This is a genomic window from Pedobacter humicola (assembly GCF_056490705.1).
This window is the reverse complement of the sequence record NZ_JBWJIG010000008.1, coordinates 57672-115342: the sequence shown is the minus strand read 5'-3', so window position 1 is coordinate 115342 and position 57671 is coordinate 57672. Positions and strand designations below refer to the sequence as shown.

Sequence of the window (57671 nt, the reverse complement as noted above, 5' to 3'; positions counted from 1 at the left end):
AAAACTACCGATGTACCTGAATAAATCTGGTGCAGATAAAAAATACCACGTTTTTGCGACCATTAACAATAAGAAAATGCAACTGGATAGGATCTTCCTTCGGATTGAAGGTGGTACATTTTGGTTTCCGAATGTGAAATATGTAGAGATAAAAGGTTTTGATGTTTCGGAGCCGTCAAAAGTATTGATTGAAAGGATTAAGGTTTAGCGAATGGTGTTGAGGGCTTTGCGAGGGGCGTAATTGCAGGGCGTGTTCTCAACCAATCCGTCATTGCGAGAAGGATTTTTCAGCCGACAGCCTGCCCTGATCCTTCGGGGGAAGCAATCTCTCGAATCGTCATTTCGAGCGAAGTAGAGAACCACGGAGTGCACAGCGTAGCCAAATCTACCTCGGGATAGATCTCTCCCCGCCTGTACGGGCAGGCGTTTCAGTCGAGATGACGACCGAACATAAAGTTAAATGTCAGTCTGAGCGTAGTCGAAGACTAAAAATTATTACCAATGAAAAAGAATTTTGTTTCAAATTCAACCGCATCCATCAGGATGTTTAAGAATGACTTTTTGGAAAGTTTATCCAAAGTCAGGTTTTATGTGCCGTTGATTGTATATGTTCCGGTGATTGCCTTTCTTTTTTGGAAAGCGCTTTGGCAGATTGAAATGCCTGTTTTAAGTTTTGCAGGTTGGTTTTTGCTCGGCCTAGGCATCTGGACCATTACTGAATACATTTTACACCGCTATGTTTTTCATTTCGAGCCAGATGCAGCGTGGGGCAAGAAGATCCATTTTATTTTCCACGGGGTGCACCACGATTATCCCAATGATGCCAAAAGATTGGTAATGCCGCCCTCAGCCAGTATCCCTATGGCTTTGGGCTTTTACTTTCTTTTCGATTGGTTGTTGCCAGAAACTACGGTTTATCCCTTTTTCTCAGGCTTTATGATCGGTTATCTTTTTTACGATATGGTGCATTATGCGCTTCACCATGCCAATTTTAAAAGTGGTTTCTGGAAACAGCTAAAGCAGCACCACATGCTTCACCATTATTCCGATTCGACCAAAGGATATGGCGTAAGCTGGACTTTTTGGGATCACATTTTTAGATCTAATTTTGAGAAAAAATAATATGCAGCAAGATATTTTGCTCAAAAGCAGTTTTTATAATCTTCGGAATATTTATCTAACAGTTGCTATATCTGTTGGATATCTATTGTTATCAGCATTGCTGGTCGGCTTTAAAACCGACCAGCTTGTGCTGATTTTTATTTTTAATACCCTGTTTTATATCTCTGAAGGGACAAGGCGTTTTATCCTTGGCTTTTCGATTTTTATCGTGTACTGGATCCTTTTCGATTACATGAAAGCCTTTCCAAACTATCTTTTTAATGCGGTGCACATTCAAGATTTATATGAGCTGGAGAGAAATATATTTGGCATACCCTACCATGGGCTAACACTTACACCGAATGAATACTGGAAGCTGAACAGTAATACATTTTTAGATGTGTTAACAGGTGTTTTCTACCTGATGTGGGTGCCGGTTCCCCTGGCTTTTGCCACTTATCTTTTCTTTAAAAATAAGGAGCAGTTTATTCAGTTTTCGCTCACTTTTGTGTGGGTAAATTTATTGGGGTTTGTAGTTTATTATGCTTTTCCAGCCGCACCACCCTGGTATGTACAGGAACACGGATTTACCTTTATTGCCAAAACCGCTGGCAATACAGCAGGCTTGGCCAGGTTTGATCATTATTTTAACATCACGCTTTTTCAGGGAATATACAGCAAGGGGTCTAATGTATTTGCGGCCATGCCATCGCTGCATTCGTCATACCCCGTTATTGTTGCTTATTATGGATTAAAAAACAAACTGGGGAAAATCAATATTTTCTTTTTGGTGGTGATGATCGGCATCTGGTTTTCGGCCATTTACACCAGTCACCATTATACCCTCGATGTTTTGGCCGGGATAAGTTGCGCAACAATGGGTATCATCAGTTTCAATTACCTTGTTAAACACACCAGAATGAAGGATTTTATTGCCTTTTATATCAAAAGGATATAAAAATCGTCAGTCTGAAGGGGGTCGAAGACCCTTAATAAGAGAAAACAAAAAAATATTTGTCCTTCGACAGGCTCAGTATGACAATATTTTTTTGTTTTCTCCCAAATGTAAACTGAAACGCTAAGAACCCACTTTCAGATAAACATGCTGCTGATTCCTGTTTTCTTCAGTACCACGAATGGCCATAATGCTATTGGCCTTTGCAAAGTAATAAAACTCAACACTTGCAATCAGAATCAGGGCATAACCAAAAAGTTCTAAAGACTCTTCCGATACATTTTTTACATCACGGGTATATTGCGCTTCCATAACGGCCATCCAGAATACTTTTCTGCCATATAAACGGGCAAAAATATAGGTGGTAAATATACCGGATAAGAGTATTCCGAATGAGAATTTTGAGGCAAAATCATTCATGTTGGAAAGAAATACATCCTTTTTTCTGTAAATAAGAAATGCCGCTAATAACAATGTGCCAAATGCAGCAGTTTGCCAGGCACCATCGAATATGTGCTCATCTAAAAAAGCATCCTGTTCCCTGATCAATGAAGCAAAAGTAAAAGCAAAAAGCCCAAAGGCCAATGGAAACATCGATTTATATTTAAAGGATACGCGCAGGTAAATTAACGCACAGGTTAACAACAGGAGGCTTTGAACAGATTCTACTATAGAATCTTCCGAGAACTTGCTGGCACCCATTTCTTGCGTAACATTCCATTTTAGAAATTCTGCTGTGAGGTAAATGATTGCTCCATAAACAACAAATCTGATCATTGCTGTTCTAAACCCTTTTGAGCCAGGTTTAATTGTGTTTTTTAACATGATAATAAATTTTTAACTATGCTGGAATACCCTACAAGGATTTAGTGGTTACCGTAAAACCATTAAAGTGGCTACAAATTTCGCTTGCCCGGCATTGGCTTAAAAGATCTAAATCGGATATAAATTGGTCAAAAAGTAAGAATGGAGCATGTTGACAATATGATGATGGAAACAGACAACCAGCAATCAATTTGCAATGACGAATAGCGATTGCTGGTAAATCTCAATGGGCTTACCTGCTAAATGGTAAAATAGCCCAAAGTCTTGTGGCCGAGATCCAAGATAAATCCTCACATCACCGATTAAAACTTTCTTAATGATAAAAGATGCTCCGTGTATTGATGGTTAAAACGAAGGTGAAAAATATCACTTAAATTAAATGGCATTTCGTTTGCATTTAATAGGGTTCACGTAAGGTTTATCAATAATATGGTAAACGAATTTAGGAGTAAAAAGGCTGCGGATGCAGCCTTTTTCTATTATTTAAAGATTTATTTTATTTCCATGATCCTTATTTTTATGAGCATATATACGTGTAAGTTTTTATATGCTCAGTAATATTGGGTAGAAAATTCCCCATTATTCCCCGCTCTGATCATTAAACAAAAATTTCTGATTGAAGATTTGAATAAATCGGCGTTTTTTTAGGTATTAAAAATTTATAAACTGAACTGTTAAACCTTGGATCAATGTCAATGTTCATTCGGGAAAAGACTTCTTTTCAAAAAAAGGGACTGGTTTGTTGCCAGCCCCTGTGATGCCCACTAACAATTATTGTTTTTGAAGATAGACGACTAAGTTTCTTCATTTAATTTATAGTGGTAACAGTAAATTCCACATAGGTAGATTTGAACATATTCCAAGAAAGAGGGTACTTCATATATCCCTGTACTTTTCCCCTCTTTTAATAGCAAACATCATCTCAATCGTAATGATGCGAGAGAAACCCATTTATCCCTAATTATAATTTCCCTCTGTAGCTAAATCATAACACGAATAGGTTTCGGTTGATTGAGACAAATTTAGTGCAAGATTAAATGTTCTGAAATGGAAAATAGTTAGAGGGGCAGTTTTACTCCATGAATAGGCATAAAAACTCCATGAACGGCAAATTTAGAAGGCTAGAAACGGAGAAATTTCAGATATGATTTTTAATTGCAGTAAAGTAAATACGAATGTCTTTACTTTAAAGAAAATGGTCATGTGCAGGCTTTTATTGTTTTCTCCCTCCCGAAATCAGATCATTTACGGTATCATGAAATGCCCTAAAATCAACAGGTTTAACCAAAAGTCTGTCGGCATTAGACAGATTATCTATGGAGTAGCTACTGTGCGAACTCACATATATAATAAACCTGACATGGTTTCTGAGCATTCTTGCCACATCAAACCCAGAAATACCCATTTCTATATCTAAAAAAAGAAAATCTATCTTTTCAAATTCCTTAAATGCAGCCATTGTATCAATTGGATCTGTAAAACTACCTTTAAGTTCAAGGTTTTCCATATTGGAAATATAACGTTCTATAATCTTTGTGATGAGGGGCTCATCATCTAAGATTACGCAGCTATAAGTACCGGTTTTTGAGGTATTCATATACAGTGTTTTTGTTTGTGGTAGCAAAAGCTTTACTAAGCTAGTTATTTGTACAAAAAAATAAAATAAATACTTTTAAAATCCTATCACCAGTTACCAGAAGGAAGACAAACATATTCAATATCCGTTAGCATATTTACATTTTTTTAATTTCTAAAGGCTAAAATGATGGTTTGCCCTTAATGTCTTTTAATATTGCAGAGTTGTTGTATTTTAGTTCCCACAATACATGATGCCTGACCTAAGAATACTGATCCTTTAATACATGCTCCACAATTATTTTAAATACCTTAATGTTACGGAAACAGAAGAAAAGTGGGGGTTCTATAATACTTCTGTAGGTTATTCGAAGGTAGCACCTGATGAAAATTATCCCGGAGAAAAACATCCGGAAAGCAATCACCTTACCTGGAACAGGGGGCGTACACTTAACGATTTTTACATCGTATTTATCTCGAAAGGTAAAGGTCTTTATGAATCGGCATTAACACTGCCAACACCAATTGCTGAAGGGACTTGTTTTGTGCTTTATCCGGGTATCTGGCATCGTTATAAGCCGGATATTAAATCAGGTTGGGAGGAATACTGGGTTGGCTTTAATGGCTTTTACGCTAAACAATTGATGGGAAATGGGTTTTTTGATCACCAAAATCCTTTACTCACTGTTGGTTTGAATAAAGATATCCTGATCCTTTTTCGAAAACTAATTGATGCAGTGCGCGCGTCGCTAACAGGTTATCCACAACAGATCGCGGGTATTACGCTACAGATACTTGGACAGATCAATACCCTTACAAACCATTTACTGCATCATGATGATCCGGTAGGAAAATTGATCTACAAGGCCCAGTTTATTATACATGAATCTTTTGAAAATACGCTTGATATGGAAGAACTGGCAAAACAACTTCCAATGGGATATTCTGCCTTCCGTAAAGCCTTCAAAAAAGTAACGGGCGAATCTCCCAACCAATACCACCTCAATTTGCGGCTAAATCGTGCAAAAGATCTCCTAACCAATACTTTATTGAATATCAACGAAATTTCTGAGCAAACAGGATTTGTATCTGTATTTTACTTTTCAAAACTTTTCAAAAAGAAAAACGGTATATCGCCTAAAGCCTATCGCCTGTTGGAAAATGTGATGCCGCTGGATTAGTCATTATTCACAGGTTAAATGGTTTTTATGACAAAATCTACGATATTCCCCTTGGGGTTAAAAGCTACGGTTCCGTTTTCCTGGCTTTTAATTAAACTATCTTTCCCATTAATCCTGACTAAATAATCACTTGCCGGTTTTAAGCCTTTTACAGCTACAGAATACAAACCTTTTGAATTTATTTTTCCTGCAATCGTTTTTTCATCCCACAAATTAATTTTCAGATCTAATTTTGTACGGGTAATACCTTTTATTTCCAGTAGCATTGTCTCTTTATTCTGGTGGTAGTAGGTAAGTACATTAGCTTTTTTGCCTGCACCAAAGTGTTCCGTGCTTTTGACTGAAAAATTTGTTGTGTTCAATAAATAATCATTTTCTGTTAATGCTACTTGATAAACTGTTCCCCTGAGGGTATAATTAAATGCTGTACCATTCAGTTTGCTGGTCATGTTGGGTTCTAAACCCATCCGGTTCCATTTTGGCCTTAATCCGTACAGATCGCGGTAAAGGGCGGTTATACTGGTACTGATTCCTGCTAATATATCATCACCGAGGCCCTTTTGTGTTACACGGCTATATCTTTGCGAAGAAAGTCCGTCTTTTTGATACTGCGCAAGCAGGTTATTGATGTATTTTAAGGCGATAGCCTTATTGTAACCTGCATAAGCCCTAACGCCGAGATAACCCCACGTTGGAAAAATATCGCCATTTTCGTACTTTGGAAAAGGCCAGTTTCCACCACTAACTTCCTCTATTTTAAACGAATCGAAACATAATGGCCAATGAAATAGGTTTTCTGCTTTGGAACGGTCTGCAATCTGATCTAAAATCTGACTGATCCGCTCACGATCATCGCATAAACCAAAGGCAATAGCTGCGAAATTTACAGGTGTAACCAGGTTATCACCATGGATACTATTATCTTTATCTCTCCAATAAACATATTGTTTCTTTTCAGCCGACCAAAAGCCACCATCATGAGTCGTTTTGTTGAATGCTGCTTTAAGCCGTTGAGCAACTTTCGAATAGTAATCTGAACCTGTTTGGTTCCCTAATATTTTTTCGCAGTTTGCCCACAGGTTTAATGCTTCGTATAACTGTGCATTAACAAAAGCGTTTTCGTAACTTGCCCAAACAATATCAAGCCAATCGCTGGCTTTTTTTTCTGCGATGTTGTTGTTCATCATCTCAAAAATACCATTATGATTGCTATCGCGTCTGATTAACCAGTTGAGTGCTTTTTCGCAGCTTTTCTGATGCGACCTCAGCCAGGTGGTATCTCCGTTCAGATCAAACAGTTCGCTTGCATTGATTATATAACCTGTTTGCGAATCGACTGTATAACCCCACATCGCTTCATAATAGCCTGTTTTAGGATTGTAAGTGCCCTTGATTTCATCGCCTGGAATATCGTGCCATCGGGAAAGTACACGCCCATCAGCGAGCATCGCTTCATCGCGCTCCTGGTTGAGGGTTGCAGCCATGTTGCGATCGTAGTTGGGGTCGTTGACGGCCAATCCGATCTGGGCAAAAAATGGCTCGTGAAGGCATTTCCAGTTGGTAAGCCATCCGTTTGCCCCAATAATATTGTTGTCTACTACACCATATCGCCCGGTGGTGTTCAACAGTTCCCGTACTGCAATGGCATCTATTTCTGGTAATTTACCCCTTGAGTAGGTCTTAAAATAATCAACATAGGCTAAGGTAAGGCTTAGGGTAGTCTTACCTTTTTTTACCATTGAGGGTGAAAACACATCAAAATGCCCGGCCATATAACGGCTTAAGTGATAACGTTGAGCCAGTGGGGTATCGGTAACCATTTGTGTGAAGGTAAATGTGCCGAGTTTGCCCTGAGAGAATTTGGCGGCTATTTTTTGATCATTCGAAACCTTCGGACTGATCTGAAGCGCATCTCCCGATACTGCGTTCCAAAAGGTTACACCGCCTGTATGAACGCCGTAAGTATCATTTTCCTGCCCGAGGTATTTGCACCAAACCATACCTCCGTTATCCAGTATTCCGCCCTTAAATGTAGAAAGATTGGCAAAATTCCATTGCGGGAAAGCCTGATCCTCCAGGAGCATATTGTCAGCATAAGTGCGCTCAATATTCCAGATAATGCGTTCGCCGATTATCTTAAAAATCCAGGTTTCAGTCACTCTGGCCTTACCTTTACCATAAGTAATGCCATTTAACGTAATTCCTGATGCGCTTTGTGTAACCTTTATCTCGCTTGAGTGAAGTGATGTGATATTGTTTTTCTGTAAAGTGACGCCAGTTGAAATTCCCGATGGAGAAAGCGTATTCTTGCCCTTTAAATTCAACTCCTTTAGGAAACAGCCCTTCGAATAATCGATCAGTATCGAAATACTTTTATCCGGGACAGTGATATAAACGGTTTTATTCTTTTGATCGTGTAAGATGGGCGATTTTAGTGCTCCACAAAAAACGCTTATGGGTAAAAAAAGACAGGTGAAAATAAAGAATATGGGTTTAGGGAATATCATACTGTTGATTTGTTTTACCGTTTTAATTGTTTGTAGGTATATAGATTAGCCTGATGGGGCCCAGCAAACCTGTTCTTTTTAAAGGTGAGTCAGGATGGTAAGGGTTAATCCCCGACCATGTTTCGCGTTCTTTTTCTGGTACAACTCTATCGCCGATCATTCGGTTTACCCAGGTATTAACCACATCGATACGGACTTTATTAATTCCCTGTTTCAGTGCTGATGAAACCTTGAGTCGATAAGGTGCTGTCCAAACCCCGCCAACATATTGATCGTTTACCCAAACCTTAGCCATATTATTTACTTCACCAAGATCGAGATAAACATCATTGTTTTTTATATCAGAAAGCTCAATTTCAAATGTGCTGTTATAGATGATATTTCCGGAAAAGTATTTAATGAGTGGATCACTCGATTTCGAAAGATCTTGTAGCCTGGTTAGTTGTATGGGATTTGGGTTGCTAAGCTTTCCGTCGAAATTTAATTCCCAAACATTGTTCTGTTCATTAATGCTGATTGGTTTAGGGAAATTCTTTTTGCCCGCCAGGGGTTTGCCATTTGTTCTAAACACAATAAACATACTTTCATATGGCTGTAGTTCGATAGGAACCATAGTAACATCTTCCTGAGCTGAAAATTCAGGGAGTATACGCATTGAACCATCTATCGGGTTCCATAACTCAGGTTGTTTGCCTTTAATACGAAAGGCAATACTGGTACTTTGCAGGGCTGGACTCTGATTGGTTATAAAATAAATATCTCCATCATCAGTCTTCCTGTGGTTAAAATTTAGAGGCATTTCAGCAGCGAATTTACAATCTGCTATCGTGCCAATTTTTGCGAATACTTCTTCAAGGCTTGTTCCGTTAAATATCCTTCCTTTCCCAAATTTAGCTGATCTAGCCTGAGTTCCATCGGCACCTTTCCACAAAGCTGCAGCCATTTTTTTTACCAGGAGATCTGAGCCGGGCTGATTTTTTAAACTTGGCGAGCCAACAGGTGGGGGACCTAAAACAATAGCACCATCGGCAACCAATTGTTTGATTTTTAATAGTAATTCAGGTCGCATGGTATTGATTTTGGGAAGGACCAATACCCGGTAAGCGGTACCATGTGGCAGGGTAATTAAACCATTTTTAACCTGGGCATCACGTAAAATCACTTCTGCATTGATATAATCGAACTGATAGCCTTTTGGAAGTGCAGGATCTTGTACACCAGTCATTTTTGGTACATCTTCACCAATAAAATAGGCAACATCAGCAATATTAAGTCCCTGGCGGAGCATATAATTACAGCGTTTAAGATAATCTATAAATAGATCCATGTGCGAAAACCAGGTGTTGTTTCGGTTAAATTCTGTACCAAACCAGGCGTTGGTTCCCGGGAATCTGGTCGAGTCTGGCTGGTGAACATATACGTGTAATAAGGTATTGTTAATTCCTTCGGCAAAATATTTGTCGGTGCGCTGTTTGGTATCAGCGGGTACACGCGAGAAAGCCGGCCCTCCACTGGTATTCGATTCGGCCGAGACTAAATTTTTGCCGTAAATGTGTGCGCAAGACGATGCCGCACGGTTTTCGATATTACCCAGGTCGTTTTCCCAGGAAGGGGAGTTGCTGGGCAGCCAATACTCGCCTCCAACTTCGTCTGATTGACCGCCATACATCAGAAATTCTGCAGGAAAACCCCAATGGCCATAGTTTTCGAGCCAGGTGCTTAAACCGTACCTGTGGCAAATTTCTCTAAATCCACCTACATAGTCATAAGCTATTTTATCGGCAATCAGTCGGCGTAAATCCCACAAAAACCGATCCGACTGGCGCTGGCTACCTACTACTTTTCCGAAATATGCAGGCAGATAAGGAAGTGCATCGTAACCATATGTTTTCTTGAAAGATGAGAGTAAGCTATCTGTGAAATTCTGCCCGCCAGATTCGTAGCTATCTTGCACCACAACTTTAAATGTTCTGCGGTCGTTTGCAGGGATGCGTTTCAGTATTTTGCCAATAAAGGCATCAAAATGCGCAGTAACATGTTGTTTACTCATTTTGTCTACTTCCAAACCTGTCCCATCCGGACCTCCGGGATTATTGGTCACACCTGTTGGTGTCATACCGGTGCGCAAAATGATCCATTCTCCTTTAGGAACCTTCCAGTTGAGTTTTCCATCAGCAGTAAGGTATTTTGAAAGATCCAATACTTTTGTAGGGTCGATATTGCGCGATAAATCTTTTGCTTCCGGTTGTTTGCGCCACATGTAATAATCCCATTGGGGCAGCGGATCCTGAAACATCTTGGCAAAGGTTTTTGCAGCATAGTTTTCTATTTTTGGTGCGGCCGAAAGTGCTATTTCTGTAATACCGCCCTCATTACGTTTATTCACAATCAAAAGCCTGAATTCTTTTGCAGTTGTCTCATCAATCGACACAACGACAGGAGCAAAGGGCTGGAAACCTACAATCAAGGCCAAATGGTGCCAATCGATATTGAATTTGGAAATGGTTTGAAAATGACTGCCTTTTTTTGCCTGCAATTCGAATGAGGCATTGATATTGGCATGCGAAGGATAGATACTTAGGCTCCGTGCAGTAAAATTTTTAGCCGTATTGAGATTGATTGTGATATTTTGGTTTTCGGGTAGCGCAGCATCTGTAAGCTGGCTACCATCAAATAAGTTATCCGCATTTTTTAGCGCTGGATTAATGCTGATTTTGGCATTTGATCGATCGAGTATTAATCGTTCATCTATAGGCGCAGGATAAGCAATTACCTTTACATCTTCGAACTGTTGAGTTGGTCTTTTTAAAATGGTGCTGAGCTTTAACGGCCCTTTTACCCTCAGTTCTGTACTGGCAAGGTAACGCATGGCTTCGTTGGGTTTGATCCAGGGGCCGCCGGCCTGCGTCCATCCGGGTGAATTGAACATGCCGATCTCTATGCCCAATTCTGACGCTTTTTTTAATGCGGCATGGGTAATGTCCCACCATTCATCACTCATTAATTTTACATTCCTACCGCCAGGGTAGGGATCAAAATAGATGTTCCCAATAAATGCACGGTTAATCCCCACTTTTTTCATCGCTTCCAGATCTTTGATGACACCGGCTTTGGAAATATTGCCAGACATCCAATACCAATAGATACTGGTTTGAACGGAAGCTGGTGGTGTAATAAAATCCTTTTCTAAAGCATTATTTTGTGCAGAACAAAAAGAAATGCAGGCGATAAACAATAATGAAAGATAAAATTTTATCATGAACAGATTGGTGCTATTTGGTTTGACGGTTAAGGTGATTAAATACACTCACATGAAACACAAATTTAAGGCATTTTTGCACCAATCAGCTTTTCCAAAATGGACTTTCATTTGTCCTTTTTGATATAAGCTAAAATATAAACCTGATCAAAAACTGTGTTTCGTGATGTTTTACAGTTTTTAAGGAGAACTCAAAACCATGGTTTAAGAGGATTTCGCGTACCAGGGTTAATCCAATTCCCTGGCCATCTTTTTTAGTGCTAAAAAATGGGCTGAACAATTGTTCGGTGTCCTGTTGAGAAATGCCTCTTCCGGTATCAGAAATAATCAGTGTTCGTTTTGCTTTATCCAAGGTAAACTTAACTGTGCCCTTACTTTCGACGGCTTCTATTGCATTTTTTACAATATTGATCAGTGCCTGCTCCATTTGCTCCACATCAGCCGAGATGAAATAGGGTTCCTCAGCAGTTTCAAATTCAATCTTTATATTTTTCTCGTTTGCAGTGAAATACATAAGTTCGGATACAGATCTGATCAGTTCCACCAGATCAATTTTCTTCCTGTTTGCCTCTGGTAATTTAACCAGATCGGCAAAATTGCGCATAAAAACATTCAGGTTCTGGTTCCGGTCTACCGCAACCTTCATTGCGTTTTTTAAAGGGTGATCCTGTGGGTTTAACCAAAGCGCTTGTTGAGCCAATGCGGTGTTGATAATTGAGTTTACAGGCCCAACCGTATTGTTTACTTCGTGGGCCATCATCCTGATCACTTTACTGTAAACACTCTTTTCTGCAGCAAAAATTTCGGCAGTTACTTCTTCCAGCATGATGAAAATACGCTCGAAACCGCGGTCTATGAATTTCGATTTTTGAATTTTGTAAGTGTGAAGTCCATTAACGCGCAACATTTTAGAACTGCCTGTTTGCATTTCGTGGAGCTGATTTTCCAACAGCTTGGGGTTGTCGGCCAAAATTTCGCTTGCCTTTGGGTTAATCTGTTTAATTTGCCTGTCATAATCCAGGATAATAATGCCCGTAGGGGATGTTTGAATCAGCTTTTCGAGAAAAAAATGTTGTTCCTGCTGTTTGGTTCTTTCGGTTCTTAATTCATCAATCATCCGGTTGTAAACATCTACGAGTTCATCTACCTCTTTTTTACCCGTTGCTACAAATTTAACATTGAAATCTTTATCCTTTATGGCCGAAATACCTTGTTTTAAATAAGTAAGTGGTGCAATTAACTGTTTATATAAACTCAGTGAAATCAAGATCGAAATGATTATAAATACTTCGGCTACCAGGAAAATGAGTTTATTTTCTTGAAAAATGAAGTAACTCATCACCAGGTAGACGAGGTGGAGGATCACTAAAAACAGGATGTACTTAGTCTTCAGTTTCATTAAAAGGGATTTGATATTTTTCCAACCTTCGGTACAAGGCGTTTCGTGTAATGCCCAAAGAAGCTGCGGCTTTGGTAATCCTGTTTTTATGGAAATTCATGGCCTGTTTAACCATCTCGGCCTCCATCTGATCTAAAGTCATGGTACCAACACCAGGCAATTTTACTTTCTCATTTTTTAAAGGAGATAAATTTAATTGAGATTGAAAATCGTCAATACCCAGTTCATTTTTATGGCTGATTAAAACGGTCCGCTCAACAAGGTTTTTTAATTGCCTGATGTTTCCGGGTAAAGCCAATTGCTGCAGCCAACGCATGGCAGGTGTGGAGATAGACAATTCAGGACGGTTATAAATCTCTTTCATGTTATTGATGAAGAAATTGACGAGTAAGGGGATATCCGACGGGCGGGCCCTTAAAGCAGGTAAGTGGATGGTAATTAAATTGATCCGGTACAATAAATCTTCCCTAAACAATCCCGAGTTTACCATTTCGTTCAGGTTTTTATTGGTGGCACAAACCACCCTGGTATCAACCGTTTTGGTGCGGCTACTGCCCAACACTTCGTAGGTCCTGTCTTGCAGCACCCTTAATAACTTAACCTGACTTGAGGCTTCCAGATCGCCGATTTCATCTAAAAATATGGTGCCTTTGTTTGCCATTTCGAAACGGCCCGTTCTATCGAAACGCGCATCTGTAAAGGCACCCCGAACATGGCCAAACATTTCACTTTCAAATAAAGAAGTAGAAATACCGCCAAGATTTACCTTAACAAAAGGTTTATTTGCCCGGTTGCTGTTTTCGTGAATGGCTTCTGCAATCAGTTCTTTTCCGGTTCCGCTTTCACCGGTAATGAGAATGGAAGCATTTGTGGAGGCCACACGTCCGATGGTTTCCAAAATAGCCAAAAGTCCCGGGTCTTCACCAATGATCTGCTTAAAATTGTATTTTTTATCCAGTTCTTTTCTGCTTCCGGAGATTGCTTTTTTGCCGTTTAACTGCAACAAAGTTTCTACTGATTGCAGTACATAGTCGTTGTTCCATGGTTTATTGATAAAATCGTTTGCACCCAGTTTCATTCCCTGTACTGCAAGTTCGATACTTGCCCAGCCTGTAATCAGGATAATGGGTAGGGAAGCATCAAAAGACCTTATTTTTTTGAGCAATTCCATTCCCTCTTTACCCGAAGTATCGATAGAAAAGTTCAGATCTAAAATAACCAGTTCAGGCTTTTGGGTTTTAACCACCTCAAAAGCCTGAACCGGATTGTCTGTAGTAACGGTTTCACTCCCAGTGCTTTTTAAAAGAAGTGAAAGTGACGTCCTTACAGCTATATCATCATCAACAATTAATATCATACGCGAAGTTAAGATAAGTATTATTCTTCATGCAATGCAATAGCAGGATGGATACCAGCAGCCTGTTTACCGGGGTAAAACGAACAGAACAAAACCAATAGATAAATGAAAACCACCGATAACAGCATCGCAATAAAATAAGCACTTGTAGGAATATTAAAAACACTTAGTAATGGGAATTGAATGGCAAAAAAACAGCCTACGATTAACGAGATGGTGGCCAGGATCATCGCTTCCATTACCAGTTGAGCGGAAACTGCCCGGCCACTTGCGCCAATAGCCCTGCGCAGCCCGATTTCTCCCTTTCTTTTATTGATATTGTACCATAATACGCCAAATAAGCCCAGTGCCACATTGATAATCAGGAAAGTGGCGATGATGATGAAAATGACCATTGGAATGATGGTCTCTTCATTCTTCGAGTCGCGCATTTCATCTAAATGCTGTATTTCCACTGCATTTTTTACTGCATTTGCCATAAATTTGTACAACTTGCTTTCGAAAGTGGCATCAGCATTTTCGTGCACTTTGATTAAAATGTTGTGGTTGTATTTGAAAAAACCGGTATCTGTAGGGTTAAAAATAGCACTACCGGCAGGTAAAAAATCACCACTAGCTTTAATGTCTTGCACCACTCCAATTACTTTTAACTTTTCTTTATCATCATAATTGCCGATCAGTTTGCCAGTTGCTTTCGCATTTCCAAAAATCTGCTTCTTAAGTGTTTCATTGATCACGATATTGCCATTCTTGCTAACGGCATCTTCCGGTAAAAACCACCGGCCTTCCAATAAGGATATATTCCATACTTTTTTGTAATCGGTTCCAATCGTATAATTGGCTATATAATTGAACTTTTTGCCATTGTGTGTTAAACCCGTACTCATAAAAGAATCAGAATAGGGAAAGTTAGAACCAGAGTAGGCAACTTCTGCTATTTGAGGCATTGATTTTAACGTTTTATGAAGGTTATCGTAGAAAATTTTCAACGAATCCTTATTTTTGGTTAGCGCTCCATTATCGTATTTGATAGACCAAACCCTTTTGTAATCAAAGCCCAATGGTTTGCTGTAATTCTGGTAGTAATAGGTGAGGAAGGAAAAAACCGCAAAGATTACCAAAAAGGAAATCAGGATTTCGGAAAGAAACAGGAAATTCTGTTTCCGTTTGTTCCATATCAACTTAAATAAGTGTTTAAACATAATGATATCTTTTAGGTGGTTATTGTGCTTTAAGTGCGTTGACAACATTTAATTTGGACATTCTCCAGGCAGGGTAAACGCCAGAAATTAATCCAAAAAATATGCAGGCAATCAAACTGTAAAATAACACGGTTAAATTGATGCTGAGGCGCATATTAGAAATGAAATTTGCGCCATTGATTAGGTAAATCACAATTACAGAAAGCACTATCCCAATTATTCCACCCAGAAAAGTAAGGATCATATTTTCTACAATAAACTGGTAAACCAGGGTTTTTGAGGATGCCCCAAATGCCTTGCGCACCCCAATTTCCGACGAACGCTCCATAATCCTGGTGATATTGATGTTGACCAGGTTAATGGTTGGCAAAAGCAAAAACAGCAGAACAAACAGACTGACGATCGAGATCACTTTTGTTAGGCCGTTATTTGATCCATCACCAGCAATCCGCCTGGTTATACTGGCGAAAAACGGATCAGCGTTGCTGTATATTTTATCGAAATCTTTAGGAATGGGTACTCTCTTTAGCATCTGGTCGTACTCCTTTTTCATTTTAGGTACATCAGCCTCACTTTTAGCCAGCAATACGGCATTATAGCCACCCATCAAATCATTGTCTTTGTAATCTTTCGAAATGGTATAGGGGAGGTACATGTCGCCCGAAAAATTGTGAAGGGTCTTCGACACATTTCCAACCACACCAATTACCCTGTAGTTGATGTTGTCAGCAGAAATATATTTGCCGATTACAGATTTGGCATCGCCGAAATAAGCTTTTTTTGTTTCTTCAGAAATTACCGCAATCAATTCTGCATTGTCTATTTCTCTTTGCTGGTAAGGTTTGCCCTCTAAGAATTTGTATTCCAGTACATTCCAGTAATCGGCGTTGGTGTATTTATATTCGATTACGAGTTTTTTATTGTTTACATAAGCATTAGAGGCCTTTGCATCTGATGATATGCCCATTTTTTGTACTGTTTTTAAGGTAGAAACATAGTGTTCGAAAAAATAGAAAGAAACATTACTTCTGTTCATCCAGCCTTCTTTGGTATTTTTATATTCCATTGTGGTGACATACAGCGAACGGGCTCTTTTATAATCCGGATAATCGGGACTTAAAATTTTATCCATAAAAGCAGTTGCAACCATTAAAATGGTAAGCGTAAAGCTGATTCCGAACAGGCTGATGAAGGTGAAGAACTTTCTCCGCTTCAATACAGCTATGGCTATTTTAAAGTAGTTTTTTAGCATAACCCGGGCTTATTGAACTTGTGAACCATCGAACAAACGCACCAGGCGGTGTGTTTTGTGTGCCATACTTTCATCATGTGTAACCATTACAATCGTAGTGCCTTCATTTTTATTCAGATTGATCAGGATATCCATGATTTCATTCCCCATGGCACTATCCAGATTTCCGGTCGGCTCATCGGCCAGAATAATCTGTGGATTGCCTACAATGGCTCTTGCGATGGCTACGCGCTGCCGCTGGCCACCCGAAAGCTGTGTGGGGAAATGTTTTAACCTGTTGCTTAATCCAACTTTTTCTAAAGCAGCCGTGGCGAGCATTTTACGTTCCTTGGCTGATGAAGTGCGGTACAAGAGTGGCAACTCCACATTGTCCAAAACCCGCAGATCATTGATCAGATGGTAACTTTGAAAAATAAAACCCAGTTTCTGATTCCTGAATTTTGCCAGTTTTTGATCGGACAACTGGCTGATGTCCTGCTCATCAATTTTAATATTCCCTTTTGAAGGCTCATCTAGCAAACCCATAATATTGAGCAGCGTACTTTTACCACAGCCTGATGGCCCCATGATGGAAAGAAACTCACCCCTGGCAATATTAAGGCTGATCCCGTTAACGGCAAGGGTTTCCACGGTATCGGTCCGGTAAACTTTTTCGATATTGTGTAAGTGTATCATAATGTATAATTAGTAATTAAGATTTATTTATAGGTTATTTTTCTGTTTTTTTCGAAATCGTAAAGGGAGAGGTAACGGAGTTGATAGTATGCCCCCCAGAAATCCCGGAGTGACGAAACATAATCGCGTTTTGCCCTGTCATTTTCCTGAAAGGCAATACTGAGATCGGTAATGCTCAGGTTACCCAAAACATAACGTTCGCTGGCTATTTTGTACTTTTCGGCAGCAATCTTTTCGGCCTCATCCGTGAGCAGGATCTGCTCTTTCATCATGTTAAAAAGCGTTACCTGTGTTACAATCTGCTGTTTAAAAGTCTGTTTGTCCTGCTCAACGGAATAGCTGACCAATTGCTCATTGGCCTGTGCCGTTTTGGTCCGTGATTTAGATCTGCCCCAATCCATTACAGGAATAGAAAGCTGGATTTCCACCGATTGCTGGTTTTTAGGTGAACGGTAAATGTCGAATGCACTGTTTGCTGCATTGGAGAAACCAAGGTTGGCCCTTAATGTAGCGGTTAAACCATTTTCACCTTTTGCTTTTGCCACATCTCTTTTTGCTTCGGCCAAACGGCGGATAAATCCAATGGCATCCGAACGGTTTTCAAAAGCCTCGGCAAGTACCTTTTCGGTAATTACAGTCATCTGTGCCACTACCGCCGGCATATCCAGTTTAATCCTGTCGTCGCCTTCAATACCAGTATAACTCCGTAGGTTTAATGTTGCAATTTCTACGTCACGTTTGGCTGTCCCAACTGATTTTTGGGCATTTAAAACTTCTAACTGAAGCTGCAGGATTTCATTTTTAGAGATTTTGCCCAATTCAAATTTGGTATCGGCAATGGTTAGAATGCGTTTGGTGTTAGCATAATTTAAGTCGGCAATGTTCAGGTTAACCTGTGCAAGTAATAAATCGAAAAAATATTCCGTAACCGTAATGGCTATTTTTTCCTGTGTTTCGATAAAAACCTGTTTACTCTCGTTAAATTTTAGGGGTTCGATTTTTTTATCCCATTTTAGCTTGTTAAACTGGAGTAGGGGCTGAGTATAGCCAATACCATAAGGAATGCCGTTGTACAGCACACTGTTCCTGTCGAAATCGTCAAAACGCTGTAGCTGGGTGGTTCCATAAATTGTTCCGCCTGTAGCTGCAATACTTTGGGTAAAATTTAAGGTTAACGACGAGTTATCATAATGTACGGGTTGAAAGAGGATGGTTCCATTTGGTTGTTGAACCTGTGTATAACTTTTGGTATAGCCTGGCAAAATACCTTCTAAGGCCAACTGGGGTTGATAGTTAGATTTAAACGTGCGCCATTCCCAGTATTTGGTTTCCTTTACGGTGATGGCCTGTTTTGCGGCAATAGAGTTTGCCTTGGCCATTTCTACCACCTGTTGCAAGCTTAACTTCAGGGTATCTGTTTTAGGCGACGAAAAAGCTAGCAGACCATACATCATCAGCAAGCTAAAAAGTGAAAATTTCCGTGCCATAATTTTAATTGCTGATGGTGATGGTTTTGGTGTTTTTATAATCGCCCATGTCTGATGTGATGACTTCATCACCTGCTTTCAGCCCACTTAAAATTTCTACATAATCGAAATTACTTAAGCCTGTTTTTACTGATCTACGTTCTGCATTCCCGTTTTTCAATACGAAAACATCCTGAATATTAGATCCATTGAACGCAGGGCCATTGGCAATCCGTAGAACATCATTTCGGGTGGCGGTAACTAAAAAAACATCAACCTTTTGGTTTGGACGTAGTTCCTTACTGTCTTTTTGGTTTAATTGAATATCGAAAGAAACAATGGCATTGCTTACCGCTGGCGAAATGTTTACAATAGATCCGCGCAGTTGGGCATCGCCTATGCGGATAATTGCGGTCATGTGGTTATGGATTTTATCCAATAGATTGTCAGACATACTCCCTGCGACTTTAAATCCGCTTAAATCAGCAATTCTAACCAAAGCATCGCCCTCGTGTACGCTCGATCCTATGTTTTTATTTACCCAGGTAATTACGCCAGGTCTTGTTGCAATTACCTCAGCCAGATCTAGTTTTCGTTTTAAAGCATCCAGATCGTTTCTTTGAATGGCCAGGGCAATTTCAGCTTCCCTAATCTCGATCTTCATGGTTTGCTGTTTGCTTTTGATCTCATTTTCCAACTGAAGTTTTTCCAGTTCGGCAACTTTCAGGTTGAGTTCGGCAGCTTCTACATCTTCTTTGGTTCCTCCACCTGCTTTTAATAATCTTTTTGCTGAAGAAACCGCGTCTTTGAGATTGCTGATCCGCAATTGTTTGATACTGTTGGTTGATTTGATGTCGAAAAAACTCTTCTCCAGATCCAGTTTCAGCTTTCTGATTTCATTTTCCTTGGATTCCATCTGGAACTGAAGCTTGCCGTAATCGGTTTCACTCAACGATTTATCAAGCGATAAAATGGATTGTCCTTTTTTAACTTTATTACCGGCATCCATCAGTACCGCTTTGATGGAAGCATTAATAGGGCTTGTTAAAACCTCCTCAAATTCGGGCAGCACTTCGCCGGTTGCATTAATGGTATTTTCGATTATCCCGGTTTCTACCTTCGCGGTAGTAATATCGGCCCTGGTTAACGATGGGTTGAAATAAAACCGTACCAACCCAATGGCAGTGGCCAGTACGATGATTATTGAAAAAATTAAGAGATAAGTTTTCTTTTTCCTTTTCGATGAAACTTCTTCTTCGATGAGTTTGTCCATTTAAATATTTTTGGACAAAGCTTTACAATAGAAATGCCATTGTTAAATATTTGATAGTCAGAGTTTTATTGTTATGTTGAAAATCGAAAATGCCCGATATCGAACATCTTGTTTGGTATCGAACAAAAAAGGGTAGGGAAAAGAAAAAGGTAGGTGATCCTGTATATATGCCAATCGTTACAGCAGACTGGTTTTCTGCAATTGGTATATCATTCCAGTTATTCCATAAAAAAAGCCATCTACAATATTGTAATGGCTGGAGCTAAGCGTACATTGGTCGGAGATCAATTGTACCTGAGATTCATGAATGTAAACCGATTATTTGTTCAACTGTACCAATGATTGAACCGTTGAAATTCCTGAAATTTTATCAACGTTCGGCAGACGCATTTTAGCTACATTATTCTCCACGTTTAAAGATGGATTATGGGTTTTTGCAAGCGCAGCGATATCTCTGGTTGTAGTAGATAACATCTTTAACGATAACAAGAATAAACGTTCATTTTGGAAATCAACATTAGATTTCTCACTGTAGCAATACTGAACACTATCCAATAAAACCAGTTTTTCTGTAATTTGCGCCAGTGCTTCATCTGATAGGTTTAAGCCCTGTATTCCGATAACGCGGTTATTTTTTACATAATAATCAAGTCCATTAAAAGTGATAATGGTTAAATTATTCCTGTTAATAATATATTCGGCTTTGGGTAAATTACCGTGCTTACGGTTTTTGTTAAATTCATTTCTTTGGGAAGCTAATCTTTCGATCATATCGTTCCCGTTTAATTTTTCAATATTCTCAAAAAGAGTTGCCTGTTTGTTTTGGTTTTGGGCCAACACCTGGATTGATGTTGAAGATATTGAGGCGATTAAAATAAATAAAAAAGAGGTTGATTTTGCAATTTTCATGTTACAAAGATAAAGCTTAAAAAACTATTTTTAAACTTTTTGTAGTTTTAATATTACAGTTTTAAATTGTTTTTGGAATTTTTCTGATGATAAAAATCAACATTTTAACAACTTCATTATTTTTTGACCTAGGAAGCAGGTTGACGGAGGTATTTTTAGGAAAAAAGGGATTTGATAATTGGAATTTAATTTTAAGTTAATAGCTGTCCGATAGCTTATTTTTTTGCAATAAATTCCTTTAACTGAAAAAGTATTTTATATATATTTATATGTAAACTATTCAAGGCGAAAAAGAATGAAATATTTAAGTTTTTTGATCATGCTGATGTTTCTAATGTCGTGCAGGAAAGATGAAACAGTAAAATCTGCAGACCAGCTGATTGGCAAATGGGAGTTGGTCTCTTCTTCAGGTGGGATTGCGGGCACCACCATCAATTACTCGGGAGGCAGTGGCAACACTGTAGAATTTAATGGATCATCGTTTAAAGAGATGAGGGACAATAAGCTGATGAGGTCAGGAACTTATACCACGAAAAGGCAAATCAGCATGCTTTCACAAGAAGAAGGAGACGAATTGGTTTATGAAGGTATTCAACAAAGATTTTTTTTCAGTATTTCTGATAGCCAGCTTTCAATTTACCACGATGTTAATGATGGTTTCAGCAATCAGTATCAAAGGATAAATTAGCATTTTAGGGGATATGCATTATTCCATATAAAAAGTTTAGAATAATGCCTGGTATTCAATTTAATCAGCTGCTTATGGAGATTTTTTTATTGTTCTGCAATGAATGTTAAATATCCTGTTTTTAACGCAACGTTAATATCCGGTTTATATACCAGCCTTACTTTTGTCATGTAAAATATTTGGTTAGTATTATACAGGTTTAGTTAGTTGATAAGAAAAGGCTGCAATGGATATTGTAGCCTTTTTAATTTTACAATGCTCAGGGCTCATTTATAAAAAAAAATAGATTTTATTTGTTTATAAATGAATATTCATTTAGTTTTGTTGCGTTATTTAGCTTATGAGGACAAGGGATATCAATAAAGAACAAATGGTAAAGCAAAAAGCCATCGAAACCATTGTAAAATATGGCTTGGAAGGCTTTACGATAAATAAACTGGCGAAAGCCTGTGGCATATCAGTGGGTACACCTTATGTTTATTATAAAGATAAAGATGATCTGATTGTTAAAATCGTGACGGAAGAGGGGGCAAGGATGGAAGAAGCGATGCTCCGTAATTTTGATCCGGAGGCTTCGCTTGAAGATGGCTTACGGGTACAATGGCAGAACCGCTTTGATTATATGATTGAAAACCCGTTGATTGGACAGTTTTTCGATCAGATTAACAGTTCGACTTACCAGGATCAGTTTTTGAAACTTTTTAATGGTGGCAAGGCTGGTTTTATGACCAAATTTAAAGAGGATATTAGTGGATTTCTCCACAATGTGGTAAAACGTGGCGAAATGGACGAGATGCCCTTTGAGGTATATTGGTCGGTAGCTTATTCGCCCTTATATTCTTTGATGCGTTTTCACCAGCGGGGCCAGAGTGTTGGTGGTAAACCCTTTAAAATTACCGATGAGATACTTTGGGCGGCGTTTGACCGTGTTATTAAGGCTTTAAAAAATTAAAGCTTTTTTTTAAGGCTTATTATTAAATAATTATTCATTTATGAATGGAAAATTTTGATCATATATTATTATTCAAAACCAATCTGGAAGCTGCAGATCATATTCAGCTAAGAGAAATTTTTAACAAAGAAGGGATAGCAGAGTGGAACGTTGATCTTGATGATGAAGACCGTGTGCTTCGCATTATATCTACCAGGATAAACCATGCCTTCGTGATCCAATTAATTACCGCTTACGGCTTTGAATGCTGTGAGTTAACCTAAAATAGAAATGAAAAACAAACAAGATATCATCCCTTTTACACGATACCAAAAGATTGTGATTTTTATACTGGCCATAACCCAGTTTACCGTTATACTCGATTTTATGATCATGTCGCCATTGGGCGATATGTTAATGAAATCGCTCGACCTTAAACCTGCAGCCTTTGGCGTGGCCGTATCGGCCTATGCTTTTAGCGCAGGGATCTCGGGTTTACTTACAGCGGGTTTTGCCGACAAATTCGACCGCAAAAAACTATTGATCTTTTTTTACTCCGGTTTTATTCTGGGCACCGTGCTCTGTGGTCTGGCGAATACCTATCCTTTATTATTGGCCGCACGGATTATTACGGGTTTGTTTGGTGGGGTGATCGGATCGATCTCCATGGCGATTATCGCCGATCTTTTTGCCCTGCAACAGCGTGGCAGGGTAATGGGCTTTGTACAATTGGGTTTTGGTGCCAGTCAGGTATTGGGTATTCCTATCGGGATTTATGTGGCCAATGCCTGGGGCTGGGAATCCCCTTTCTTAATGACCGCCGGACTGGCATTTATTATTGCTATTGTAATCGCTACTCAATTGAAACCCGTTACGCAGCACCTTTTGGTCCAACATGATCAGTCGGCGCTTAAGCACTTATGGCGTACTGTTGCCAAGCGGGATTACCGCATCGGATTTGCCGCAACCGCAGTTTTATCTGTAGGTGGTTTTATGATGATGCCCTTTGGCAGTGCCTTTGCCGTTAATAACCTGGGGATTACCAATGCAGAGCTGCCTGTACTCTTTATGACTTCTGGTATAAGCTCATTGGTGATTATGCCGCTTATCGGCAGATTGAGTGATAAGGTAAGTAAATTTAAGCTTTTTACCGTTGCTACCATTTGGTTGATGATCATTTGTATACTCTATACCAATTTATCTACAACACCTTTTTACCTGGTACTTACCTTTAATGTATTGATGATGATGGGCATGCTTAGCCGGATGGTACCTTCGAGCGCACTAACCAGTGCCGTGCCGGATATGGCCGATCGTGGTGCATTTATGAGTATCAATGCATCATTGCAGCAAATTGCGGGCGGTGTGGCTGCTGCTGTAGCAGGAATGATCGTGGTGCAAAAAACTAAATTCAGTCCTTTAGCACATTATGATATTGTGGGCTATGTAGTAGTTGGTGTATCGGCACTAAGTATATTTTTACTTTATCGCGTAAGCCAGATTATTGCTAAAAAATATACAGATCAAGCATCCGTACCTGAAGAAGTAGTGCTCAGTGAGGGCATTTAACCAATCATCTCCGGTAATTTTTTTTTGACATGGTTAATTTATCAATTATGCCTTATCTGTTTAAGTTGTAGAAGATCAGGCTTTATCATCGGAAAAGCAAGGCTTAAATTGTTAAAAGAAAATGATTAATTGATGTGGATGCTTCATTGTGAATAAAATTATTAGTTTTGCGGTCCGTTTATTGTAGATCGGAAAGAATATATTTAATAACGGGTGGTCTATCATCCTATTAGAAAGAAAACATTATGGACAAATTTAAAGAAGTACAAGAGCTGATCGCTTCGGTTGAAGCAGATGTAACCAAGTTTTATGATGGCGGAAATGCAGCTGCTGGTACACGTGTACGTAAAGCAATGCAAGACCTTAAAGTTTTAGCTCAGGATATCAGAGCTGAAGTAACAGAAAAAAAGAATAGCGCGAAATAGTAAATTTATTGCGTTTTGGGAAAAACAAAGCCTCCAGCCTTTAGCTGGGGGCTTTTTGTTTTATATGCAAAACCGTAAAGGGTAAAATGTAGAAGCCCCTATTGTATTAAAGTAGTTAGCTAGTTTAACCTAAACACAAATTCCTTTATCTTGTAAACGCAAAATTTAAGGGCTTGATAAAAGCTGTTAAGTTTAAAATGGCCTTTTAAACCTAATCCGAGATACATCATGATTAAAAGATTACTCTACTTGTTTTTATTATTGGTTTCATATTCCGCTTTTTCACAGGAGACCATACGTACCTACCTTTCGGGGACAGATAAAGACCATACCAAACAATGGGATTTTTATTGTACAGATGGCCGCAGGAGTGAGGTGTGGACTAAAATTCCGGTGCCTTCTAATTGGGAGCTACAAGGTTTTGGAAGTTATAATTACGGACATGATAAAGACAAGGCGAAAGAGCAGGGGATTTACCGTTATGAATTTCCAACGGGGAAGGTAGACGGGAAAAAAGTATATCTTGTTTTCGAAGGCGCAATGACCGATACCAGGGTTACGGTGAATGGCAAACTTGCAGGAGAGGTACATCAGGGCGGGTTTTATCGTTTTAAATATGATATTACTGCTTTATTAAAACCAGAAGGCAGGAATAAGCTGGAAGTTACGGTAGATAAAATGTCGGCCAACGCCTCTATCAACAATGCCGAAAGGAAGAGTGATTTTTGGGTTTTCGGTGGTATTTTCAGACCAGTATACCTCGAAACCGTTCCGGATAAATTTATCGAAAGGGTAGCCGTTAACGCCAAAGCTGATGGTTCTTTTCAGCTCGATGTGTATGGCCAGAACTTAGGGGCCAGCGATATGATCGAAGCCCAGGTAAAGAAATTAAACGGCGAAAATGTAGGCAAACCCTTCTCAATCAAAGCCAGTCTGAAGGATAGCACACAAACGCTAAGGGCCACTTTCTCACATCCCGCATTATGGAGTTCAGAATTTCCCAATCTGTACCAGGTGGTGGTGAGGCTGAAAAGGCAACAAAAAACATTACACGAAGTAAAACAAAAATTTGGTTTCCGAACGCTTGAGGTACGCAATGGTGATGGCTTTTATGTGAATGGCGTTAAAATCCTGTTAAAGGGCGTAAACCGACACAGTTTCTGGCCTGAAACAGGGCGTACGTTAAGCAAAGCTGTGCATTTAATGGATGTAAAGCTGATGAAGGAAATGAATATGAATGCCGTTCGTATGTCGCATTATCCACCTGATGCCGAATTTTTGGATGTCTGCGATTCTTTGGGTTTATATGTAATCAACGAACTTACGGGCTGGCAGGCCAAATACGACAATACCGTTGGACATAGACTGGTGAAGGAACTCGTCATCAGAGATGTGAATCACCCTTCGATTATTTTTTGGGCCAATGGTAACGAGGGCGGTTTTAATACCGATCTCGATCACGATTATGCCATGTACGATCCGCAAAAACGTACCGTAATCCATCCCTGGGAGAAATTTAACGGAACCGATACCAAACATTATCCCGATTATAATTATATGGTGAAGGCCGCTACCTCAGGTAAGGAAGTTTTCTTCCCAACCGAATTTATGCATGCACTTTACGATGGTGGTGCCGGTGCCGCTTTAGATGATTTCTGGAACCAGATGATGCTCCATCCGCACGGTGCGGGTGGTTTTATCTGGGCCCTGGTTGATGAAAATGTGATCAGAACCGACAAAAACGGTATATACGATGGCGATGGAAACCATGCGCCTGATGGGATTGTTGGCCCTCACCGCGAAAAGGAGGGAAGTTTTTATGCGGTAAAAGAAATATGGTCGCCGGTTTTTGTCGATCTTCCAAAAATAGATGAAAATTTTAACGGTAAAGTTTCCATCGCCAACAGGTTCAGTTTTACCAGTTTAAATCAATGTACTTTCAAATGGAAGCTGGTCAATTTCCCTTCCGCTAAGGATGTAGCAACAAAACCAATAGTGAGTGCAAGCGGATCTGCCAAATCAAACCTAAAACCCGGTACAAAAGGGATCCTCGATCTGCCATTGCCAAAATCGTGGGCACAGAGCGATGCCTTGTATTTAACAGCTTATGGTCCCGATCAAAAGGAGATATTTACCTGGAGCTGGCCGGTTAAAGCCGCTCAATTCATTGCTCAAAAGCAGGCCACTTCCTCGTCCGGTTCGGCCATAACCACTGAAGAAAAAGATCAGTTACTATTGGTTAAACAGGATGGCAATACCTATTATTTCGATAAAACTACCGGTTATATTGCGAAAGTAGTGAAACCCAATGCCACCATTTCGCTATCAAAAGGCCCTCTATTGGCAGGCGTAAATACCACATTGAAAAATTTCACCTTTAATGCCGAGGGGCAAAAATATAGTGTGGAATCGGATTACCAAGGCGCTGGTCGTTTACATGCGAAGTGGACATTCGAACCCGGGAAATTAGTTAAACTCGAATACCAGTTTAGCCAACAGGGTGATGCTGATTTTATGGGCATTACCTTTGATTATCCGGAGGAAAAAATCACCGGAATGAAATACCTCGGCCGTGGACCATACCGTGTTTGGAAAAACAGGTTAAAGGGTCAGCAATTTGGTGTTTGGCATAAAGATTATAACAATACCATTACGGGTGAAACCTGGGGCTATCCGGAATTTAAGGGTTACCACGCTGAAGTCAACTGGGTGGTGGTCGAAAATAAGGAAGCGCCGTTTAGGGTTTATACTCCCGATCAGGACACTTACCTGCAGATGTACCGTCCGGCGCGCGAGGCCGCTGCATTAAGCAACAACAATGTAGAACCTGCTTTCCCCGATGGAAGTATCGGTTTTTTAAAAGGCATAAGTGCCATTGGTACCAAGTTTCAGTCGGCCTTAGCAATGGGCCCGCAAAGCCAGAAGAACAAAACAGATGGCAAAACCTTTAGCGGCACCCTGCTTTTCGACTTTATCCATTAAACACAACAATTAAAACCGATAATGAAAAAAATATCATCCCATCATACTGTTACCAGATTATTTTCGATGCGCACTACTGGCATATTCTCAGTCATGCTAATTTTATCAATGCCTGCCTTGGCACAAAAGAAAGCTGCAAATAAAAAGGCAGAAATTCCGGCAATTTCAGTGGGGGTACAGATAGTGGCCTCGAATATACAGGCACCTACGGCAATCGTTTTCCCGGATAATGAAGAGGCCTGGATTACCGAACAGTCGGGCAAAATCAGGGTTGTAAAGCAAGGAAAACTATGGGAAGAACCTTTAATCGATCTGAAAGATAAACTGGTTAAACTCAATAATGGTTACGAAGAACGCGGTCTGCTTGGAATCGCATTGCACCCGGCATTTAAAACGAACAAAAAAGTATACCTCTATTACAGCGTTCCTTCTGTTCAAAAGTCTAACCATACCGGTGTGCTGGCAGAATATAAACTGGCTGAAGGTGGAAGTAAAATAGATAGGGCAAGCGAACGTATCATTTTAACCATAGAAGAACCCGACGGAAACCACAATGGCGGCTGTTTGCAGTTTGGACCTGATGGATATCTGTATGTTTCTTTTGGAGATGGTGGTGGCCAGGGAGATGAACATGGTAAAATCGGCAACGGACAGGATATGAACACCTGGCATGGTAAAATATTGAGGATCGACATCAATACCGATTCGGGTTATAAAGTACCGAAAGACAATCCATTTGTGGATAAAACCGAGGTTAAACCTGAGATATGGGCCTATGGTTTCAGAAACCCATGGCGCTTTTCTTTTGATAAGGCTTCAGGACAGTTATTTGCAGGAGATGTTGGCCAGTCTGCCTGGGAAGAAGTAGACATCGTAAAAAAAGGCGGCAATTATGGCTGGCGCTTAATGGAGGGCACACATTGTTATCATCCTGATAAGGGTTGCGAAATTAAGGAAATGATTGCGCCCATTGCGGAGTATCATCATAGCGAAGGTGTTTCGGTAACAGGAGGGTATGTGTACAACGGAAGTAAAAATCCGCAGATCAAGGGCAAATATATCTTTGCGGATTGGACCGGAAAGGGTTATTATCTCCAACAGGCCGGAAGCAAATGGACCAGGGGTAAATTATCTTTCACCCATATTGCCGATAACGCTAAAATAACTGCTTTTGGCGAAGATCCATCTGGCGAACTATACGTGTTAACCAATACCGACACCGGTCCTGAAAACAAAAATGGCACAGTTTACCGCATCATTAAAAATTAAATTAAGCTGTTGTAATTTTAAAGAACTGGCTCAACTGTTCTGTACAGACCGGGAGTAGATTGAGACAAAACGTAGAAAGGTTGATCTATAGCGGTAGTGCTAAACCAAATTTCTTATGTTTCTTTGCCTTCTCCTTTAAAACCATTGGCTTTTGACGGAGAAAATGAGCCAGTTTAACACAACCAAATGAATACCTTACAAAGCAAGCAAATGCTGCCAAAAACCAAACAGCATTTTAAAATCCTAGATGGATTGAGGGGAATTGCTGCAATTTCTGTTGTAATTTTCCACTTTATGGAATTTGCCGTTCCCGATTATAAAGATAATTTTATTGCACACAGCTACCTCGCGGTCGATTTCTTTTTCTGCCTCTCTGGTTTTGTAATTGCCTACGCTTACGACAGCAAGGTAGAAAGTATGGGGCTTATCCGCTTTATCCAATCAAGGCTGATCCGTTTGCACCCGCTTGTAATTATCGGTGCGCTATTGGGGCTGATCACTTTTATATTCGATCCCTTCAGCAATCTTTATCAGGGCTACGGCCTGGGTAAAACCTTACTGATGTTTTTGTCGGCGGCTTTGTTGATTCCATATCCACTCGTGCACGAACGCTACTTTAACCTGTTCCACCTTAATCCACCCACCTGGTCGCTGTTTTGGGAGTATATGGCAAATATTTTTTATGTTTTTGTGCTCTACAAAGTTAAAAACCAAATGTTATGGGTGCTGATTGTAATTGCAGCCCTTTTGCTGGGTTATGAAGCTTACCGCATAGGCAATCTAGCGGTGGGATGGGGTGGCGATAATTTTTTCGGGGGAGGTGCCAGGATTTTCTATTCTTTTCTGGTCGGGATGCTTGTTTACCGTTCAAACTGGATCATTAAATCACGAATGGGTTTTATGGTGATGGGCATATTATTATTCGTAGTTTTCCTGATTCCCTTTAACGAAAAAATGAATTGGATCACTGATTCAATCGCCGTAATCTTTTATTTTCCATTTTTGATTGCGCTGGGCGCTGGTGCAACCTTGACTACGGGCTACGATAAAATCTGTAAATTTTTGGGCGATATTTCGTACCCGCTGTACATGGTTCATTATCCTTTTTTATGGATTTACCTCAGTTATGTGGAGACTAAAAAACCACCCATGAATGATATGGTGGTAGTTATGATTATTTCTTTATTTTTATTGATCGGATTGGCTTATCTCACCATGGTCTTTTTAGATCAGCCCATCCGTAAGCATTTAAATAACAGATTAAAGAAATGATCCCACAAATGAAAAATATTGCTTCCATCGGTTTGTTTAGCCTGGTAATCTCGCTCACGTCAAATCTACAGGCTCAAAGTCTTGACAGTATCAGCTTTAAAGTTGCTGCAGCTCCCGAATGGAGCAATCTGTTTAAAAGAACTGATGGCTGGTTTGGTGGCGATGGAATTTACAGCATCCCATTAAACGGAAAAGAATCCTCACCTCCAAAAGCAAAAAAAACGTTGCTTATTTTTAGCGATAGCATGATCGGGAAGGTGAGGGATGGCAAGATGCAGCCAGGTGCCAAAATGATCCATAATTCTGTTGCCATTTTAGATGGAAATGCGCCCGATCCCAATAAGATTAAATTTAGCTGGAAAACAGTAAAAGCAGAACCTGAATCTATTTTTTCGCCTAAAACCCCATTAACCGGGCCAAGTGATTATTACTGGCTGGGCGATGGTTTTGTAAACCAGGAACTGAACAATTCGACATTTATTTTTGGTTACCGGGTTAAGACAACTGAAGGTGGCGCTTTTGGTTTTGCTGAGGTAGGCAATACTTTAATCAAAATTAAGGCTAACGAACCTGTTCCATATTTAAACTATGAACAAAAAGACACCCCTTTTTATCTCGAAGAGAAAAGTGGCGAAATGGGGTCGTTCGGTGCAGGTATCTATGTAAATACAAAAGCTGCGGGGCAGTTAAATCCGGACGGTTATATTTATGTATATGGTACGCTGGGTAAAACCAAAAAACTCCTGGTGGCCAGGGTTGTACCTGCAGCATTTGAAGATTATAGCAAATGGACTTTTTGGGATGGTTCAAACTGGCAAGCTGATATCAAAAAATCGGCAGCCATAACCGATCAGGTTTCTAACGAACTGAGTATATCTCAACTGCCTGATGGCAGATATGCGCTGGTTTTTCAGGAAGGTGGTATTGGAAGGCACATTTGCATGCAACTGGGGAAAACCCCTTACGGACCGTTTGGTAAGGTATTTAAATTGTGGGATACCTCGGAGGCTATTGAACTCAAATCCTTTTTTACTTACAATGCAAAAGCGCATCCAAGTTTGTCAAAACCAGGAGAGTTGCTGATCAGTTACAATGTAAATTCGTTCGACTTTTTAAAAGACCTGGAAAACCATCCACATCTTTATCGACCAAGGTTTATTAGGGTGAAGTTTGAGGGGATGTAATAGGAGAAAGCTAATAAACCCGTGGTTTGTTAAGAGGATCTGCACAGGTTTCCATGCTTTTTCCGGCGAAAATCTGCTAGGCCGGATTGCTGGGAGCAGATAGCGAGGTGGAGAGAAAGGTATCCATAATTGATTCTATGAAACTATGAGGGGCTCGTTGTATCGTCATCTCGATCCCGAATGTTCGGGAAGAGATCTTTGTACGTTTTCTCCATAAATTCGTCATCCGATAGCTATCGGATCCTGAGCAGGCGGGAACCCTAAGGCGCTTGCTATGTTTTAATACAATGGGTGGGAGCTCCCCTTCTTCAGGAGGGGTTGTGGGAGGTTTTTACCCTTCGCACAGTCTTGCCTCGGCTCGCCGCCGCCGAAGGGGCTCTTTCTTTTTTTCAGTTAGGTTTATGTTTTTATAGGTCTTCAAGCTTGCTTCGCAGGTCTCTTGATAGAAAAGAAACAAACCTGAGCGCAGCGAAAGCATGCAAGCCTTTGAAAACAACAAACACAAAGGCTTAACATCAAGGCTTGGATCTGATGTCGGATAAATTCGTCAAAGCTTTTTTGGTCGCCAGCACAAGCCCCGATGAAAAATCGGGGAGGGTGTGCTGCCTCGGGGTAGTGGTAGGTTGAAACGAGGTGCTAAAGCTTTAACGTTTTCTCCTTCCATCATATCCGATGCCGGATGGCACGGTGCAGATAGCGAGGAGCAGATAGCGATTGCAGGGAGCAGAGACAGGCTCCGTAATTGATTCTATAAAACTATGGGTGGGCGCTCCCCTCGTTCAGGAGGGGCTGGTGGAGGTTTTATGCGTGCGGTTGATAGTTTTGAGCGTGCGGTCGATAGTTTTATGCGTGCGGTTGATAGTTTTGAGCGTGCGGTCGATAGTTTTATGCGTGCGGTTGATAGTTTTAAAGTCGCAGTAAGGAGTTTTATACTTGCAGTAAGAAGTTTTGAAGTCGCAGTAAGAAGTTTTGAAGTCGCAGTAGGAAGTTTTAAAGTCGAAGTAAATAGTTCTGAACTTGCAATTGATGCCATCCGCTCTCCGCTTTTCCCTTTGCACAATATTCATTACATTTGCTGCCAATGAAATACTTTGTACTGTTATTTTCCATTTATTTAATCCTTCTGGGCGTTACGCCTTGTCAGGATAGGGAGGATATGGTTACAAGTGTGCAGTTCGAAAAGGTGGTTCATCGTGATGCCGCTAAAGGCGAACATGCCAGTGGCGAAATGTGTCCGCCCTTTTGCAGTTGTGCCTGCTGTTCGGTAGCGCAACATTTTCCATTGGAAAAAACTACTGTTGTTATCGTTTCTGTTTTTCAGCAAGCTTATCCAGGCTTCTATTGTTCTGATCTGAAAAAGCAGCCTGTTGATGTTTGGCAACCGCCTAAACTCGTTTAATCAATAATTTCTCTATGGCCCCGGCCATAAATTTTAGCATGCGCTATACAAAAGACTTTAACTCTATTGGCTAGCCTATCCTGCTATTTCTTAATTTTTGATTATACCAACCATGTTGAACAAAATAATACAGTTCTCCATCAGGCAGAAACTGCTGGTGGGGATTATGATACTGGCGTTGATTGCCTGGGGGATTTACTCCTTAAGACAACTGCCAATTGATGCCCTTCCCGATATTACCAATAACCAGGTACAGATCATTACCAATTCGCCCAGCAATGGTGCCGAAGATATTGAAAGGTTTGTAACCTACCCGGTAGAACAAACTATGGCCACCATCCCCGGTATCGAAGAAATCCGTTCCTTTAGCCGCTTTGGCCTCTCGGTGGTTACTGTGGTTTTTAAAGAAAACGTAGAAATATACTGGGCACGCCAGCAGGTAAGCGAACGGCTTGCCGATGTAGAACGGGCCATTCCGAAAGGGATTGGAACGCCAGAAATTGCACCTTTAACCACTGGTTTGGGTGAAATTTACCAATATGTAATCCACCCCAAAAAAGGCTATGAAAAGAAATACGATGCGACTGAGCTGCGCTCTATCCAGGATTGGATTGTACGCCGTCAGCTTTTAGGGGTAGAGGGCATCGCCGATGTAAGCAGTTTCGGAGGCTATCTTAAGCAATATGAGATCGCGCTCAACCCCGATAAACTCAGGAGTATGGATATATCCATCAGTGATATATTTACAGCACTCGAAAAAAACAACCAAAATACCGGAGGTGCCTATATTGATAAGAAACCCAATGCCTATTTCATCAGGAGTGAAGGTTTGATTAATAGCATCGAAGATATTGAAAATATCGTAGTGCGGACGAATAACAATAGCATTCCGGTATTGATCCGCAATGTGGCTGAGGTTCGGATCGGTGCGGCAACCCGTTATGGTGCCATGACGAGGAACGATCAGGGCGAAGTGGTAGGTGCTGTGGTGATGATGCTCAAAGGCGCCAATTCATCAAAGGTGATTGCCAATGTTAAAACGCGGATGGAGCAGATCGCCAAAAACCTGCCGGAAGGTGTTGTGATTGAACCTTTTTTGGATAGGACCAAGCTGGTAAACAGCGCCATCGGTACTGTGGCCAAAAATCTGGCTGAAGGTGCACTGATTGTAATCTTTGTACTGGTTTTACTATTGGGTAATTTCCGTGCCGGACTGATTGTGGCTTCGGTAATCCCGCTGGCCATGTTATTTGCGGTATGTTTAATGAACCTCTTTGGGGTGAGCGGCAACCTGATGAGCCTTGGTGCCATCGATTTCGGACTGATTGTAGACGGCGCTGTGATTATAGTAGAGGCATCGCTCCACCACTTAGGTATCCGTAAGAACAAAAACCGCTTAAACCAGCAGGAAATGGATGCAGAGATTTTCGAATCGGCTTCTAAAATCCGCAACAGTGCTGCTTTTGGCGAAATTATTATCCTGATTGTTTACCTGCCCATCCTTGCCCTTGTGGGGATAGAAGGGAAAATGTTCAGGCCAATGGCGCAAACAGTGGCTTTTGCCATTCTTGGTGCTTTTATCTTATCGTTAACCTATGTGCCGATGATGAGCGCTTTGTTTTTGAACAAAACGATCAGTACCAAAAGAAATATCTCCGACAGGATCATGTCTTTTTTTCAAAAGGTGTATACACCAATGCTCAACTTTGCGCTGCGGGCCAGGTTGGCGGTTGTGGGCATTGCATTGACATTATTTGCCCTTTGTCTGCTTATCTTCAGTTATTTAGGGGCAGAGTTTATCCCCACCCTGGAAGAAGGCGATTTTGCGGTAGAAACACGGGTATTAACCGGGAGCAGCTTATCACAAACCATCGAGGCTTCTACACGTGCAGCAAAAGTGTTAAAAGCCAATTTTCCGGAGGTAAAAGAAGTCATCGGGAAGATCGGTTCCAGTGAAATTCCAACAGATCCCATGCCTGTTGAAGCCTGCGATCTGATGATCATCCTGAAAGATAAAAGTGATTGGACGAGTGCTTCATCAAGAGATGAACTCGCGGCAAAAATGCAGCAGAAGTTAGAGTTGTATATTCCGGGAGTAACCTTTGGTTTCCAGCAACCTATCCAGATGCGTTTTAATGAACTGATGACCGGGGCGAGGCAGGATGTGGTAATTAAAGTGTATGGAGAAGATTTTGCCAAATTGGGTAATTATGCATCAAAAATTGGTGCAATTGCCAGTAAAATAGCAGGGGCGCAGGATATTTATGTAGAACAGGCCTCCGGATTGCCACAGGTGATCATCAAGTTCCATCGGGATAAGATTGCACAGTTTGGCCTTAATATCGAAGATGTCAATACGGCTATCCGTTCGGGCTTTGCCGGTGAAGTAGCAGGTTCGGTATTTGAAGGCGAAAAACGTTTCGACATGGTGGTACGCCTGGAAAAAGAAAACAGGCAATCGCTGGAAGATGTAAAAAACCTTTTTGTAACCGCACCGAATGGCAACCAGATTCCATTAGAACAGCTGGCCGATATTCAGTACAAGGAAGGTCCGAACCAGATTCAGCGTGATGACGCCAAACGGCGGATCACGGTTGGTTTTAACGTGCGCGGTAGGGATGTAGAAAGTATTGTAAAAGAAATTCAACAAAAAATAGATCGCGAAGTCAGGTTCGCACCGGGTTACTATCCAACCTTTGGCGGCACTTTCGAGAACCTCCAGGCAGCAAATAAAAGACTTAGCATTGCGGTCCCACTGGCATTATTGCTCATTTTACTTTTACTCTATCTCACCTTTTCATCCATCAAACATGCACTGTTAATTTTTACGGCTATTCCATTGTCAGCCATTGGCGGGGTATTGGCTTTATGGGCCAGGGGAATGCCATTCAGCATCTCAGCAGGCATTGGGTTTATTGCGCTCTTTGGCGTAGCCGTACTAAATGGAATTGTATTGATCAGCGAGTTTAACCGCTTAAAAAGAGAAGGAATGAAAGATATTATAGAAATTATAAAAACAGGAACCTCGGTAAGGTTGCGTCCCGTGATTATGACCGCATTGGTAGCTTCACTTGGCTTTTTACCCATGGCGATCTCGGGCGGGAGTGGCGCTGAAGTTCAACGTCCTTTGGCTACGGTGGTGATCGGGGGACTGCTTTCTGCTACTTTACTTACGCTTCTGGTATTGCCGGTACTGTACATCTGGGTGGAAAAGATGGGAAGGAAAAGAATTAATCCGGCATCAGTAACCAGTGTATTGATTTTAATCCTGTCGGTTTTTGCTGTTCCACCATTGAAGGCACAAACTACTGGATTAACATTAAATCAGGCCATCTCATCTGCATTGCAAAACAACAAGGCCATAAGTGGCGTCACCTTAAGTGTGGGTTTGCAGGAGCAGCTGAAGAAAACCGCTTTTGAAATGCCCAAAACTGAGGTGTCAATGCTCTATGGGCAATACAATAGTCTGGTGAAAAACGACAACAACTTTACTATTACCCAAACGATTCCTTTTCCTACGCTTTTCTCGGCAAACGCTGCTTTAGGCAACGAACGCATCAAGGCGAGCCAGTTTCAGGTGGCTTCTACCAAAAACGAACTGGTCTATCAGGTAAAAACTGTTTACACCAATCTTCAATACCTGTATTCGAAAGAAAAATTATTGTTGCAACAGGATAGTATTTATAAGGGTTTTCTTAAATCAGCTTCGCTGAAATATAAAACTGGCGAAGGCAATCTCTTAGAAAAAGTTGCTGCCGAAACCCAGTTAAAAGAAGTGCAGAGTCAACTGGATCAGAACAGCGCGGATATCGATATTTACAACAGCCAGCTTTCCACACTATTGGGAAACAAGGCTATAGGTATTACCGAAAAGTACCTGACGGAAAATACGATGATTCCCTTAACCGACAGCGCTTCTGTAAAAGAAAATCCGGCATTGGTGTATTTTCGGCAGCAGATCATTATTGCCGATAAGCAACGTAAAGTGGAACTTGCCAGGGCACTTCCTGATATCACCTTGGGTTATTTCAACCAATCGCTTACCGGTTTTCAGAATGTAAATGGCAATGAAGTATTCTTTGGACAAAATAAACGCTTTCAGGGTTTTCAGGTGGGTTTAGCTGTTCCCTTGTTTTATAAATCCTATTCAGCAAAGGCAAAAGCCGCTGCCATAAGCAAAGATATCGCCACCAATGAACTTGATCTTCAGGAGCGGAGGTTAGCGGATCAGTATCAACAGGTGCTTCGCGAATATCTGAAGAACAAAGAACGTTATGGTTATTTTCAGACTTCAGCACTTAATAATGCTGTATTGATTTTAAAAAATAGCCGCATTGCCTACCAGAACGGGGAAATAGGTTATTCCGAGTATCTGCTTAACCTGAAGCAGGCCAATACCATTTACGAAGGGCACCTGATGGCTTTGCTACAGGTTAACCAAAGTATTAACCACATCGAATTTCTGATCGGAAACACCAAATCATTTTAAAAAGAAGACTTATGAAATCAATATATCAATATTTAGTCCTGATCACTGCTGTGGTTTACCTCAGTGCCTGTGGTAGTCCAAAAGAAGAAAAAGCGGTTGAAAAAGAAGCCGTTCACGAAAATAGTGATATCGTTACCTTAACCCCAGAGCAGCATAAACTTGCCGAAATTACCCTCGGGGAAATTGAACGCAAAGAATTAAGCGGAACTACCAAGGTAAACGGCATGCTCGATCTGCCTCCACAGAGTTTGGTTTCCATTTCTACACCACTTGAAGGGATTGTAAAAAGCACGGATATGCTGCAAGGAATGCGGGTGAAAAAAGGCGCACTGGTGGCGGTAATGCAAAACCCCGAATTTATCCAGATGCAGCAGGATTATCTGGATTATAAGAGTCAGTTGCAGTTTTTGAAACAGGAGCTCGACCGTCAGGAAGAACTGGCAAAAGAAAACGTAAATTCAAAAAAGGCACTACAGAAAGCGCGGAGCGAATATCAAAGTGTGAGCGCCCGTTTGCTAGGGCAGCGTTCTAAACTCTCGCTGATCAACATCAGTTTTGCCGCGCTCGAAAAAGGTCAGATCCTTAAAACCTTTAATCTTTATGCGCCGATGGCGGGATATGTAACGCAGGTAAATACCAATATCGGCGCATTTGCCAGTACCACAGACGAGCTTTTTAAAATCGCCGATACCGAGCATTTGCATGCAGAACTTACCGTGTTCGAGAAGGATGTTCCCAAACTTAAAATCGGGCAAAAGGTGCGTTTTACTTTGGCAAATGAAGAAAAGGAGCGGATGGCTACGGTACATTTAATTGGCAGGGAAATCAGTAAGGAACGTACGGTGCAAGTGCATTGCCATTTGGATAAAGAAGATACGCAACTGCTGCCCGGCATGTACCTGAAAGCTTACGTAGAAAGCGGAACAAATAAAGTAGAGGCTTTACCTGATGCAGCCATTGTAGAATTTGAGGGCAAGAAATATGTGTTCATCGAGCAGTCTGCTTCAAAATTAGCTTACCGCTACCGCATGATGGAAGTAAAAACAGATGTTGCCGAAAATGGCTACACACAGGTTTCATTTGCTGAAGCGGTTACAAAACCAAAAGTAGTGATAAAAGGTGCGTATGATCTGTTGAGTAAGGTGAAAAATGAAGAAGAGGAAGGAGAGGAACATTAGTTTATCGGTTCATTAGCGACAACAAATTGCCAACCCAATACATCATCCTGAACCTGTTTCAGGATCTATCTGGAAGAAATTAGTTTATTGACCGGAAAAGGGCCATTTCCCGATTGAGGAAATGGCCTTGTTTCCTAATTGCCATAAGTAAAAGATACTCTTGGTGCAATTTCGACATAAGCGTTATCTTTAAAATATGCCACAAAGTAAGTACCCGCAGCACTATTGGCAGGCAGTGTTAATGTTGTGCTTCCGCTTGCAAGACCATTGGTATATTTCCATGTGCTGGCATAATTACTGGTGCCGGGTACTTTGCCATTTTGATAAATACCTACCCAAGCCTGCGGATCGGTAGAACCGTTGGCAAAATTTACCGTAATGGTTTCTCCAGTTAAATAGGCAGTTTTATTTATGGTTAAAGTGGGTTGAACTGTTGTAATCGAAAAGGTGGTGATCAGGCCTTTATGATCAGAAGGCCATGTTCCTGTAGGGATAACAAAAGGGTTAGTATAAGTAGCATCCTCGTAACCCTGTCCACGTACTATAGAACCCGAAGGGCCAAATACAATAGATTCATCAACACTAATCCTGTTGCTGTTATCTGCATAATAAAGATAATCAATCCGATCTCTTTCGTCGGCATCTGGTGCCCAAACTAGCGATGATAAATTGGCACTGGTATTAAAAGCGGCCCAGGTAAAGCCGGGAGCTAACACAGGATTTGGATTTTTAACCCGGTACGAATCTTTAAATCCTTTGGCATATAAAGCTACACTGCTTTGCCAGGGTACAATGGTGCCATGATGATCGAACAGGTTTTTTTGCGCATCAACCCAGTCTAAATGCGAAGGTTCATTAAAATCTCCGCCCAATATTACAATTCTTCCGCTATCTCTTTCCAGCTTGGCATCGTTAATAAAAGCCGTAATTTGCTCATCTCTGCTCGATTGCAGGTTCGAAGCCAAAACAGCATTTACGTCGGTAATGGGTTTACTTATCTTTTTAAAGCTGTTGCCATCATAACCTCTTGGCAGGTAACAGGCATAATTTAGATAATCTAAATGTGCCGAATAAACCGCCACCTGGGTATTAACATTAAGTTTTATAATGGCTTTATCAAATGCATTTCCATATATAGATGCTTTAAAAGAAGCAATTGGGTATTTAGATACAATGCCCACGTTATCATCCTTAAAGGAGTAAAAAGTAAGCCCTTTTGCTTGCAATGCGGTAACAATCCTGGAACTAAAATTTGTATTGTTGTAATTGCGTACCTCACTTAAGGTAATAACATCGGCCCCCGATTGTACAATTGCATCAACAATGCCATTAAAGCCTTCTGTTACTAGTGTACCTTCTTGCCAAACGTTTAATTGTAAAACTTTTAGCTTAATCGGGGTTGATGTGCCGGTAACACTCAAGGTTTTTGGTTTAAATGAAGTACTACTGTTGGTGGCAGTTATGGGGTGATCTTTCTTGCAGCTCATAAAAAGAAAACCCATAAGGAAAATGGTTAGGCAGTTGTTTTTCATAGTTTTTATAGGGTTGATATATCCCAGGTACCTCATAATTGGGCACCTGGGATATAATTAGGGTAATGTGGTTAAATTAACACTTGGTGCAGTACCTGTAGCTGTTCGGGTAAAAGTGGTGCCATAAGTGGTGTAAGTAGCAAAGAAACCGCCATTTTTTAAATAGAAACTGTTGCCAGTTACGCCGCCCTGGTAATCCATACGCTGTTCTGCCGAGGCGGTAGCATCGTAAGTAAACCGGGCACCCGTAACTTCTGTCCAGCTGCCTGTACTGGTTTTGTACCATTGGTTGCCATAATTGCAGCTTCTTTGCAGATAGCCCTGGTCTGGATTGAAGTTTTCTACAAATGAATACATGCCAGTTAAATAAGCAGTTGTATTTGGGCGTTTCCATTGTGCGATAATTTTCCATGCGCCATTTTCTGGTGCATAAAACCAGGCTGTATAATCAGAGCCACCTGCACCATCAGGTTTGCCCTGTAACAAAAATTTGTACGTGGTGCCTGCTGCCCAGTTAAATAATAAATATGATTGTCCGCCGGTACCTTCGCCACCGAAACCATTGCTGGTGATGTCGGTTCCTTTTCTAACCAGGGTAGTGGAGCCTGTTGATGGATCCCATACAGAGAATAACACTCTTCTTTCGGTAGCCGAATTAACCTGCATGCCAAAATAACCGCCGTCAAAACCATCTGCCATAAAGTAAGAACCAATTTTATCTTGTCCGCTCGGCACAGTAAGTTCACTATAAAACCACTCTGTGCCTGATGGTACAGTATAGCCTAAGTGGCACGAAGGGCCTCTTCTCGACCAGTAATAATCGGCTACAGTATTGGCATATTGTACACCAGATGCAACAGTTGGCCCGCTGATTACCAGATCCGAAATATCGCCAAAGTAACTTCCCGTTTTGCTAACACCCTGTATGTCTACCCTAACATAACCTGCTGCGGCTATGTTTACGGTGCCAATTGTAGTGGTGGTGGCGCTAGTGCCCGTAATCGTCTTATTAAATACAGTACCGTTAATGGTTACTTTAATATTGCTGCTTCCCGAAGGTACGGTGCCTTTTATAGCTACAGTTAAACTGCCGGTAAGGCCTAAACGGAACCAAACACTGGTAATGGTACTTGTTGATGTCCAGTTGTGCAAACCACTGTCGTTAATTAATCCACCGGTACCAGCGGTATAGCCATTGCCGCCTAAACCTACATTTAGTGAAGTGCCGCCTAAGCTTTCGGTAGTTGCAATGCTGCTTTTAATTTTTGAGGCTTCTGTTTCTTGTAAAGTTTCTGTTTTTTTACAAGACGAAATGGCAAGTAATAATAAAATACTGACCAGTAATGAAGTTGTTTTTTTCATTTTTTTTGGGATTTAGTTGATATTTGGGTTGTTAGTAATTGTTTGCACGATCTGATCACCTTGTCATAACAAGAAATAATTTTGCTTTAACCTAGCCTCATTCTTCAACGGTAAATTACCTGCCTCAAGTAGGCAGGTATTATTGCTATACTTAGCCCCAATCCAAAACTTCGATATTAACGCGATATAAAAACAGGTATATTTACGTTAAGCTGGATTTAAGTTACTGACTAACAATCAGAAAAAAATCAATCTTGTCAACGCAAACGTTTGCCTGTTAATCGTTGTTTTTTGCCCGGAATTATGGATGCAGCACAGAATTGGTAAGTGTTGTAGTTGTAAGTAGAAGATATTTTGGCAGAAATGTTCCTTTTTATAAAAAGCCCTTTGAAACTACTTAGTTAGTAGTTGTTTGGGGCATTTTTTAATGTATTTTTTGAGTTAACACAAACGTTTGTGTGGAGAAATGTATTTGGTTTCAGGCATTCGCATATCTGAACTTATCTATATCAATTTCAGAAGTTTAAATCATTTTGCTACATTTGCACCTTTATAAAACTATTTAAATCTTGAGTCATGTAATTTCATTTGCACATTAATGTTAAATGACCTTTCCCCTCCGGGAAGGGAGTAATTACTGTTTATCTTTTATTTTTACTGATTACAATATGGCTATTTCACAAAAATATGGTCGTACCTATCATTATCCATTTTCGCCGGGAACAACCAGCGACGATAGGATACGGCACGACTATTGGGACAATCTACAACAGATCCCAACACTTATACATACCGAAAAACTAGATGGAGAAAATAATTGTCTCTCTAAATATGGCGTTTTCGCCCGTTCGCATGCAGCACCAACAACCTCACCATGGACAGAAGATCTTAGACGTTTCTGGCAGCTGATGAAAAATGATCTGGGCAATCTCGAATTCTTTCTGGAGAACCTGTACGCAATACATTCAATCGCATACCATAAACTCGAACATCACTATCATGTGTTTGGCATCCGCGAAAATGAGCGCTGGTTAAGCTGGGAAGAAACAGTGTTTTATGCAAAATTGATAGATCTGCCAACTGTTCCTGTGATCAAAATACAGCCGGCACCTGCTGATCAAAAACAGTTCGAAAAGGAGATGTTAATGCTTGTAGCAGGGCCGGGTACATTTGAACCCTTTGATGTACACGACAAAAGTAAAACAACTATGGAAGGTATCGTTAGCCGGAATGCCGATGGTTACGCCGTAGATGCTTTTGCACAGAACGTATTTAAATACGTAAGAAAAGGGCATGTTAAAACAGATGAGCATTGGACCAGAAGCTGGAAACGTGCGCCATTAATAAATGAAGGAGGTAAGCATGTGGACCTTTAGCGAAAATAAAGAATGGAATACCCTCGAAGATCGTTTCGGCTGGGTAAAAAGAATGAATGATGTTGCCCAAGATCCACGTTATCATGCCGAAGGGAATGTAGCCATACATACCCGGATGGTATTGGCAGCATTGCAAAGGGAGCCTACATTTAAAGCACTGGCCCTGCAAGATCAGGAAATTTTGTGGGCAGCTGCTTTATTGCATGATGTAGAGAAATACAGCACTACCGTTTTTGAAACCGATGGTAGCATTACATCAAACGGGCATGCCCGTAAAGGTGCCCAGTTTGTTCGCCAACTGCTCTATTTGGGTGGTAACACACCATTTGAAATCCGAGAGCAGATTGTTGGCTTGGTAAGGTACCATGGTTTACCGATTTGGCTGTTCGAAAAACCAGATCCGCTTAAAGCCTTAATAAAGGCCAGTATGGAAGTGAATACGGAATGGCTTGCCTTATTGGCGCGTGCAGATATGCTTGGGCGTATATGTAACGATCAGGAAGAGATGTTGTACCGGGTTGATTGTTTTGAAGAATTCTGCAAAGAAAATAAATGCTGGGGCAATCCCCGTCAATTTGCTTCAGAAGAAGCAAAAATGTATTACATCCAACATGAGGATGCTTATCCGGATTACATTCCATTTGAGCAGCCGGTTGCAGAAATGGTGTTGATGAGTGGTCTGCCAGGTGCAGGAAAAGATACTTTTATCAAATATACTTTCAAAGATTGGCCCATTATTTCGTTGGATACGATCCGTACTAAAAGAGGAATATCACCAACAGATAAAAAAGGCAACGGACAGGTGATACAGGAGGCAAAAGAACAGGCCAGGGTATATTTGCGCAAACAACAATCATTTGTTTGGAATGCAACCAATACCACCAGTCAGATGCGGATGCAGTTAATTGAACTGTTTCACGCGTACAAAGCAAAGGTAAGGATCGAATACATCGAAGTTCCTTATCAGCACCTGCATGGCCAAAACAAAAACCGCGAAGCCATTGTGCCAAACGCAGTTTTAGATAAATTGGTATATAAACTCGAAGTGCCTAGCTTATGGGAAGCACAGGAAGTGCTTTACCGGGTGAAGTAAGTAGTGCATTGGTCATTAGTTGGTTAATCGGTTAACCGACTTTGGACCCCAGACTTTGGTTAATCGGTTAATTGTTTAATCGGTTAACCGACTTCTGACTATCTAAAATATCCTCAATGTAAAATAAAATAAGGCATTATTATTGTTAAAGGCAGAGCAGCGTTGTTTTTAAAAAAATAGCGTAATTTTATAACCATAAAAACCAAAACAATTTTCAGCTTTAAAGGATTTTAACAAGATGCATTTCCCTCAGAATAACACATTGTCCCAACCACACTATACTCATGAACTATAAACAATTGCAGGAAGATGTACAAAAGCACGTTAGCGATTACTTCCATACCCATAACGATCCGCGATTGGTTTATCATAATCTGGAGCATACACAGGAAGTTGTAAATGCGGCCCAGCAGATCGCCAACCATTACCAGCTAAACGAACAGGATTTTTTCACGGTAACCGTAGCGGCATATTTTCACGACACCGGTTATTTTGAAGATGCATTAAACCATGAAGCTAAAGGTGCCGACCTGGCAGATGAGTTTTTGGCCAAACATAAAGTAAATCAGGAAGTTCGGGACAGTGTTAAAAGCGCGATACTGGCCACCAAGATTCCCCAGCATCCTAAAAATGAAATTGACAAGATTATCTGCGATGCGGATCTGTTCCACCTGGGCCTTGCCGATTTCCGTGCAAAAGGGAAACTGATGCACAAGGAAAATGAACTGATCTATAAAAAAGACATCAGCAAACTGGAGTGGCGCAAAAAAGATATCCAGTTTATGGAATCGCACCATTACCATACCGATTATGCAAATTTGTTGCTCAGCGATCAAAAACAGAAAAATGTCGAAAAGCTGAAGAGTAAATTAACCTCCCAGGAAGAAATCAGCACCGAACTCGAAGAGCCTAAAAACTTTGCCCCGGTAATTATACAAGAGAAAAAGAAGAAAAAAGATAAGGACGACCGCCCGGACAAGGGGATCGAAACCATGTTCAGGATTACTTCGGCCAATAACCAGCGCCTTAGCGATATGGCTGATAATAAGGCACATATCCTGATTACGGTAAATTCGATCATGCTTTCGTTAATTGTGAGTTTGTTGTTAAGACGCCTGGAAGATCATGGCAACCTGATTATACCCACCTTTATTTTATTGATGGTGAGTTTAACCTGTGTGGTGGTTTCTATTCTGTCAACCCGTCCATCTATCCCGAAAGGAGAATTTACACAGGAAGATATGGACAATAAAAAGGTTAACCTGTTGTTTTTCGGTAATTTCTATAAAATGAGCTTGCCAAGTTATACCGATGGCATGATCAAGGTTATGAACGATAAAGACTTTTTATACGGCACTTTGATTACCGATGTTTATTCGCAGGGCGTGGTATTGGGGAGGAAATATAAATTGATCCGCCTCGCTTATAACATTTTCATGTTTGGCCTGATCGCGGCCGTATTGGCATTTGTAATTGCTTACGCAGCTTACGGTAAACTTTAATGGAAAAAATGATTGAGACATCTTTTTTCAACAGAGATTTAAGCTGGTTAAAATTTAACGAGCGCATTTTAATGGAAGCCGAGCGGAATACCGTTCCATTGCTCGAACGTATTAAGTTCTTATCGATATTTTCTTCCAATCTTGATGAGTTTTACCGGGTGAGGATGCCTGTGCTATTGGCTTTGGAAAAGCTGAGCAACAAGGAAGATAACGATATCAGGATTGACGATAATTTACTAAATACCGCCAATCAACTGATTTCTGAACAACAACAACGATATGGCGTTGTGCTGAAATCGGATATTATTCCTCAGCTCAAAAAAAATAAAATTAATTTAATTTATGGACAGCCGTTTCCACAGGAAATCCAAACAAGTACAACCCGGTATTTCTTAAGTCAGGTAATGGCTTTTTTGCAGCCGGTATACATTAATGAAAATACCAGTTTTTTTCCTTCGAACAACGAGCTGTATTTTTTGGTTACCCTAAAAAAAGAAGCGGGTGCTGAAGTTATTATTTTAAATATCCCTTCCAATCAGTTACCCCGTTTTTATAAGGTAGAAGCAGGCGATGAAACCTTTATTGTTTTCCTGGATGATATTGTGCGTTTCCATTTAGACCGCATATTTCCTGAAGGAGAGGTTACAGGCTGTTATAGCTTCAAAATTACCAGGGATGCCGAAATTGACCTGAAAGACGAATACTCCGGCAGTTTATCAGAACAATTGGAGAAACAATTACTCAAACGCGATGCAGGTTTAGCCACGCGTTTTCTCCATCAACCGGGTATCCCTACCAATGTGTTCGAACTGCTTAAAAAGCTTTTTAATTTAAAAAAGGCCAACAGGATGGAAGGCGGGCAATACCATAACCTGAAGGATTTGATGGGTTTCCCCGTAAATGTGCCCAAACTTTCGAACCAGAACTGGCCAAAGCTTTGCAATACCGATCTGATTGATGGGTCCTTAACCGAAGCCATTTACAAAAACGATATTATTGTACATACTCCTTATCAGAGTTACGACAGTGTGCTCCGCTTTTTTAACGAAGCAGCCATTGATGCAGATGTTCGGGAAATCTATGTAACACTGTACCGGGTGGCCAGCGATTCGAAAATTGTAAATGCTTTAATCAGTGCAGCTAAAAACGGTAAAAAAGTAACCGTGCTGGTAGAGCTTAAAGCCCGTTTCGATGAAGCCAACAACATTAAGTGGGCGAAGAAAATGAAAGAGGTGGGCGTTGATATTATTTATAGTGTAACAGCTTTAAAAGTACATGCCAAAGTAGCGCTGGTAAAACGGCAAAGCGGAGACCGGATGCGCTATTCGGGTTTGTTTGCCACCGGGAACTTTAACGAAAGTACCGCTGCCTTTTATACCGATCATATTTTGATGACGGCCAATAAGGAAATGCTGCGTGAGGTTGAACTGCTATTTATTTTCCTCGCCAAAAGGGTTAAACCAAGTAGCGCCGATCTGATTCAATTCAAACAGTTATTGGTAGCGCAGTTCAATTTACAGCAGGTTTTTCTTAACCTGATTGATAGAGAAATTGAACATGCCAAACAGGGCAAGCCATCGGGGATTACCATTAAGATGAACAACCTGGAAGAAAAGGTTTTGATCAATAAACTTTACGAGGCATCGCAGGCAGGGGTAAAGATTGACATGATCGTACGGAGCATTTGCCGTTTAATACCGGGTGTAAAAGGCATGAGCGAAAATATCAAGGTAACGCGTATTGTTGACCGTTATTTAGAGCACGGTCGTGTTTTTATCTTTCATAATTTAGGTAAAAATGATGTTTACCTTGGTTCGGCCGATTGGATGAACCGAAATATCTACCGTAGGATAGAGGTTTGCTTTCCGATTTATAATGAGCAGATTAAACAGGAAATTATGGATATTATAGAAATTCAGAAACGCGATAATGTACAGGCGGTATGTATAGATGATGACATGAACAATATCCCTGTTAAAAGTGGCGGGGTTCTTGTTTCTTCTCAACATGATATTTATGCGTTATTAAAAAATAAATAATACCGTTGTCTGTGTCTCCACGGACCACATGATTTTACTTATTGATGGTCTGTATGGACACAGACCATGGAAACTAAATTTATCTTATGAAATACAATACAACTTTTCTCGCTTCCAGTTTGCTCATTTCAGTTGCCTTTTTAGGTATATCCTGCGTTAACGGCAACCGTGATGATAAAAAAAGCGATTCAACAGCAACCGTTTCTGCCAGTACTGCCGCAAAATCAGATTTCCCTTACGATTTATCGAAACCGGTAAAATACAATATGCCGCATAACCTTTTCGAAATTTCCGGAATTGTATTTCATAACGGCGACCCAAAAGAAGTATTTGCCATTCAGGATGAAGACGGAGATCTGTTTCACCTGGGTTTAAGCGATAAAGAATCAAAATACACCAAATTTGGTGGTAAAGGCGATTATGAAGACCTGGCCATCATTAATAACTACATCATTGTTTTAAAAAGCAATGGCGAGCTGCATACTTTTCCGATTTCGGAAATTAATAAACCAGAAGTAACGAATGTAGTTAAAACCAAAGATCTGGTACCAAAAGCTGAATATGAGGGATTGGCTGCAGATGAAAAAAACAATATGATTTATGTATTAACGAAGGATAGCAAACCAGATTCCAAAGCAAAAGCTTCAAGCATTTATGGCTTTAAGTTTGGTGCCGATGCTTCATTAACCGCTGCGGGAGAATTTAGCCTGTCGCACAAAGAAATCGAAAAAGCATCTGGAAGTTCAAAATCAAGGTTCCGTCCATCGGCTTTGGCTAAAAACCTACAAACCAATGAATGGTATGTGCTTTCGTCGGTAAATAAAGTACTTGTTGTTACCGATACAGATTTCAAAGTTAAAGCTACCTATCCTTTAGATCCTGCTTTGTTTAATCAGCCGGAAGGTATCGCTTTTGATCGCGACAATAACCTTTACATTTCCAATGAAGGCGGAACTTTGGCCGCAGGAAATATTTTATTGTTTAAATTGAAAAAATAAAAAATGGTACTGTCACCTCAATCGTGCGTCATGCTGTCCCGAAGTTTCGGGATCAGCATCTTTCCACACTAAAGACCCTGAACTGAATCCGATAGCTATCGGATCAGGGTGACGTAATTATGGAATAGCACCTAAAAACAAAATAATTTTAAAATAACTATCTTTATACAAACGCAGAGTCTATGATCAAAAGATTTACCCTTTTTACTATTTTATTTTTAATCAATTTCATTGCCTCTGCGCAGGATGATGTAAAATACCGTGTAATTCTTTTTGGCGATGCAGGGGAGATGAATCCCGCACAGATGCAGGATCTTAAAAATGCGGCAAAGCAAATCCTTCCCAAAAAAACAACCGTTGTATATCTTGGTGATAATATTTATCCAACCGGGATGGGCCTTCCCGGAAGTGTAGAAGAAGAAGAAACCAAGAAAATCCTCCGCTCACAGTTCGAACCCATGCGCAAAATGGGTGCTGCGGTTTATTTTGTTCCGGGTAACCACGATTGGGATAAATCGGGGCCTAAAGGTTTAGCTAAGATTAAAGCACAAGGTGATTACCTTGCTGCCCAAAACGATCCATTGTTAAAATTGATCCCACAGAATGGATGTCCGGATCCTGTGGCCATTAAGCTCACGGATAAATTAACCATCATTGCTTACGATAGCGAATGGTGGGTTTTTCCCTATAACAAATCAAATCCCAATGGCGAATGCGATTGCAGAACCAAAGATGAGGTTTTGGTTAAAATGGAGCAGTTGTTGGAAGAAAATAAGGATAAAGTGATTCTATTGGCTTCGCATCATCCATTTCAAAGTTACGGACCACATGGTGGTTATTTTAACCTTCGAAACCATCTTTTTCCACTAACTTCCTTAAACAAAAACCTGTACATTCCTTTACCTGTTTTAGGTTCTGTTTATCCCATGTTGCGTTCTACTTTATTAAGTCCTGAAGATTTAAACCATCCGGCCTATAAGGATATGATCAAATCAATAACGGGTGTATTTGGCGATTATCCAAACGTAACCTATGTGGCTGGTCATGAACATGGCCTGCAGTTAATTAAAGGAAAGCAGCTGCAGATCATCAGTGGTTCAGGTTCGAAGGTATCGCCGAATAAAGAAGGCAAAACCTCACTGTTCCACGAAATGCAACAGGGTTACGTAGTGGCCGATCAGTTGAAAAACAACGATATGCGCTACGAATATTATATTTATTCGGATACCAGTGTTAAGAAAGTATACAGTTACATCAAAAAGTTCGAAACCATTCCGCAAAAGGTCAGAAACAGGGATAAGCCAATTACAGCCGATAGCATTTTTGTAAGGGTTAAGCCCGAATATGATAGTGTTGGCCGTTTTCACCGTTTTGTTTTTGGTGATAACTACCGTAAAGAATATGCGGGAAGAACAAAAGTTCCGGTGTTGAGGGTTTCTCAAATGATGGGTGGTTTAAAGGCGACACAGCGCGGTGGGGGCAATCAGTCGCGCTCCCTGCGTTTAGAAGATAAAGCTGGTAAAGAATATGTGTTGCGGAGTGTAGAAAAATACCCGGAAGTACTTTTGCCTGCCGCATTACGCGAAACCTTTGCAAAAGATGTAATCAAAGACAATATGTCGGCACAACATCCGTTTTCGGCCCTTGTAGTGCCCGAACTGGCTAAGGCTGGGGGTATTCCGCACAGCAACCCGATTATTGGCTGGGTTTCGCCAGATGATAACCTCGGAGAGTTTGAATCGGCATTCGCCAATACACTCTGTTTATTCGAAGAAAGAGAACCAACAGGAGAATCAGACAGTTCTCCTAAAATGGATAAAAAATTAACCGATGATAACGACAATAAGCTAGATGGACCAGCCTGGGTGAGAGCAAGAGCATTTGATGTACTGCTTGGCGATTGGGACAGGCACGAGGACCAGTGGCGTTGGAAAGAAACCAAAACCAAAGACGGTTCAACTTACTCGCCGGTGCCAAGAGACCGTGACCAGGTGTTTTTTAGGTCAGACGGCTTTTTACAACGTTATACCCAGTCTTCTTCCTTACTGCCAATGATGCAGGGCTACGAACGTGGCATACAGAATATCAATTGGTTTTTATGGGAAGGAAGAGAAATCAGCAGCCGATGGACAGCCGATATAGATGAAGAAGAATTTGATAAAATCGTAAAGGATTTCTGTGCGAATTATAACGATGCGGTTTTTGAGAAAGCATTAAAAAAACTTCCTGAACCAAGTTATTCCTTACATCATGATGCCTTTTTGGCACAGATGCGTAACCGGATAGCCACTTTGCCAAAATTAATGAACCAGTATTATCATTTCTTTAACCGTATTGTGGATATCGAGGTGACCAACAAAAATGAACTGATCCAGATAAGCGATGCCGATGAAAATGGTCTGCGCGTTAAAATCAATAAAATCTCTAAGGAAGGGAATATTAAAGATGAACTTTTCGATCGCAAATTTGATCCGAAGGTAACCAAAGAGATCCGTGTATACATGCACAACGGTAACGATAGTTTAATCCTGAACAATAAAAATTCGAATATCAAACTGCGCATTATCGGTGGCAAAGGCACGAAAGTTTACGATTTTGCCAACAGCAATGGTCCGGTAAAACTGTATGGCAGAACCGATAAGGCAACCTACAATGGCGAGGATGCCAGTAAAATCAGGAAAATTATCTCTAATGATACGTCGAATTTCAGCTATATTCCAAAAGATATGTACCGCAGAAATTCATGGTTGTTAAATGCAGGTTATAATCAGGATGATGGCATATTATTGGGCCTGATCTATAAACAGACCAATCCAGGCTTCAGGAAACAGCCATATGGCAATTCGCAGACCATTTCTTTTCTACACTCTTTCTCTACAAAAGCCTTTAGGTTTAATTATAAGGGCGAATGGTTGAAGGCTTTGGGTAAAGCAGATTTTATTGTGAAAGCAGACGCTTATGCACCTAACAATACGCAGAACTTTTTCGGATTAGGAAACGAAACACATTTTGACGAACATGGTGATGATATTCGGTATTACCGGGCGCGTTACAACTTGTATCAGGTTGATGCTGCGGTGAGGTGGCGCCGTCCAAAATCTACCTTTAGTGTTGGTCCATCATGGCAGTATTATAAATACAACAAGGAAGACAATGATGGAAGATTTATCGAAAATCCACCATTATTACACTCATCCGATTCATTAACTGTTCGTAATGAAAAGATGTTCTCAGGTGCATTCGTGAATTTTACCAACAATACCCGCGATAACGATTTACTGCCAACCCTGGGTAGTTATGTCGATTTTAAGCTTTTGGGTTACAAAGGGGTGAATAAATATTCCAACTCATACGGACAGTTTACGGCCAGTATCGCTTTGTACAAAAACCTTGATGGCAGAAAAAACTTCATTTTGGCAGACCGCTTCGGCGGCGGGCTAACCGTTGGTAAACCTGCATTTTATCAGGCTTTATATTTAGGCGGACAGGGAAATCTTTTGGGCTATCGCCAGTTTAGGTTTGCCGGTGAGCATATGTTTTATAATAATTTAGAACTTCGTGCTAAACTTGGCGACCTGGTGAGCTATGTTTTACCCGGACAAATTGGCCTGTTGGGTTTTTATGATGTTGGCAGGGTATGGAAACGTGACGAAGCATCAACAATATGGCACCACGGTGTAGGAGGGGGCGTTTACTTTGCTCCGGCATCACTCACGGTTGTGCGATTTGTGATGGGACACTCTTCTGATGGATGGTATCCATACGTATCGTTGAATTTTAGGTACTAAATTTGTGTAACATATTAATAGATGTAATATCCAAGTATTACGTTCAGCAGACGAATATTGCTTTTAGGAGTATGTATCTTTGCAATGAATTAGTAATTAAACAGATAACTATAAATTTTACACTATAGCAAACTTATACAATGAATACCAATGTAATACAGATACACAAAAACGAATGTATACATTGCCAGGTAGAATCTTCACTGTCTTTTCGCCCCCTTGTGGAGTATTTAAAAGGCAGATTGAAAACAGAGAAATCAGTAAAATCTGAATTTTACAGGTTTTTACTTCAAAAAATTGAAAAAGACGATGTGCTGCTTGGCAACATCAGTGCCGAAGAATTATCTAAATACAAAGATACCTTAGAATTGATTTTTACCATTCTAACGCCTTTGATGGATAATGAAGACGATTTGTTTTGGGCTTTAAGTACCCCGATTCCAGATCAGATTTTCTTTAGCACCAATGCATTCTATAAATTTTTTAAGGATCATGATCCTAAAAATAAAGTAACCAAGGATAACGAGCCTGTTGAGAAAAAACAGCTGAAGTTTATCTATAATACCATTTTAGCCCGTTTTTATAATTTTACTTCGGTACTTAAGAATGAGATTATTTATGCCCATGTAAACAAGGAAACAACCCTTACGCAATACTACAACATTCAAACGGATACCAAATTTGTGGATATTGTACATAAAGGCGATTTACCAGAGCTTAATTTTGAAGAGCTGGGCAAGCATTTTCAGGCTGAAACCGAATTGGAGTACCTGGTAAAACACTTACCATTACAAGATTTTCTATTTGAAGGTTTCAGCATCATCTCGATCACTGATGTGACGCTGCAACATGCCATTGACGGCATCCGTGATGCTCTGGTTAACCACAATTACCAGACAGAAGCATACACACACGTGATTCATGCTTTGAAAACGCTTAGCGGAAACGGAAAACTCGAATTTGGTTTAATGCCATTTTTAACCGTTAACAACAAGTTGGTTTTCGATAACCAGGAGTTTTCGCAGAGTATGCTCATCAATTCGGCAAAATCATCAAACCTCGAAGAAGAAGTTTTCTATTCGTTGGTTGATAAATATAAAGAAAACCCAAGGGCCATCTTTGTAAGCGCCATCAATGATGATCAGATTGATAAGGATCCTTTTTTAAGGGTTTTAAAAGCAGCTGGTGTTTGTTCTTATTCGGTATTGCCCATCTATTACAACAATCAGTTGGCTGGTGTTTTAGAGGTTTATTCTAATGAGGAAGTATTGGTTGATGATAAGTTATTGTCGAGGTTACGTCCGGCAATGCCATTGATCGGCCAGCTTTTCCAATACAGCATTGAAGAATTTGATGCGAAAATGGATGAAGTATTAATGGATAAGTTTACCGCTTTGCAACCATCCGTACAGTGGAAATTTAACGAAGCGGTGTGGCACTTCCTTCAGAACAGTGGCAATCAAAAACTAAAGGAAATCGAAACGATTACCTTTAAACACATGTATCCGTTGTTTGGGGCGATTGATATCCGTAACTCTACCATAGAGCGTAATAAGGCTTTAAAGGATGATATGGAAGTACAATTGAACAGTTTGATTGATACTTTAAAATCCATCCGCAAACACGTTTCTTTAGAACTTACCGATAAACTTTTGTTCAATTGTAAAGACTGGATTAAGCGAATTGGCGATTTTGCTTCATCAAATGAAGAAAACAAGCTGAATGAGTTTTTAGAAATAGAAGTGTATCCTTTCTTGTCGATAATTAAAGGCAATTACCCTCAAACCGCCGAATTTGTAGACCGTTATTTCGAGGTGATTGTTCCTGAAACGGGTGCTGCTTTTGCAAACCGCAGACAGCTGGAAATTTCCATGCAATTGATCAATACTGAGGTAAGTCAATATCTTGAAAAATCGCAGGCAAACCTACAGGCTTCATATCCTTGTTATTTTGCCAAATTCAGAACGGATGGTGTAGAGTATGATATTTATATCGGTCAGGAAATTGCTCCGGATAGGCCTTTTGATCTGTTATACTTAAAAAATATCCGCCTTTGGCAGTTAACATCGATGGTTGATATTGCACGATTATCTAAAGGATTGATCGGCGAAATGCCCCGTCCGCTGGAGACTACGCAATTGATTTTTATCCACTCAAATGCCATCGATATCAGCTTTAGGAACGATGAACGTCGTTTTGATGTAGAGGGTGCTTATAACATCCGTTACGAAGTGGTTAAGAAACGTATCGATAAGGTATTGATTAAAGGAACAACCGAACGTTTAACGCAGCCCCATAAAATCGCTATGGTTTATTTCAATCCTGAAGAAGCCAAAGAATATATGGAGTACATTAAATATATGCAGGTTCAGGGTTATTTAAACAACGATTTAGAGGAACTGGAACTGGATGAACTGCAAGGGGTATCTGGTTTGAAAGCTTTAAGGGTTGGGGTAAAATACCTGGAAAATAAAACGAGCACGAAAGCTGATGCAGCCAAAAAGCTTAAGCCTAAAGAGTTAAAATCAATCGAAAAAGAAATCGCTAAAGTGCTGCAACACTAGCAATCTTTTCTGCAATAAAAACACTGAATAAATCCTCTGGCATAAAACCAGGGGATTTTTGTTTTTAACCAAGGGAGCAGAGAGAAGTATAAATTATGCAGAGCTATATTGTGCTCTCCGTTTCTCCGTGGCAATTATCCGATAAGCTTTGCTAAGCAATTAAACTGGCGGTGAAGCGTCAAGCTATTAATATGCTCTTTAAAACGAGCGTAAGCCGGAATTTTATTGAGGTATGTATCAAATGGATTTGCCATTCCATCATCCATCTTACATTTTCCATCAAAACCTTCGCGGTTAAATTTTATTATTTCGCGAATAATAATTCTAAATACCTTGCGATATTTCTTTTTGCCAAGTTTTAAATTAATTTTACAAGCGATATTCCTTATTAATCATCCTTATTCTTAATTAGATTGGCAGAATACTCTGATATAGCCTCGTTCGAAAACTTGTTTAAGAAACATTATAAGTTTTTAGTGCTTGTGGCCTATCAAATGGTTAAAGATGAAGCTGCTGCTGAAGATATTACCCAGGATTTTTTTATCTACTTTTGGAATAGGCGTAATGAGGTAAATATTGAAACTTCTTTTCAATCGTATGCTACCCGTGCCGTTAAAAACCTTTCTTTAAGTTTTCTTAAAAAACAGCCGCTTTCAGTAGCGTTAACCGAGCAAATACCTTCTGTTCAAACCGATTACCTGGAAGAAGAAGAGGCTCTGCTATTAAAGGAAACTGCCGACGAAAAAGTGATGGGATTGGTTAATCTTTTGCCTGATGAACGTAAAAAAGTCTTTCTTCAATATGTGGTAGAAGGTTTAAGTTATGCCGATATTGCAAAAGCAAATCAAATTTCTGTTAATACCGTTAAAACACAAATGAAAAGAGCTTATGCTTTTCTAAAAGCCAAGGCCGCCGAAGATCCGCTTTCGCTAATTTTCATTGCCATCTTACTGGGTAAAGGCAAATTCTAATCAAAATATAGATTTTATTTAATTGATAATCAGTTGTTTGAGAATTATTTAATAATTTTTTAATACTGCTGTCACCCTAAATTAACATAAATTGTACTATATATTAACCTATCGGAAAAAATGGACGCATCAGAAAATATCTGGATTAAAGTAATCCAACAGTTAAACAGCAGGGAGTTGCCCGATCAACAGTTACTGGATCAACTTACACTGGAGGAAAAGGAACTGATTGACGCATTGCAAAATGATGAGATGATGGAACAGGCTGCTGCATTGGTTAACAAGATAGATGAAAATACAGCATGGAACAAAGTGCGGTTAAATTTACCGGTGAAAAAAGTAAAACTGTTACCAAACATATTAAGGTATGTTGCTGCGATTTTACTGCCCGTTTTGATATTGGCCGGAGGGATTTTCTATTACATGAAAAATAACGAACCTGTAGCATTGGGTTTAGCAAAACTGGCCCCAACCGATCATAACCGGGCTACTTTGGTTTTATCTGATGGCCGTTCGGTTGAACTATCGGAGCAAGCCAGCCAAAAATTGTCAGATGTTGCAGGAACAAGCATCACCAATAACAATAAAAAATTATTGAGTTATAAAGAAGAGGTTGCAACAGGTGGAACGCAAGTTTTTAACAAATTAATTATCCCGAGAGGAGCCGAATATAAATTGGCCCTGGCAGATGGAACTGTTGTAATGATTAATTCGGCTTCGGTACTTCGTTTCCCGGTAAATATCAATGCGGCAAATTCGCGGAATGTATATTTAGAAAAGGGAGAGGCTTTTTTTCAGGTAGCTAAGAACCCGAATAAACCGTTTATCGTACACGCAAATGGAATGGATGTAAAAGTGTTGGGTACAACGTTTAATGTAAACACCTATACCAAAACTACCCGTACCACTTTGGTTGAGGGCAAGGTGGAAGCCAAAAGCACAAACAACCAAACGGCTATTTTAGCGCCAAACCAACAGGCTTTTTTTAATACGCAAACGAACTCCTTAAGCAAAGCAGATGTTGATATAACCGCTTTTGTAGCCTGGGCAAATGGCAAAATTGTATTCGAAGAAGCTACGCTTGATGAAGTAATGGATCAGCTGAGTTTGTGGTACGATTACGATATAACATTTCAATCTGATCAAATAAAAAAGGTTCATTTCTCAGGTGAGATTGAAAGGTATAAAGATATACAAGTAATACTAAACATTATAGAACAAACCGGTGGGGTAAAGTTCAGCATTAAAAACAGGAGGATATATGTAGGTCAACGATAAATCGAAACATCTAACCACACCAAAATCAAAAATCAACCAAACTATTTAAAACTAAATGAAAAAATATTTACAAAATTATTTTTCGCCTGGATTGAACTTTTTAGCAAAAACGATAAGCGTCGCAATCTGTGCAATAGTAATTTTTAATTCATCCCTGCAAGCTCAAAATAAAGGCCTGTTGAGCATCAGCGTTAAAAATGCAAAATTATCTGATGCTGTTAAACAAGTAAGCAGACAGGCCAAAATGCAATTTTTCTATAATGCCGATCAATTGGATAAAAATCCAAGAGTTACGGTTTCTTTAAAAAATAAAACTTTAGAATCGGTATTAAATACGCTGTTAAATGGAACCGATATCACTTTCGTGATCGATAAAGATGTCGTGATTTTCAAAACGAAAACTTTTAGCTCTTCTGGTAAGCCTACCATCTCACAAAAAAAGATCAGGTTAACCGGTAAAATTACCGACGACAAAAATCTGGTTTTGCCAGGCGTTTCGATACAGGAAATCGGACAGCAGAACGCCACTTCAACAGATGATAATGGAAATTATGTGCTTTTAGTTGATGACAATAGCTCCATCCGTTTTCAGTATGTTGGTTATAAAGCTGAAGTAAAAAAGGTGAAGGTAAATGCAACAACCGAACTATTCGTGATGAATATCAAACTACAGGAGTTGGCGCAAGGGCTTAATGATGTGGTGGTTACAGGTTATCAGAACATTGCCAAAAGGGATTTTGTTGGTTCAATTGCATCCGTAAAAATGGAAGATATCAAGGTTGCCGGAACCAATCAGATTGATAAATTGTTACAAGGACAATTGCCGGGTGTTGCGGTTACCAATAC

The 57671-nt window shown here is 40.3% G+C and carries 41 protein-coding genes (2 of these 41 cut by a window edge); 27 read left to right on the top strand and 14 right to left on the bottom strand.

Annotation, left to right across the window (positions count from 1 at the left end; translation table 11 throughout):
- The 3 genes from AC04Q1_RS14240 to AC04Q1_RS14230 form a co-directional block, all read left to right on the top strand.
- Positions 1 to 208, top strand: partial view of a DUF4833 domain-containing protein gene (locus AC04Q1_RS14240; protein WP_478365255.1) — the 3' portion only. The gene continues 1082 nt to the left of window position 1, outside the view; only the last 208 of its 1290 coding nucleotides appear in the window; the start codon falls outside the window, past its left edge; the stop codon is at positions 206 to 208.
- A gap of 293 nt (positions 209 to 501) precedes the next feature.
- The gene (locus AC04Q1_RS14235) at positions 502 to 1122 is read left to right on the top strand and encodes a sterol desaturase family protein (RefSeq protein ID WP_478365254.1); all 621 of its coding nucleotides are present in this window, start codon (positions 502 to 504) and stop codon (positions 1120 to 1122) included.
- Position 1123: 1 nt separating this feature from the next.
- Entirely contained in the window at positions 1124 to 2059 is a 936-nt protein-coding gene (locus AC04Q1_RS14230) for a phosphatase PAP2 family protein (protein ID WP_478365253.1), read from the top strand.
- Positions 2060 to 2179: 120 nt separating this feature from the next.
- Here AC04Q1_RS14230 and AC04Q1_RS14225 read toward each other — a convergent pair whose 3' ends face one another.
- On the bottom strand, positions 2180 to 2881 hold the full coding sequence (locus AC04Q1_RS14225; RefSeq protein ID WP_478365252.1) for a hypothetical protein: 702 nt from the start codon (positions 2879 to 2881) through the stop codon (positions 2180 to 2182).
- A gap of 1213 nt (positions 2882 to 4094) precedes the next feature.
- On the bottom strand, positions 4095 to 4478 hold the full coding sequence (locus AC04Q1_RS14220; RefSeq protein ID WP_478365251.1) for a LytR/AlgR family response regulator transcription factor: 384 nt from the start codon (positions 4476 to 4478) through the stop codon (positions 4095 to 4097).
- A gap of 265 nt (positions 4479 to 4743) precedes the next feature.
- On the opposite strand from AC04Q1_RS14220, the gene AC04Q1_RS14215 reads away from it, so the two are divergent.
- A complete protein-coding gene (locus AC04Q1_RS14215) occupies positions 4744 to 5637 on the top strand; it encodes an AraC family transcriptional regulator (RefSeq protein WP_478365250.1) in 894 nt (297 codons plus the stop codon).
- Between the two features lie 14 nt (positions 5638 to 5651).
- On the opposite strand, the gene AC04Q1_RS14210 is transcribed toward AC04Q1_RS14215, so the two are convergent.
- From AC04Q1_RS14210 to AC04Q1_RS14165, 10 genes are all read right to left on the bottom strand, one after another.
- Positions 5652 to 8144 (bottom strand): alpha-L-rhamnosidase-related protein, encoded by a 2493-nt coding sequence (locus tag AC04Q1_RS14210; protein ID WP_478365249.1) that lies wholly within the window; start codon positions 8142 to 8144, stop codon positions 5652 to 5654.
- 22 nt (positions 8145 to 8166) lie between these two features.
- Complete coding sequence (locus AC04Q1_RS14205; RefSeq protein ID WP_478365248.1) at positions 8167 to 11403, bottom strand: glycosyl hydrolase; 3237 nt, start codon at positions 11401 to 11403, stop codon at positions 8167 to 8169.
- A gap of 130 nt (positions 11404 to 11533) precedes the next feature.
- The gene (locus AC04Q1_RS14200; RefSeq protein ID WP_478365247.1) at positions 11534 to 12802 is read right to left on the bottom strand and encodes a sensor histidine kinase; all 1269 of its coding nucleotides are present in this window, start codon (positions 12800 to 12802) and stop codon (positions 11534 to 11536) included.
- On the bottom strand, positions 12786 to 14159 hold the full coding sequence (locus AC04Q1_RS14195) for a sigma-54-dependent transcriptional regulator (protein WP_478365246.1): 1374 nt from the start codon (positions 14157 to 14159) through the stop codon (positions 12786 to 12788). Before AC04Q1_RS14195 ends, AC04Q1_RS14200 begins: the two co-directional genes overlap by 17 nt.
- Positions 14160 to 14179: 20 nt before the next feature.
- Positions 14180 to 15361, bottom strand: coding sequence for an ABC transporter permease (locus AC04Q1_RS14190; protein ID WP_478365245.1), 1182 nt, complete (start codon positions 15359 to 15361; stop codon positions 14180 to 14182).
- Positions 15362 to 15380: 19 nt separating this feature from the next.
- Positions 15381 to 16613 carry an ABC transporter permease gene (locus tag AC04Q1_RS14185; RefSeq protein ID WP_478365244.1) on the bottom strand — a complete coding sequence of 411 codons (1233 nt, stop codon included), beginning with the start codon at positions 16611 to 16613 and terminating at the stop codon, positions 15381 to 15383.
- Between the two features lie 9 nt (positions 16614 to 16622).
- Positions 16623 to 17288, bottom strand: a complete 666-nt coding sequence (locus tag AC04Q1_RS14180; RefSeq protein WP_478365243.1) for an ABC transporter ATP-binding protein — start codon at positions 17286 to 17288, stop codon at positions 16623 to 16625.
- 23 nt (positions 17289 to 17311) lie between these two features.
- Positions 17312 to 18775, bottom strand: coding sequence for a TolC family protein (locus AC04Q1_RS14175; protein WP_478365242.1), 1464 nt, complete (start codon positions 18773 to 18775; stop codon positions 17312 to 17314).
- Positions 18776 to 18779: 4 nt separating this feature from the next.
- Positions 18780 to 20027: an efflux RND transporter periplasmic adaptor subunit gene (locus AC04Q1_RS14170; protein WP_478365241.1), complete on the bottom strand. Its 1248-nt coding sequence runs from the start codon at positions 20025 to 20027 to the stop codon at positions 18780 to 18782.
- 318 nt (positions 20028 to 20345) lie between these two features.
- The gene (locus AC04Q1_RS14165) at positions 20346 to 20936 is read right to left on the bottom strand and encodes a hypothetical protein (protein ID WP_478365240.1); all 591 of its coding nucleotides are present in this window, start codon (positions 20934 to 20936) and stop codon (positions 20346 to 20348) included.
- 295 nt (positions 20937 to 21231) lie between these two features.
- Between AC04Q1_RS14165 and AC04Q1_RS14160 the strand changes: the two genes are divergently transcribed.
- From AC04Q1_RS14160 to AC04Q1_RS14100, 13 genes are all read left to right on the top strand, one after another.
- Complete coding sequence (locus AC04Q1_RS14160; protein WP_478365239.1) at positions 21232 to 21624, top strand: hypothetical protein; 393 nt, start codon at positions 21232 to 21234, stop codon at positions 21622 to 21624.
- A gap of 370 nt (positions 21625 to 21994) precedes the next feature.
- Positions 21995 to 22576 (top strand): TetR/AcrR family transcriptional regulator, encoded by a 582-nt coding sequence (locus AC04Q1_RS14155; RefSeq protein WP_478365238.1) that lies wholly within the window; start codon positions 21995 to 21997, stop codon positions 22574 to 22576.
- A 44-nt stretch (positions 22577 to 22620) separates the two neighbouring features.
- A complete protein-coding gene (locus tag AC04Q1_RS14150) occupies positions 22621 to 22839 on the top strand; it encodes a hypothetical protein (RefSeq protein WP_478365237.1) in 219 nt (72 codons plus the stop codon).
- Between the two features lie 7 nt (positions 22840 to 22846).
- Entirely contained in the window at positions 22847 to 24124 is a 1278-nt protein-coding gene (locus AC04Q1_RS14145; protein WP_478365236.1) for an MFS transporter, read from the top strand.
- Between the two features lie 245 nt (positions 24125 to 24369).
- Entirely contained in the window at positions 24370 to 24549 is a 180-nt protein-coding gene (locus AC04Q1_RS14140) for a histone H1 (RefSeq protein ID WP_478365235.1), read from the top strand.
- A gap of 228 nt (positions 24550 to 24777) precedes the next feature.
- Positions 24778 to 27531, top strand: coding sequence for a glycoside hydrolase family 2 protein (locus AC04Q1_RS14135; RefSeq protein WP_478365234.1), 2754 nt, complete (start codon positions 24778 to 24780; stop codon positions 27529 to 27531).
- Positions 27532 to 27552: 21 nt separating this feature from the next.
- A complete protein-coding gene (locus tag AC04Q1_RS14130) occupies positions 27553 to 28800 on the top strand; it encodes a PQQ-dependent sugar dehydrogenase (RefSeq protein WP_478365233.1) in 1248 nt (415 codons plus the stop codon).
- A gap of 186 nt (positions 28801 to 28986) precedes the next feature.
- Positions 28987 to 30072, top strand: coding sequence for an acyltransferase family protein (locus AC04Q1_RS14125; RefSeq protein ID WP_478365232.1), 1086 nt, complete (start codon positions 28987 to 28989; stop codon positions 30070 to 30072).
- An 8-nt stretch (positions 30073 to 30080) separates the two neighbouring features.
- Positions 30081 to 31256 (top strand): DUF4185 domain-containing protein, encoded by a 1176-nt coding sequence (locus tag AC04Q1_RS14120; RefSeq protein WP_478365231.1) that lies wholly within the window; start codon positions 30081 to 30083, stop codon positions 31254 to 31256.
- 758 nt (positions 31257 to 32014) lie between these two features.
- Positions 32015 to 32341 carry a hypothetical protein gene (locus tag AC04Q1_RS14115; protein WP_478365230.1) on the top strand — a complete coding sequence of 109 codons (327 nt, stop codon included), beginning with the start codon at positions 32015 to 32017 and terminating at the stop codon, positions 32339 to 32341.
- Positions 32338 to 32655: a DUF6660 family protein gene (locus AC04Q1_RS14110; RefSeq protein ID WP_478365229.1), complete on the top strand. Its 318-nt coding sequence runs from the start codon at positions 32338 to 32340 to the stop codon at positions 32653 to 32655. The genes AC04Q1_RS14115 and AC04Q1_RS14110 overlap by 4 nt, the downstream gene beginning before the upstream one ends.
- A 112-nt stretch (positions 32656 to 32767) precedes the next feature.
- On the top strand, positions 32768 to 37144 hold the full coding sequence (locus AC04Q1_RS14105; protein ID WP_478365228.1) for a CusA/CzcA family heavy metal efflux RND transporter: 4377 nt from the start codon (positions 32768 to 32770) through the stop codon (positions 37142 to 37144).
- 11 nt (positions 37145 to 37155) lie between these two features.
- Positions 37156 to 38322: an efflux RND transporter periplasmic adaptor subunit gene (locus tag AC04Q1_RS14100; RefSeq protein ID WP_478365227.1), complete on the top strand. Its 1167-nt coding sequence runs from the start codon at positions 37156 to 37158 to the stop codon at positions 38320 to 38322.
- 134 nt (positions 38323 to 38456) lie between these two features.
- Here AC04Q1_RS14100 and AC04Q1_RS14095 read toward each other — a convergent pair whose 3' ends face one another.
- Together AC04Q1_RS14095 and AC04Q1_RS14090 are read right to left on the bottom strand one after the other, a co-directional pair.
- Complete coding sequence (locus AC04Q1_RS14095) at positions 38457 to 39854, bottom strand: endonuclease/exonuclease/phosphatase family protein (RefSeq protein ID WP_478365226.1); 1398 nt, start codon at positions 39852 to 39854, stop codon at positions 38457 to 38459.
- 57 nt (positions 39855 to 39911) lie between these two features.
- The gene (locus AC04Q1_RS14090; protein WP_478365225.1) at positions 39912 to 41216 is read right to left on the bottom strand and encodes a DUF3472 domain-containing protein; all 1305 of its coding nucleotides are present in this window, start codon (positions 41214 to 41216) and stop codon (positions 39912 to 39914) included.
- 668 nt (positions 41217 to 41884) lie between these two features.
- On the opposite strand from AC04Q1_RS14090, the gene AC04Q1_RS14085 reads away from it, so the two are divergent.
- From AC04Q1_RS14085 to AC04Q1_RS14040, 10 genes are all read left to right on the top strand, one after another.
- Entirely contained in the window at positions 41885 to 42592 is a 708-nt protein-coding gene (locus AC04Q1_RS14085; protein ID WP_478365224.1) for an RNA ligase family protein, read from the top strand.
- Positions 42564 to 43685: an AAA family ATPase gene (locus tag AC04Q1_RS14080; protein WP_478365223.1), complete on the top strand. Its 1122-nt coding sequence runs from the start codon at positions 42564 to 42566 to the stop codon at positions 43683 to 43685. Before AC04Q1_RS14085 ends, AC04Q1_RS14080 begins: the two co-directional genes overlap by 29 nt.
- Positions 43686 to 43969: 284 nt before the next feature.
- Positions 43970 to 45187 carry a Pycsar system effector family protein gene (locus AC04Q1_RS14075; RefSeq protein ID WP_478365222.1) on the top strand — a complete coding sequence of 406 codons (1218 nt, stop codon included), beginning with the start codon at positions 43970 to 43972 and terminating at the stop codon, positions 45185 to 45187.
- A gap of 8 nt (positions 45188 to 45195) precedes the next feature.
- Positions 45196 to 47226 (top strand): polyphosphate kinase 1, encoded by a 2031-nt coding sequence (gene ppk1 / locus AC04Q1_RS14070; protein WP_478365221.1) that lies wholly within the window; start codon positions 45196 to 45198, stop codon positions 47224 to 47226.
- An 86-nt stretch (positions 47227 to 47312) separates the two neighbouring features.
- Positions 47313 to 48224 (top strand): SdiA-regulated domain-containing protein, encoded by a 912-nt coding sequence (locus AC04Q1_RS14065; protein ID WP_478365220.1) that lies wholly within the window; start codon positions 47313 to 47315, stop codon positions 48222 to 48224.
- A gap of 182 nt (positions 48225 to 48406) precedes the next feature.
- Positions 48407 to 52012, top strand: coding sequence for a BamA/TamA family outer membrane protein (locus AC04Q1_RS14060; RefSeq protein ID WP_478365219.1), 3606 nt, complete (start codon positions 48407 to 48409; stop codon positions 52010 to 52012).
- A 140-nt stretch (positions 52013 to 52152) separates the two neighbouring features.
- On the top strand, positions 52153 to 54576 hold the full coding sequence (locus AC04Q1_RS14055; RefSeq protein WP_478365218.1) for a GAF domain-containing protein: 2424 nt from the start codon (positions 52153 to 52155) through the stop codon (positions 54574 to 54576).
- 413 nt (positions 54577 to 54989) lie between these two features.
- Entirely contained in the window at positions 54990 to 55547 is a 558-nt protein-coding gene (locus AC04Q1_RS14050; RefSeq protein ID WP_478365217.1) for an RNA polymerase sigma-70 factor, read from the top strand.
- 120 nt (positions 55548 to 55667) lie between these two features.
- Complete coding sequence (locus AC04Q1_RS14045) at positions 55668 to 56825, top strand: FecR family protein (protein ID WP_478365216.1); 1158 nt, start codon at positions 55668 to 55670, stop codon at positions 56823 to 56825.
- A 55-nt stretch (positions 56826 to 56880) separates the two neighbouring features.
- Positions 56881 to 57671, top strand: partial view of a SusC/RagA family TonB-linked outer membrane protein gene (locus tag AC04Q1_RS14040; protein WP_478365215.1) — the start only. It continues 2833 nt past the right edge of the window; the window shows 791 of its 3624 coding nt (coding positions 1–791); its start codon is at positions 56881 to 56883; its stop codon lies off the right edge, out of view.

Excerpts from the sequence above, each read along its gene's own strand:
- AC04Q1_RS14235 (WP_478365254.1), top strand. The coding sequence starts at position 502 with ATGAAAAAGAATTTTGTTTCAAATTCAACCGCATCCATCAGGATGTTT.
- AC04Q1_RS14230 (WP_478365253.1), top strand. The coding sequence starts at position 1,124 with ATGCAGCAAGATATTTTGCTCAAAAGCAGTTTTTATAATCTTCGGAAT.
- AC04Q1_RS14225 (WP_478365252.1), bottom strand. The coding sequence starts at position 2,881 with ATGTTAAAAAACACAATTAAACCTGGCTCAAAAGGGTTTAGAACAGCA.
- AC04Q1_RS14220 (WP_478365251.1), bottom strand. The coding sequence starts at position 4,478 with ATGAATACCTCAAAAACCGGTACTTATAGCTGCGTAATCTTAGATGAT.
- AC04Q1_RS14215 (WP_478365250.1), top strand. The coding sequence starts at position 4,744 with ATGCTCCACAATTATTTTAAATACCTTAATGTTACGGAAACAGAAGAA.
- AC04Q1_RS14210 (WP_478365249.1), bottom strand. The coding sequence starts at position 8,144 with ATGATATTCCCTAAACCCATATTCTTTATTTTCACCTGTCTTTTTTTA.
- AC04Q1_RS14205 (WP_478365248.1), bottom strand. The coding sequence starts at position 11,403 with ATGATAAAATTTTATCTTTCATTATTGTTTATCGCCTGCATTTCTTTT.
- AC04Q1_RS14200 (WP_478365247.1), bottom strand. The coding sequence starts at position 12,802 with ATGAAACTGAAGACTAAGTACATCCTGTTTTTAGTGATCCTCCACCTC.
- AC04Q1_RS14195 (WP_478365246.1), bottom strand. The coding sequence starts at position 14,159 with ATGATATTAATTGTTGATGATGATATAGCTGTAAGGACGTCACTTTCA.
- AC04Q1_RS14190 (WP_478365245.1), bottom strand. The coding sequence starts at position 15,361 with ATGTTTAAACACTTATTTAAGTTGATATGGAACAAACGGAAACAGAAT.
- AC04Q1_RS14185 (WP_478365244.1), bottom strand. The coding sequence starts at position 16,613 with ATGCTAAAAAACTACTTTAAAATAGCCATAGCTGTATTGAAGCGGAGA.
- AC04Q1_RS14180 (WP_478365243.1), bottom strand. The coding sequence starts at position 17,288 with ATGATACACTTACACAATATCGAAAAAGTTTACCGGACCGATACCGTG.
- AC04Q1_RS14175 (WP_478365242.1), bottom strand. The coding sequence starts at position 18,775 with ATGGCACGGAAATTTTCACTTTTTAGCTTGCTGATGATGTATGGTCTG.
- AC04Q1_RS14170 (WP_478365241.1), bottom strand. The coding sequence starts at position 20,027 with ATGGACAAACTCATCGAAGAAGAAGTTTCATCGAAAAGGAAAAAGAAA.
- AC04Q1_RS14165 (WP_478365240.1), bottom strand. The coding sequence starts at position 20,936 with ATGAAAATTGCAAAATCAACCTCTTTTTTATTTATTTTAATCGCCTCA.
- AC04Q1_RS14160 (WP_478365239.1), top strand. The coding sequence starts at position 21,232 with ATGAAATATTTAAGTTTTTTGATCATGCTGATGTTTCTAATGTCGTGC.
- AC04Q1_RS14155 (WP_478365238.1), top strand. The coding sequence starts at position 21,995 with ATGGTAAAGCAAAAAGCCATCGAAACCATTGTAAAATATGGCTTGGAA.
- AC04Q1_RS14150 (WP_478365237.1), top strand. The coding sequence starts at position 22,621 with ATGGAAAATTTTGATCATATATTATTATTCAAAACCAATCTGGAAGCT.
- AC04Q1_RS14145 (WP_478365236.1), top strand. The coding sequence starts at position 22,847 with ATGAAAAACAAACAAGATATCATCCCTTTTACACGATACCAAAAGATT.
- AC04Q1_RS14140 (WP_478365235.1), top strand. The coding sequence starts at position 24,370 with ATGGACAAATTTAAAGAAGTACAAGAGCTGATCGCTTCGGTTGAAGCA.
- AC04Q1_RS14135 (WP_478365234.1), top strand. The coding sequence starts at position 24,778 with ATGATTAAAAGATTACTCTACTTGTTTTTATTATTGGTTTCATATTCC.
- AC04Q1_RS14130 (WP_478365233.1), top strand. The coding sequence starts at position 27,553 with ATGAAAAAAATATCATCCCATCATACTGTTACCAGATTATTTTCGATG.
- AC04Q1_RS14125 (WP_478365232.1), top strand. The coding sequence starts at position 28,987 with ATGAATACCTTACAAAGCAAGCAAATGCTGCCAAAAACCAAACAGCAT.
- AC04Q1_RS14120 (WP_478365231.1), top strand. The coding sequence starts at position 30,081 with ATGAAAAATATTGCTTCCATCGGTTTGTTTAGCCTGGTAATCTCGCTC.
- AC04Q1_RS14115 (WP_478365230.1), top strand. The coding sequence starts at position 32,015 with ATGGGTGGGCGCTCCCCTCGTTCAGGAGGGGCTGGTGGAGGTTTTATG.
- AC04Q1_RS14110 (WP_478365229.1), top strand. The coding sequence starts at position 32,338 with ATGAAATACTTTGTACTGTTATTTTCCATTTATTTAATCCTTCTGGGC.
- AC04Q1_RS14105 (WP_478365228.1), top strand. The coding sequence starts at position 32,768 with ATGTTGAACAAAATAATACAGTTCTCCATCAGGCAGAAACTGCTGGTG.
- AC04Q1_RS14100 (WP_478365227.1), top strand. The coding sequence starts at position 37,156 with ATGAAATCAATATATCAATATTTAGTCCTGATCACTGCTGTGGTTTAC.
- AC04Q1_RS14095 (WP_478365226.1), bottom strand. The coding sequence starts at position 39,854 with ATGAAAAACAACTGCCTAACCATTTTCCTTATGGGTTTTCTTTTTATG.
- AC04Q1_RS14090 (WP_478365225.1), bottom strand. The coding sequence starts at position 41,216 with ATGAAAAAAACAACTTCATTACTGGTCAGTATTTTATTATTACTTGCC.
- AC04Q1_RS14085 (WP_478365224.1), top strand. The coding sequence starts at position 41,885 with ATGGCTATTTCACAAAAATATGGTCGTACCTATCATTATCCATTTTCG.
- AC04Q1_RS14080 (WP_478365223.1), top strand. The coding sequence starts at position 42,564 with ATGAAGGAGGTAAGCATGTGGACCTTTAGCGAAAATAAAGAATGGAAT.
- AC04Q1_RS14075 (WP_478365222.1), top strand. The coding sequence starts at position 43,970 with ATGAACTATAAACAATTGCAGGAAGATGTACAAAAGCACGTTAGCGAT.
- ppk1 (WP_478365221.1), top strand. The coding sequence starts at position 45,196 with ATGATTGAGACATCTTTTTTCAACAGAGATTTAAGCTGGTTAAAATTT.
- AC04Q1_RS14065 (WP_478365220.1), top strand. The coding sequence starts at position 47,313 with ATGAAATACAATACAACTTTTCTCGCTTCCAGTTTGCTCATTTCAGTT.
- AC04Q1_RS14060 (WP_478365219.1), top strand. The coding sequence starts at position 48,407 with ATGATCAAAAGATTTACCCTTTTTACTATTTTATTTTTAATCAATTTC.
- AC04Q1_RS14055 (WP_478365218.1), top strand. The coding sequence starts at position 52,153 with ATGAATACCAATGTAATACAGATACACAAAAACGAATGTATACATTGC.
- AC04Q1_RS14045 (WP_478365216.1), top strand. The coding sequence starts at position 55,668 with ATGGACGCATCAGAAAATATCTGGATTAAAGTAATCCAACAGTTAAAC.